45 protein-coding genes, 1 pseudogene and 1 riboswitch (2 of these 47 running past the window's edge) are annotated in these 57,671 nt (G+C 73.7%); of the genes and pseudogenes, 22 read left to right on the plus strand and 24 right to left on the minus strand.

Annotated elements, in window-relative coordinates; all coding sequences use genetic code 11:
• The 3 genes from ACTEI_RS07925 to ACTEI_RS07935 all read right to left on the minus strand — a co-directional run.
• Positions 1 to 2,836, minus strand: partial view of a ferritin-like domain-containing protein gene (locus ACTEI_RS07925; protein ID WP_122977051.1) — the 5' portion only. The gene continues 434 nt to the left of window position 1, outside the view; 2,836 of the gene's 3,270 nt are visible here — the first part of the coding sequence; it begins with the start codon at positions 2,834 to 2,836; the stop codon falls past the left edge of the window.
• Positions 2,833 to 4,332: a flavin monoamine oxidase family protein gene (locus ACTEI_RS07930; RefSeq protein ID WP_203723572.1), complete on the minus strand. Its 1,500-nt coding sequence runs from the start codon at positions 4,330 to 4,332 to the stop codon at positions 2,833 to 2,835. The genes ACTEI_RS07925 and ACTEI_RS07930 overlap by 4 nt, the downstream gene beginning before the upstream one ends.
• 667 nt (positions 4,333 to 4,999) lie before the next feature.
• Positions 5,000 to 5,482, minus strand: coding sequence for a TetR/AcrR family transcriptional regulator (locus ACTEI_RS07935; RefSeq protein ID WP_244940672.1), 483 nt, complete (start codon positions 5,480 to 5,482; stop codon positions 5,000 to 5,002).
• 553 nt (positions 5,483 to 6,035) lie between these two features.
• Here ACTEI_RS07935 and ACTEI_RS07940 point away from each other — a divergent pair.
• Positions 6,036 to 6,413 (plus strand): nuclear transport factor 2 family protein, encoded by a 378-nt coding sequence (locus tag ACTEI_RS07940; protein ID WP_239082236.1) that lies wholly within the window; start codon positions 6,036 to 6,038, stop codon positions 6,411 to 6,413.
• Positions 6,414 to 6,691: 278 nt separating this feature from the next.
• Here ACTEI_RS07940 and ACTEI_RS07950 read toward each other — a convergent pair whose 3' ends face one another.
• From ACTEI_RS07950 to ACTEI_RS07960, 3 genes are read right to left on the minus strand one after another with little or no spacing between them, the layout of a single operon-like run.
• Entirely contained in the window at positions 6,692 to 7,435 is a 744-nt protein-coding gene (locus tag ACTEI_RS07950; protein WP_122977054.1) for a succinate dehydrogenase/fumarate reductase iron-sulfur subunit, read from the minus strand.
• Complete coding sequence (locus ACTEI_RS07955; protein ID WP_122977055.1) at positions 7,435 to 9,384, minus strand: fumarate reductase/succinate dehydrogenase flavoprotein subunit; 1,950 nt, start codon at positions 9,382 to 9,384, stop codon at positions 7,435 to 7,437. Before ACTEI_RS07955 ends, ACTEI_RS07950 begins: the two co-directional genes overlap by 1 nt.
• Before the next feature lies 1 nt (position 9,385).
• Positions 9,386 to 10,018, minus strand: coding sequence for a succinate dehydrogenase cytochrome b subunit (locus tag ACTEI_RS07960; RefSeq protein WP_239082241.1), 633 nt, complete (start codon positions 10,016 to 10,018; stop codon positions 9,386 to 9,388).
• 179 nt (positions 10,019 to 10,197) lie between these two features.
• Between ACTEI_RS07960 and ACTEI_RS07965 the strand changes: the two genes are divergently transcribed.
• The 3 genes from ACTEI_RS07965 (at position 10,198) to ACTEI_RS07975 (ending at position 13,791) form a co-directional block, all read left to right on the plus strand.
• Positions 10,198 to 11,121: a LysR family transcriptional regulator gene (locus tag ACTEI_RS07965; protein ID WP_122977057.1), complete on the plus strand. Its 924-nt coding sequence runs from the start codon at positions 10,198 to 10,200 to the stop codon at positions 11,119 to 11,121.
• A 54-nt stretch (positions 11,122 to 11,175) separates the two neighbouring features.
• Positions 11,176 to 11,931 (plus strand): class I SAM-dependent methyltransferase, encoded by a 756-nt coding sequence (locus ACTEI_RS07970; RefSeq protein ID WP_122977058.1) that lies wholly within the window; start codon positions 11,176 to 11,178, stop codon positions 11,929 to 11,931.
• Between the two features lie 132 nt (positions 11,932 to 12,063).
• A complete protein-coding gene (locus ACTEI_RS07975) occupies positions 12,064 to 13,791 on the plus strand; it encodes a substrate-binding domain-containing protein (RefSeq protein WP_122977059.1) in 1,728 nt (575 codons plus the stop codon).
• 37 nt (positions 13,792 to 13,828) lie between these two features.
• Here the strand turns inward: ACTEI_RS07975 and ACTEI_RS07980 are convergent, their stop codons facing one another.
• Genes ACTEI_RS07980 through ACTEI_RS07990 form a run of 3 tightly spaced genes read right to left on the minus strand, consistent with a single transcriptional unit; the run spans position 13,829 to position 15,776 of the window.
• On the minus strand, positions 13,829 to 14,488 hold the full coding sequence (locus ACTEI_RS07980) for a dihydrofolate reductase family protein (RefSeq protein WP_122977060.1): 660 nt from the start codon (positions 14,486 to 14,488) through the stop codon (positions 13,829 to 13,831).
• A 57-nt stretch (positions 14,489 to 14,545) separates the two neighbouring features.
• Entirely contained in the window at positions 14,546 to 15,256 is a 711-nt protein-coding gene (locus tag ACTEI_RS07985; protein ID WP_239082237.1) for a helix-turn-helix domain-containing protein, read from the minus strand.
• Complete coding sequence (locus ACTEI_RS07990; protein WP_122977061.1) at positions 15,246 to 15,776, minus strand: MarR family winged helix-turn-helix transcriptional regulator; 531 nt, start codon at positions 15,774 to 15,776, stop codon at positions 15,246 to 15,248. Before ACTEI_RS07990 ends, ACTEI_RS07985 begins: the two co-directional genes overlap by 11 nt.
• A 76-nt stretch (positions 15,777 to 15,852) precedes the next feature.
• Between ACTEI_RS07990 and ACTEI_RS07995 the strand changes: the two genes are divergently transcribed.
• On the plus strand, positions 15,853 to 16,344 hold the full coding sequence (locus ACTEI_RS07995) for an SgcJ/EcaC family oxidoreductase (protein WP_122977062.1): 492 nt from the start codon (positions 15,853 to 15,855) through the stop codon (positions 16,342 to 16,344).
• Positions 16,345 to 16,538: 194 nt separating this feature from the next.
• Here the strand turns inward: ACTEI_RS07995 and ACTEI_RS08000 are convergent, their stop codons facing one another.
• The 6 genes from ACTEI_RS08000 to ACTEI_RS08025 form a co-directional block, all read right to left on the minus strand.
• Complete coding sequence (locus ACTEI_RS08000; protein ID WP_122977063.1) at positions 16,539 to 17,972, minus strand: phytoene desaturase family protein; 1,434 nt, start codon at positions 17,970 to 17,972, stop codon at positions 16,539 to 16,541.
• 124 nt (positions 17,973 to 18,096) lie between these two features.
• Positions 18,097 to 19,200: a glycosyltransferase family 2 protein gene (locus ACTEI_RS08005; protein WP_122977064.1), complete on the minus strand. Its 1,104-nt coding sequence runs from the start codon at positions 19,198 to 19,200 to the stop codon at positions 18,097 to 18,099.
• Complete coding sequence (locus ACTEI_RS08010) at positions 19,197 to 19,937, minus strand: carotenoid biosynthesis protein (protein ID WP_122981984.1); 741 nt, start codon at positions 19,935 to 19,937, stop codon at positions 19,197 to 19,199. The genes ACTEI_RS08005 and ACTEI_RS08010 overlap by 4 nt, the downstream gene beginning before the upstream one ends.
• A 101-nt stretch (positions 19,938 to 20,038) precedes the next feature.
• Positions 20,039 to 20,617: a GNAT family N-acetyltransferase gene (locus ACTEI_RS08015; protein ID WP_122977065.1), complete on the minus strand. Its 579-nt coding sequence runs from the start codon at positions 20,615 to 20,617 to the stop codon at positions 20,039 to 20,041.
• A 3-nt stretch (positions 20,618 to 20,620) separates the two neighbouring features.
• Positions 20,621 to 21,304, minus strand: a complete 684-nt coding sequence (locus ACTEI_RS08020; protein WP_122977066.1) for a monooxygenase — start codon at positions 21,302 to 21,304, stop codon at positions 20,621 to 20,623.
• Positions 21,305 to 21,422: 118 nt separating this feature from the next.
• On the minus strand, positions 21,423 to 22,247 hold the full coding sequence (locus ACTEI_RS08025) for an SDR family NAD(P)-dependent oxidoreductase (RefSeq protein WP_122981985.1): 825 nt from the start codon (positions 22,245 to 22,247) through the stop codon (positions 21,423 to 21,425).
• Positions 22,248 to 22,414: 167 nt separating this feature from the next.
• Here ACTEI_RS08025 and ACTEI_RS08030 point away from each other — a divergent pair, with 167 nt between their 5' ends.
• From ACTEI_RS08030 to ACTEI_RS08070, 9 genes and pseudogenes are all read left to right on the plus strand, one after another.
• Positions 22,415 to 23,203, plus strand: a complete 789-nt coding sequence (locus ACTEI_RS08030) for a GNAT family N-acetyltransferase (RefSeq protein ID WP_122981986.1) — start codon at positions 22,415 to 22,417, stop codon at positions 23,201 to 23,203.
• 889 nt (positions 23,204 to 24,092) lie between these two features.
• The gene (locus ACTEI_RS08035) at positions 24,093 to 24,494 is read left to right on the plus strand and encodes an SAV_6107 family HEPN domain-containing protein (RefSeq protein WP_187645905.1); all 402 of its coding nucleotides are present in this window, start codon (positions 24,093 to 24,095) and stop codon (positions 24,492 to 24,494) included.
• 349 nt (positions 24,495 to 24,843) lie between these two features.
• Positions 24,844 to 25,485: pseudogene (locus ACTEI_RS08040) on the plus strand (hypothetical protein); the annotation flags it as partial.
• A gap of 355 nt (positions 25,486 to 25,840) precedes the next feature.
• Positions 25,841 to 27,880: a Y-family DNA polymerase gene (locus ACTEI_RS08045; protein WP_239082238.1), complete on the plus strand. Its 2,040-nt coding sequence runs from the start codon at positions 25,841 to 25,843 to the stop codon at positions 27,878 to 27,880.
• A gap of 12 nt (positions 27,881 to 27,892) precedes the next feature.
• Positions 27,893 to 31,297 (plus strand): error-prone DNA polymerase, encoded by a 3,405-nt coding sequence (locus tag ACTEI_RS08050; RefSeq protein WP_122977068.1) that lies wholly within the window; start codon positions 27,893 to 27,895, stop codon positions 31,295 to 31,297.
• A gap of 303 nt (positions 31,298 to 31,600) precedes the next feature.
• Positions 31,601 to 31,996 carry an SSI family serine proteinase inhibitor gene (locus tag ACTEI_RS08055; RefSeq protein WP_122977069.1) on the plus strand — a complete coding sequence of 132 codons (396 nt, stop codon included), beginning with the start codon at positions 31,601 to 31,603 and terminating at the stop codon, positions 31,994 to 31,996.
• A 99-nt stretch (positions 31,997 to 32,095) separates the two neighbouring features.
• On the plus strand, positions 32,096 to 32,842 hold the full coding sequence (locus ACTEI_RS08060) for a class I SAM-dependent methyltransferase (RefSeq protein WP_122977070.1): 747 nt from the start codon (positions 32,096 to 32,098) through the stop codon (positions 32,840 to 32,842).
• On the plus strand, positions 32,839 to 34,083 hold the full coding sequence (locus ACTEI_RS08065; RefSeq protein WP_372443225.1) for an alkaline phosphatase family protein: 1,245 nt from the start codon (positions 32,839 to 32,841) through the stop codon (positions 34,081 to 34,083). Before ACTEI_RS08060 ends, ACTEI_RS08065 begins: the two co-directional genes overlap by 4 nt.
• Before the next feature lie 251 nt (positions 34,084 to 34,334).
• Complete coding sequence (locus tag ACTEI_RS08070) at positions 34,335 to 34,727, plus strand: DUF3040 domain-containing protein (RefSeq protein ID WP_122977071.1); 393 nt, start codon at positions 34,335 to 34,337, stop codon at positions 34,725 to 34,727.
• 575 nt (positions 34,728 to 35,302) lie between these two features.
• Here ACTEI_RS08070 and ACTEI_RS08075 read toward each other — a convergent pair.
• The 5 genes from ACTEI_RS08075 to ACTEI_RS08095 form a co-directional block, all read right to left on the minus strand.
• Positions 35,303 to 35,863, minus strand: a complete 561-nt coding sequence (locus ACTEI_RS08075; protein ID WP_122977072.1) for a VanZ family protein — start codon at positions 35,861 to 35,863, stop codon at positions 35,303 to 35,305.
• A 298-nt stretch (positions 35,864 to 36,161) separates the two neighbouring features.
• The gene (locus ACTEI_RS08080) at positions 36,162 to 36,497 is read right to left on the minus strand and encodes a hypothetical protein (protein WP_122977073.1); all 336 of its coding nucleotides are present in this window, start codon (positions 36,495 to 36,497) and stop codon (positions 36,162 to 36,164) included.
• A 201-nt stretch (positions 36,498 to 36,698) separates the two neighbouring features.
• Positions 36,699 to 39,167, minus strand: coding sequence for a transglutaminase TgpA family protein (locus ACTEI_RS08085; protein ID WP_122977074.1), 2,469 nt, complete (start codon positions 39,165 to 39,167; stop codon positions 36,699 to 36,701).
• Positions 39,164 to 40,462, minus strand: coding sequence for a DUF58 domain-containing protein (locus ACTEI_RS08090; RefSeq protein ID WP_122977075.1), 1,299 nt, complete (start codon positions 40,460 to 40,462; stop codon positions 39,164 to 39,166). Before ACTEI_RS08090 ends, ACTEI_RS08085 begins: the two co-directional genes overlap by 4 nt.
• A gap of 2 nt (positions 40,463 to 40,464) precedes the next feature.
• Positions 40,465 to 41,502: an AAA family ATPase gene (locus ACTEI_RS08095; RefSeq protein ID WP_122977076.1), complete on the minus strand. Its 1,038-nt coding sequence runs from the start codon at positions 41,500 to 41,502 to the stop codon at positions 40,465 to 40,467.
• Between the two features lie 412 nt (positions 41,503 to 41,914).
• On the opposite strand from ACTEI_RS08095, the gene leuS reads away from it, so the two are divergent.
• Positions 41,915 to 44,722 carry a leucine--tRNA ligase gene (gene leuS, locus ACTEI_RS08100; protein ID WP_122977077.1) on the plus strand — a complete coding sequence of 936 codons (2,808 nt, stop codon included), beginning with the start codon at positions 41,915 to 41,917 and terminating at the stop codon, positions 44,720 to 44,722.
• A 341-nt stretch (positions 44,723 to 45,063) separates the two neighbouring features.
• Here leuS and ACTEI_RS08105 read toward each other — a convergent pair whose 3' ends face one another.
• The 4 genes from ACTEI_RS08105 to ACTEI_RS38905 form a co-directional block, all read right to left on the minus strand.
• A complete protein-coding gene (locus tag ACTEI_RS08105) occupies positions 45,064 to 45,792 on the minus strand; it encodes a TVP38/TMEM64 family protein (RefSeq protein ID WP_239082239.1) in 729 nt (242 codons plus the stop codon).
• Positions 45,793 to 45,895: 103 nt separating this feature from the next.
• Positions 45,896 to 46,609 (minus strand): type 1 glutamine amidotransferase, encoded by a 714-nt coding sequence (locus tag ACTEI_RS08110; RefSeq protein WP_122977079.1) that lies wholly within the window; start codon positions 46,607 to 46,609, stop codon positions 45,896 to 45,898.
• A gap of 33 nt (positions 46,610 to 46,642) precedes the next feature.
• Positions 46,643 to 47,863, minus strand: a complete 1,221-nt coding sequence (locus ACTEI_RS08115; RefSeq protein ID WP_122981989.1) for a Mur ligase family protein — start codon at positions 47,861 to 47,863, stop codon at positions 46,643 to 46,645.
• 465 nt (positions 47,864 to 48,328) lie between these two features.
• Positions 48,329 to 48,456, plus strand: a riboswitch (cyclic di-AMP (ydaO/yuaA leader).
• 92 nt (positions 48,457 to 48,548) lie between these two features.
• Positions 48,549 to 48,674, minus strand: a complete 126-nt coding sequence (locus ACTEI_RS38905; RefSeq protein ID WP_262384585.1) for a hypothetical protein — start codon at positions 48,672 to 48,674, stop codon at positions 48,549 to 48,551.
• A 31-nt stretch (positions 48,675 to 48,705) separates the two neighbouring features.
• On the opposite strand from ACTEI_RS38905, the gene ACTEI_RS08120 reads away from it, so the two are divergent.
• From ACTEI_RS08120 to ACTEI_RS08150, 7 genes are all read left to right on the plus strand, one after another.
• Positions 48,706 to 49,293 (plus strand): C40 family peptidase, encoded by a 588-nt coding sequence (locus ACTEI_RS08120; protein ID WP_239082240.1) that lies wholly within the window; start codon positions 48,706 to 48,708, stop codon positions 49,291 to 49,293.
• Between the two features lie 758 nt (positions 49,294 to 50,051).
• Positions 50,052 to 50,483, plus strand: a complete 432-nt coding sequence (gene mraZ / locus ACTEI_RS08125; protein WP_122977081.1) for a division/cell wall cluster transcriptional repressor MraZ — start codon at positions 50,052 to 50,054, stop codon at positions 50,481 to 50,483.
• 235 nt (positions 50,484 to 50,718) lie between these two features.
• The gene (gene rsmH / locus ACTEI_RS08130; RefSeq protein WP_122977082.1) at positions 50,719 to 51,840 is read left to right on the plus strand and encodes a 16S rRNA (cytosine(1402)-N(4))-methyltransferase RsmH; all 1,122 of its coding nucleotides are present in this window, start codon (positions 50,719 to 50,721) and stop codon (positions 51,838 to 51,840) included.
• A gap of 161 nt (positions 51,841 to 52,001) precedes the next feature.
• Positions 52,002 to 52,724, plus strand: a complete 723-nt coding sequence (gene ftsL, locus ACTEI_RS38140) for a cell division protein FtsL (RefSeq protein WP_239082244.1) — start codon at positions 52,002 to 52,004, stop codon at positions 52,722 to 52,724.
• Between the two features lie 3 nt (positions 52,725 to 52,727).
• Positions 52,728 to 55,442 carry a penicillin-binding transpeptidase domain-containing protein gene (locus ACTEI_RS08140; RefSeq protein ID WP_122977083.1) on the plus strand — a complete coding sequence of 905 codons (2,715 nt, stop codon included), beginning with the start codon at positions 52,728 to 52,730 and terminating at the stop codon, positions 55,440 to 55,442.
• A 57-nt stretch (positions 55,443 to 55,499) separates the two neighbouring features.
• Positions 55,500 to 57,005 carry a UDP-N-acetylmuramoyl-L-alanyl-D-glutamate--2,6-diaminopimelate ligase gene (locus tag ACTEI_RS08145; protein ID WP_122977084.1) on the plus strand — a complete coding sequence of 502 codons (1,506 nt, stop codon included), beginning with the start codon at positions 55,500 to 55,502 and terminating at the stop codon, positions 57,003 to 57,005.
• Positions 57,002 to 57,671: the 5' end (the start) of a UDP-N-acetylmuramoyl-tripeptide--D-alanyl-D-alanine ligase gene (locus tag ACTEI_RS08150; RefSeq protein ID WP_122977085.1), read on the plus strand. It continues 722 nt past the right edge of the window; only the first 670 of its 1,392 coding nucleotides appear in the window; its start codon is at positions 57,002 to 57,004; the stop codon falls past the right edge of the window. The genes ACTEI_RS08145 and ACTEI_RS08150 overlap by 4 nt, the downstream gene beginning before the upstream one ends.

Below are 57,671 nucleotides of genomic sequence, written 5' to 3' on the forward strand. Positions count from 1 at the left end.
ACGGGTTGCGGGCCAGCGGGTACGCCGGGGCCCACAGCTCGCGCCGCGCGCCGCCGCTCGCGGCGCGCTCGCCGAGCAGCCGGTCGGACAGCTCCAGGAAGATCTCGTAGTGCGACGGGCCGGCCTCGACCGGCGAGTCGATCCGCCCGCCCTCGCCCTGCTCGGTCACCACGTCGATGGCGAACAGCGCGCTGGCCAGGTCGTCGACGTACAGCTGGTAGTCCGGGTGCACCGCGTTGATCGACTCGCGCAGGAACAGGTGGTGCTCCCCGCCGCCCCGGCCGCGGCGGATCATGAACAGGTCGGGGACGTGTTCCAGGCCGGCGCGGATGTCGTCGTACAGCTCCGGGATCGAGTGGTAGCGGTGCTCGCCGCGGCCGGGCGGCACATCCGCCCCCGGCACGCCCAGGGCGGCCGGCACCGCGCCCGCCGGGCGTTCGATCGCGACGAACCGCTGCAGGGCACCCACGCTGAGCGGCTCCAGGGCGAAGTCCAGGGCCACCGGCAGGGTCCGGTTCAGCGTGCCGAAGGAGAAGACCGGTACGTGGAAGCCCTCACCCATCGCCATGACGATGTTGTTGATGGCCAGGAAGTGGATCATCTCTTCCCGGGCCACCTCGAGCAGCCGGCCACGCACGCCACCGTCGCGGCTGCGGCCCCCGTCCCCGCACGCCAGCCGGGCCTGCTCCGGAGTCCACCGGCCGCGGCGCACGAACTCGCGGGCCGCGCCGTAGGTCGGCACCGAGTACGCCGCGTACAGGTACTGCAGCATCACGGCCAGCTCCAGGGTGACCGCGTGCCGCAGCGCGACCAGCAGCTGCCCGCGGGTGGTGATCGCCAACCCGGTCCGGGCGCGCCCGGCGGACGCGACCGGCACCCGCGCCGTGGCCTGCTCGCGCCGCAGGAACTTGAGGAACAGGCCGGCCTTCGCCACCGACAGGTCCCGGGTCGGTGGCATGAACCAGGTGCGGGACCGGTTGGCCGGATCGGACATCTGCCAGAGCAGCCGGGCGTACGTGGCGACCTTGCACCGGTCGGCGAGGCTGAACACCTCCAGGCCCATGAACGAGTAGAGGAACTCGTAGTCGGCGAGCACCTCGCGGTACAACAGGTCGAACGTGACGTCCTCGGCCGGCACCCCGGCCAGGCGCCAGTCGTCGGGCAGCACCCGTACCGCCAGGTGGCCCGCGCCGGACCAGTAGCCCAGCGCGTCCGCCTCGTCGTAGGCCAGCGCGCACGAGCCGGGCTGCTCCGCACGACAGGGGCCGGTGTCGGGTTCCGGGGCGAGCAGGATCCGGGCCGCGCCGGCGCAGGCCCCGCGGACGGTGAACCGGCCCTCGCCCCGGGCGTCGGTGTCGACGGCACAGGTGTCGGCGAAGTCGCCGCCGGCCGCGACCGGTCCCGGCCGCACCTGCACCAGGCTCACGTCACCGCAGCGGGCCGACGCGGCGGCCGCGGCCGGGTCCAGCGGGCGGGACCGGGGGTTCAGGAACTGCCGTACCCGGATGCCGCCGACCGGCGCCGGGCGGCCGCGGACGTACGACCGGACGGTCACCGTCACCGCGTGGTCGTGGCCGCCGGAGGGTTCGGGGTGCTCCAGGAACAGGCAGGCGTCGTCGGTCTGTACCGTGACCTCCTCCTCGGCCACCAGCGCGCGCCGCTGCCCGGCCACCTCGCCGATCAGGCAGACGGTCTCGTCGAGGGGGCCGGGATGCAGGTTCGGCACGCTGACGATCCCGCTCGTCAGGTCGCACCCCGGGCCCGCGTACGCGGCATGGGGAATCCGGGCGAGCAGCCGGCCGGTGCGCATGGTCCGCAGTTCCAGGTCGCCGAGCCGGAGCCGGTCGGGACGGCGCCCGGGCGGGTCCGCCGGACCGGCGAGCGGCACCGCCGTGACCATGTTCAGGGTGACCCGGTCCGGCTCGATGGCGACCGTCACGTTGTGCATCGGGACCGGCCGTCCGGTCCACCCGGCGGCCCGCGGGGTCAGCAGCCGACCGGCGGGCCAGGTGCGCAGTTCGGTACGGCGCCACGGGGCCACCGTGCCCCAGACCGTCCAGTGGTTCGGCGCGTCCGGGGCGGCCGGCATCGCCATCGTGGCCAGGGCGAACTGGACGACGAGCCCGTCCACGCCGGGCTGCTCGACGGCGGCACGCAACCGGGCGACCGCGGGCGACGCCGCCGCCTCCGCGAGCCAGTGCAGGCCCTCGCCGGCCGGCAGGGCGAACTGGTGGACGGTGGAGCGGGCCAGCTCCGCGGCCAGCGGGTGCGCCGCGAGACCGCGGCAGTAGTCGAAGTGGTGCCATCGGGGCGGCTGGTAGCCGGACACGTCGCCGGTCAGCAGGTAGCCGTCCTCGTACGACCGGTCGCCGCGCCCCAGGCCGAACTGTCCGACCATCACCGTCGTCGTCCAGCGCGAGGACGGATCCAGGTCGAACACCCGGGCCCGGTTCGCGGTGGTGGCCAGGTACTCGTTGTAGTGGCCCCACATGTCCACCTGCCGGCCCACCACCGGATCGGCGGGATCCGGGCCGCCCGACGACTCCGCCGCGACCACCTCGGCGTCGATCCAGAAGTGGCTGTTACCGGCGAAGTTGTAGCCGGTCGAGGCGTTGAACGGCCCGTCCGGCGTTGCCCGGCCGGCGGCGTCGAAGCGCGGTCCCCGGCGCTCCAGCCAGGCGCGGTACTGCGCCGGCGGGGTGTCCACCGGCACCGGCCCGTCGTCGGTCAGCGCCCGGTTGGTCGCCAGGTCGAGCAGGCCACCACGCGGCCCGGTGGGCAGCTTGGTGGTGGCCGTCCCGCGGAAATGCAGGCGCGGGAGTTCGAGCACGCTCATCCGACGATCTCCGTGCAGATCGGCGCCGCGTCCGGCTCGACCGGGCTGACCGGCTCCGCCAGCAGCGACGGCTCCCGCATCAGCGCGGGGTCCGGCAGCGCGGCCGGCATCTGCATGACGATCCGGCTGACCGCGTCCAGCGCCGATTCCAGCGCGCCGTCGATCCACGCCGGCCGCGACGAACAGTGCTCCCCGGCGAAGTACAGCCGGCCCTGCGGCTGCTGCGCCAGCATGCGCTGCTCCTCGGCCGCCGCCGGGTCCATGCCCCAGTGGACCGAGCACCCGCCGTGGCTCCACGGGTACTGGCCCCAGGCCAGGCTCTTGGCGTTGAGCACCATGCCGGGCCGCAGCAGCTGCGGGTGCATCGGGGCGAGGTCGGCCAGCACGGCCGCGTACCGGGCCGCCGCGGACATCCGGCCGAGCAGCTCGGCGTCCTCGCCGACGCTGTAACTGGCGAGCAGGACCGCACCGAACGCCGGGTCGCCGTCGATCGGGGGATAGTACGTCTGACGTACCCGCCCGCCGCTCGACGAGGCGCCGCCGTTGATGCCCTCCCGCTGCCAGAACGCCTCCCGGCAGTGCAGCGCCACCTTGGTCGCGGGCACGTAGCGCACATCGTGGATGATCTGCAGCTTGTCGTCGCTGAAACCGGTGAGCCGCAGGCCGCGCAGCACCGAGAACGGCAGCGTGCACAGCACCTGGCCGCAGCGGCGCACCACGTGCCGGCCCTCGGCGCGCAGGTGGACCACCACCTCGTCGGGGCGTGACTCGATGCCGACGACCTCGTGCTGGCGGCGGATCGGCCCGTGGATGCGCCGGGCCAGCCGCCGGACCAGCTGGTCCATGCCGCCGCGCAGGCGGAACAGCTCGGTGCTGGTCTCCATCAGGATGTCGTCGAGGAAGCCCCGCAGCGGGTCCCGGCACGCCTCCCGCAGGGACGGGTGGGCGGCGAACAGCCCGTGCAGGTCGAAGGCGTTGCCGTCGTCGCGGACGAACGGCGCCAGGTTCAGCCGCTCCACATAGTCCAGCAGCCGGGTCCGCAGGTCCTGCCGCAGGTCCTGCCGTTGATCGGGCGGCGCGATGGCATCCACGACGAGGGTCAGCCAGGCGCCGAACATCAGCGACTCCGGCCGGTAGGTGTCCTGGGACAGGCCCTCGGCGATCTCGGCGGTCAGCTGCCGGGCGGCGTCCCGGAGCCGGACGTAGCTCTCCGCGGTACGCAGGAAGGCGTTCTTGTCGGCCAGCAGGCTGTGGAAGGAGCGCAACTCGTCGGTGAGACCGAGCTGGGCGACGTATCGCAGGGTGTTGCTGTGCCCCGCCGGAATACGCATGGCGCCCAGCTCGGCGAAGGGAGCGTCGGCCGAGTCGCCGAACCGGAAGGTGGAGATCCGGCCGCCGATCCGCCGGCTGCCCTCCAGCACTTCGACCGGGACGCCCAGCCGCTCCAGCTCGTATGCGGCGGCCAGCCCGGCGATGCCGGCGCCCAGGATGACCACGGTCCGGTCCGGGCGCTCGCCGCTTGTCCTGGGGCCGACCGTGTGGGTATGGGGGGTTCTCGGCGGTACCGGCATGGCTGTCGGTGATCGTCTGTACTTCATGGACTTTGCCTCCCGCGCGCTGTCGTCGAGTCCGTGGACCGACCGAAGTCGCATGGCAAAACTCCGGACATGACAGCGCTTGACGAATCAGCGAAGCGGACGTCGCCGCGCCGTATCGATTTGGTGGGTTTCTATTGACCAGGTCCTACCGAATGAATGCGTATTGCCAGACAATTTCGCTGAGTGATTCCCGGAACCGGCCGACGTATCGTTGCGGCACGCTTCCCGGTCCGCGCCGAGCGTCGGCCAGCAGCCGGGTTACTTCGCCGAGCATATGCGGTGCGTTCGGAACGTGCAGGTCAACCGCGCGGGTATCGACCGTTGGGACGACCCGGTCCGACGGGATGGACCAGGTGTTCCACCTATCGCCGCAGAAATCGTGGAATGGGGATCACGGCCGCGCCGCCGAGGGACGTCCGGTGTCGATAGGATGCCGCGGTTCGCGCGCCGGAAGCCGGTGCAAGGCCGTGAGAATTGCGGTTTCGGCCACCGTTAACAGCAGACAAATGGTCACGTGCCGGTGCGGGCGTCCAGGCCGGACAGCCGGGTGGCGCGGGTCCTCGGGTCAGGCCCGGTGCGGGCGCAACCCGGTGAAGATCACGGCCAGGGCGCGGTCCTGCAGGGTCTCGTCCCAGCCGCCGTGCAGCGCCCCCTGGCACATGCTGACCAGCAACGCCATCACCTCGGCGAGCCGTACCTCGGTCGTCACCGTCCCGGCCGCCTGCGCCTGGGCGAGCAGCCCGCCCACCGCCTGTTCCAGATGGCCGACCGCGTCCGGGAGCCGGACGTCCACCCCGGCCCGGGCCAGCAGGTCGACCACGGAACGCTTGCCGGCCGCCTGCGCCACCAGGCGCCGGAAGAAGTCGAACAGGCCGTCGCCGCCGCCCAGCTGCCCGGCCTCGGCGACCAGCCGGGCCAGCAGCCGCTTCATGATCGCCGCGAGCAGGTCGTTCTTGGTGGGGAAATGGCGGAACACGGTCCCGATCGCGACCCCGGCCCGCCGTGCCACCTCCTGGGTCGACGCGCCCGCGCCGGACTCGGCGAACACCGCCTCGGCCGCGTCGAGGATGCGGGCCCGGTTGCGCTGCGCGTCCGCCCGCAGCGGCGGCCCGTCCGCCCACGGCGCGCCGCCCGGCGCGGGCGCCTCGGGTCGCTCGGGCCGCGAGGCGGGGTCGGGGGTGTCGGTGGGGGTGGTCAGGGGCGTTGCGGGTTGTTCCGGCCGCGAGGCGGGGTCGGGGGTGTCGGCGGGGGTGGCGAGGGGCGTTGCGGGTTGTTCCGGCCGCGAGGCGGGGTCGGGGGTGTCGGCGGGGGTGGCGAGGGGCGTTGCGGGTTGTTCCGGCCGCGAGGCGGGGTTGGGGTGGCGAGGGGCGTCGCGGGTTGTTCCGGCCGCGAGGCGGAGTCGGGGGTGTCGGCGGGGGCGGCCAGGGGCGTCGCGGGCCCTTCGGGTCGCGGGCTCGGGGCGGAAGCGGAGGCGGCGCCGCCCGGCGGCAGGTCTGGCAAGGTGAGCATCCACTCATTATTCTCGGCGAAGCGAGACGAAGTCGAGTTCCCGCTCACCTTAGTCGGAGGTACCCGTGACACCACAGCAAATCTTCGCTCGGATGCGTCTCCGGTGGCTGGCCGGTGAGCCCACCTACGACGACGACATGCTCGCCGACGACGTGCTGGTCGAGACGCCGTTCGCGCCGCCCGGCCGGCCCACCCGCATCCAGGGCCGGCAGCGGGTGCTGGAGCACACCCGGGCCGGGCGGGCGAGCTTCCCGGTGCGTTTCGACGACTGCCGGAACATCGTGGTCCACGAGACCGCCGATCCGGAGGTGATCATCGTGGAGTACGAGCTGGTCGGCACCCACGAGGTGACCGGCGTGCAGGCGTCGGCGCCGTTCATCGCCGTCCTGCGCACCCGGGACGGCCTGCTCGCCGGCTGGCGCGAGTACCAGCACACGGTGGCCATCGCCGCCGCCCTGACCGGGTCATGACCGACCCGCCGGCGTCCGGACCGGCGAATACGCAACGCCCGTGGCCACGGCCACGGCCACGGCCACGGGCGGGGAACGCGGAACGCCCGTGGCCACGGCCACGGGCGGGAAATGCGGAACGCCCGTGGCCACGGGCACGGGCGGGAGATGCGGAACGCCCGTGGCCGTGGCCACGGGCGGGGAACCGGGCGCCCGGCACGCCGTTGTGCCGGACGCCTGGAGTGGGTGACCCACCGGAACACCGTGCGGCGTCCCGGTCACCGGCTCCGCCGAGCACCTCAGTGCTTGGCGATCGCCTTGCGGTAGTCGCTGTTCAGGCGGCCGATCAGGCTCAGCGGGATGCCCTTCGGGCAGACCTCGGCGCATTCGCCCATGTTGGTGCAGCCGCCGAAGCCGGCGTCGTCCTGCGCCTGCAGCATGTCGATCACCCGGCTGTCGCGCTCCGGCTGGCCCTGCGGCATCAGGCCGAGGTGGGTGATCTTCGCGGCGGTGAACAGCATCGACGAGCCGTTCGGGCAGGCCGCCACGCAGGCGCCGCAGGCGATGCAGGTGGCCGCCTCGAACGCGGCGTCCGCGTCCTTCTTCGGCACCGGCGTGGCATGGGCGTCCGGCGCGGTGCCGGTCGGGACGCTGATGTAGCCGCCCGCCTGAATGATCTTGTCGAACGCGGACCGGTCGACGACCAAGTCCTTGATCACCGGGAAGGCCCTGGCCCGCCACGGCTCGACGTCGATCACGTCGCCGTCGGAGAAGTGCCGCATGTGCAGCTGGCAGGTGGTGGTGGCCTTCTCCGGGCCGTGCGCCACGCCGTTGATGACCATGCTGCACATGCCGCAGATGCCCTCACGGCAGTCGTGGTCGAACGCGATCGGGTCGTCGCCGTTGAGGATCAGCGTCTCGTTGAGGACGTCGATCATCTCCAGGAACGACGCGTCGGGGGAGATGCCCTTGACGTCGTAGGTGACCATCCGCCCCTGGTCGGCGGGGCCGGCCTGACGCCACACCCTGACCTTGATGTCCATTACTTGTAGCTCCGCGTGCTCGGGTGGACGTACTCGAATTCGAGCGCTTCCTTGTGCAGGGTCGGCTTGCCGCCCTCGGCGGTGGCGTACTCCCACGCGGCGACGTAGCTGAACTCGTCGTCGTGGCGCAGCGCCTCGCCGTCCGGGGTCTGGCTCTCGCCCCGGAAGTGACCGCCGCACGACTCCCGCCGGTGCAGCGCGTCGATGCACATCAGCTCGGCCAGCTCGAAGAAGTCGGCGACGCGGCCGGCCCGCTCCAGGTTCTGGTTGAGCTCGGCGCCCTTGCCGGGCACCTTGACCCGGGTCCAGAACTCCTCCTTGAGCGCCCGGATCAGGCCGATCGCCTTGGTCAGGCCCTCCTCGGTGCGCTCCATGCCGCAGTACTCCCACATGATGTGGCCGAGCTCGCGGTGGAAGGAGTCCACGGTACGGTCGCCGTTGATCGAGAGGAACCTGGCGAGCCGGTCCTCGACCTGCTTGCGGGCCGCGACGACGGCCTCGTGGGTCTCGTCGAGCTTCGGGAACGGCCCGGCCGCCAGGTAGTTGTTGATCGTGTTCGGCAGCACGAAGTAGCCGTCCGCCAGGCCCTGCATCAGGGCCGAGGCGCCGAGCCGGTTCGCGCCGTGGTCGGAGAAGTTGGCCTCGCCGATCACGAACAGTCCCGGGATGGTGGACTGCAGGTCGTAGTCGACCCAGAGGCCGCCCATCGTGTAGTGCACCGCGGGGTAGATCCGCATCGGGACCTCGTACGGGTCCTCGCCGGTGATCCGCTGGTACATCTCGAACAGGTTGCCGTACTTGGCCTCGACCGCCTTGCGGCCCAGCCGCCTGATCGCGTCCGCGAAGTCCAGGTAGACGCCGAGGCCACCCGGACCGACGCCGCGGCCCTCGTCGCAGACGTTCTTGGCGGCCCGCGACGCGATGTCACGCGGGACCAGGTTGCCGAACGACGGGTAGATGCGCTCCAGGTAGTAGTCGCGCTCGTCCTCGGGGATGTCGCCGGGGGCCCGCTTGTCGTTCTGCGCCTTCGGCACCCACACCCGGCCGTCGTTGCGCAGCGACTCGGACATCAGGGTCAGCTTCGACTGGTGCGAGCCGGACTCCGGGATGCAGGTCGGGTGGATCTGCGTGTAGCAGGGGTTGGCGAACAGCGCGCCCTTGCGGTGCGCCCGCCAGGTCGCCGTGACGTTGCTGCCCTTGGCGTTGGTGGAGAGGAAGAAGACGTTGCCGTAGCCGCCCGAGGCGAGCACCACGGCGTCCGCGAACTCGGTCGTGATCTCGCCGGTGACCAGGTCGCGGACCACGATGCCGCGCGCCTTGCCGTCGGCGACGATCAGCTCGAGCATCTCGTGCCGGGTGTGCATCTCGATGTTGCCGAGGCCGATCTGCCGCTCCATCGCCTGGTAGGCGCCGAGCAGCAGCTGCTGGCCCGTCTGGCCCCGGGCGTAGAAGGTCCGGGACACTTGGGTGCCGCCGAACGACCGGTTGTCCAGCAGGCCGCCGTACTCCCGGGCGAACGGGACACCCTGCGCCACGCACTGGTCGATGATGTTCACCGACACCTGGGCGAGCCGGTACACGTTGGACTCGCGGGCGCGGAAGTCACCGCCCTTGACGGTGTCGTAGAACAGCCGGTAGATCGAGTCGCCGTCGTTGCGGTAGTTCTTGGCGGCGTTGATGCCACCCTGCGCGGCGATCGAGTGCGCCCGGCGCGGGCTGTCCTGGAAGCAGTACGACTTGACGTGGTAGCCCGCCTCGGCGAGCGTCGCCGCGGCCGAGCCGCCGGCCAGGCCGGTGCCCACGATGATGACCGTCAGCTTGCGCCGGTTCGCCGGGTTGACCAGCTTGGCGCTGAACCGGCGGCGCTCCCAGCGGGTCTCGACCGGCCCGTCCGGGGCGGCCTGGTCGGCGATCGGGTCGCCCTCGGTCCAGAATTCCGTCTCTGCCATTTCAGTCCACCAATCCGGTCAGCACCGCGAACGGCACCGAGAGGTATCCGACGACCAGCACCAGCGACAGCGCGATCGAGATGTACTTGGCGCGCTTCTGGCCCTTCTCGGTCTGCTGGCCGAGGGTGCGGGCGGCGCTGAAGATGCCGTGCGCCAGGTGGAGACCGACGGCCACGACGGCCAGCGTGTAGAAGAGCGTCACGAACCAGCGGTCCGGCGCGAAGTCCGCGACCACGTTGGCGTACGGGTGCTCCCGGTCGCCCTTCGGGTTCAGGTGGCCGGTGGTCAGGTCCAGGATGTGGTAGATGACGAAGAGGAAGACGATCACGCCACCCCAGCGCATGGTCCGGGCGGCGTAGCTGCCCTGGATCTTCGGGCGGTGCGCGTACTTGACCGGGCGGGCCTGCCGGGCCCGGCGGGTCAGCACGGCCGCCGCGTAGATGTGCGCGACCAGGGCCACGGTCAGCAGGGCGCGCTGGATCCAGAGGAACCAGGTGTCCGGCAGCAGGGGCGTGCCGATCGTACGCAGCCAGTGCGCGTAGTGGTCGAAGTCGGTCTCACCCAAGAAGATCTTGAGGTTGCCGGCCATGTGCGCGAACAGGAAGAGCACCAGCAGGATGCCGCTGACCGCCATGATGATCTTCAAGGTGACCGACGAGGGCCGGACCACCCGGCGCGGGGTGGGCGTTGCCGTCGCCCCCGCCGCGTTCTTGGTCTTCGGAATAGGAGTGTCTACCGCCACAACCTGAACGGTAGAAAGTCCCGAACCATTCGTCTAATGCATGATCAGGCGGGTGGCCATAGCGATATGCTATTACGGTGCAGCTACAACAACTAAGGTACTTCCTGGCGGTGGTAGAGACCCGGCATTTCACACAAGCAGCGGACATTCTGGGCGTCTCGCAGCCTACGTTGAGTAAGCAGATTCACACCCTGGAAGCGTCCCTCGGCGCCCCGCTCTTCGAGCGCCGCCGCGGTGCGGTCGCCCTCACCGTGGCCGGCGAGACGCTGCTGCCAATGGCCCAGCGGATCGTCGCCGACGCGGACGCCGCCCGCGACGCCGTACAGGACATCGTCGGCCTGCGCCGGGGCGAGGTCCGGCTGGGCGCCACCCCGAGCCTGTGCTCCTCGCTGGTGCCCGCCGTGCTGCGCAGCTTCCGCGGCGACCACCCCGAGGTCAAGCTGCACGTCAGCGAGGGCAGCTCGCAGGACCTGATCGCCGGGCTGCTGGCGCACACCCTCGACCTGGCCCTGATCGTCCAGCCCGAGCACGGGATCGACCCGGCGCTGGCCACCACCGCGCTGGTCCGGGAGAGCCTGGTGGTGGCCTCGGTCGCGGACGGCCCGCCGCCCACCGTGGGGCGGCAGCTGGAGCTGGCCGAGCTGCGGCACACCCCGATGGTGATGTTCCGGGAGGGCTACGACATCCGCGAGGTCACCCTGCACGCCTGCGAGCGGGCCGGCTTCACCCCCAAGTTCGCGGTCGAGGGCGGCGAGATGGACGCCGTGCTGGCCTTCGTCGAGGCCGGTCTCGGCGTCGCGCTGGTGCCGAGCATGGTGCTGGCCAACCGGCCGCTGCTGCGGGCGACCCCGCTCGCGCCGCCCGGGATGCGCCGCACGATCGCGCTGGCCCAGCGCCGCGCGGCGGTCCTGCCGCACGCCGCCGCCGCGCTGCGCGAGGTGGTGCTGGAGCACATCGCCTCCGGCCGGCTCCCGTTCGGGGTGCGCGCCCTCTGACCGTCCGTCCACATCGGGTGGTCAGGTGCCGACGCTGCGTTTAGAGTCCTGGGTGTGTGGCATGGCGAGCTCCACGACCCCCGGCTGGTCGAAATCCACGACGCCGAGTGTCCGTGGGGCTGGGACGACGACCTGTTCATGGCCGTGCTCGCCGAGCGCTCCGCGCCGCGCGTGGCCGACCTGGGCTGCGGCACCGGCCGGCTGGCCATCGCCATGGCCCGGGCCGGGCACCGGGTCACCGCGGTCGACCCGGCGCCGGCCGCGCTGGCGGCGGCCCGGCGCAAACCCGGCGGCGACCGGGTCCAGTGGCTGCGGGGCTCGGCCGGGCAGCTGCCCGCGAGGTCGTACGACGCGGCCATGATGACCGGTCACGTGGCGCAGTCGTTCACCGACGACGACGAGTGGGACGCGGTGCTGCGCGGGCTGCGCCGGGCGCTGATCCCGGAGGGCCGGCTGATCTTCGACAGCCGGGACCCGGCCGGCGAGCCGTGGCGGCGGTGGAACCCGCGGGACTCGTGGCGCACCGTGGTGCTCGGCGACGGCGCCGGCGTGCAGGCGTGGAGCGAGGCCGAGCTGACCGGGCCGAACACCGTGCACGTCACCCGGCGCTACCGGTTCGCCGACGGGCGCGACCTGGCGAACTCGGCGACGCTGCGTCTGCGGACCGAGGCGCAGCTGCGTGACTCGCTGCGCGAGGCGGGCTTCCGGGTGGACCGGATCTACGGCGGCTGGGGGCGCGAGCCGGTCGGGCTCAGCGGGGACGGCGAGCTCATCGTGATCGCCGTCGCGGCGCCCCGATTGATGTCCTGACGGTCACGGATGTGCCGAGATGGTGGCCGGAACCGCGCAAGCCATTGCCAGACATGGATCCGCGACTACTATCCGCTCCCATCGGCATTGGTCTTCACCCCGGGTGCTGGCCATTACGCGAGGTAGGGTGGCATGTCCGACAACGAGTGGCCCGACCCACGTCTGCCCGACCGGACGCAGTGGAGCCGGCCGCCCCACGAGCCACCCCTGAGCCGGGGCCGCACGTTGCTGGCCGCGGCGGTGGTCGTGCTGGTCCTGCTGGCCGCCGGCGGGATCGCCTGGCGGCTGATGAGCAACCGCGACGGGACCCCGGTCGCCGAGCCCAGCGCCGCCCCGCCCACGTCGCCGCGGCCGACCGCGCCGCCCTGCCCCGAGGAGAAACTTCGGGTGGCCGCCGCGCCGGAGATCGCCCCGGTGATCGAGAACGCGGCCGGCGCCCTGCGCCGGCCCGGCCAGCGCTGCTCCGAGATCGCGGTGCGGGCGGTGGAACCCGGCGCCGTCCTCACCACCACGCCGCGGCCGGACGTGTGGGTGCCCTCCAGCAGCGCCTGGCTGGCGATCGCCGGCGCCCGGGGCGAGCAGTGGACCACCAGCGGCGCGCCGCTCGGCTGGTCGCCCCTGGTGATCGCCGGACCGGAAGCGATCAGCACGGTGTTCGCCCCGCAGGGCCGGACGTCCTGGACCGGCCTGGTGCAGGGGGCGGCCCAGGCGCGGCTGCCGGCCGTCCGGATGTCCGACCCGCTGATCACCACGACCGGTCTGCTCGGCGTCTTCGCCCTGCACCGGGCCACCGCCGCCGCCAGCACCGACGCCGGGATCGCCAAGCTGCAGGCGCTCACCCTGCGCAGCCGGCTGGAGAACGCCGCGGTGGAGCCGGCTGAGATCTTCCGGCAGCTGGCCGCCGAGTCCGACTCGACCACCGCCAGCTACGAGGTCGGCGTCTTCCCGACCACCGAGCAGCAGCTCACCGCCTATCAGCAGGCCGGGCACAGGGTCCGGCTGGCCGGCTCGGCGCCGGCGGACGGCCAGGTCGACGCCGACTATCCGTACGCCGTGCGCGGGGGCGCCCCGGCCGAGCTCGCCGAGCGGCTGCGCGCGGCGATCACCGCGGAGGCGGTCACCGGCGCCGGATTCCGCGCCACGGCCACCAAGGGGGCGCTGCGCCCGCCGGCCGCGCCCGAGCGGCTGCTCGGTCCGGCCCGGCAGTGGTCCGGCTACAAGTCGGTGGCCTTCCAGGTGCTGCTGCTGATCGACGCGTCCGGCTCGATGAACGAGCGGATCACCGACCGGGCCGGGCGCGTCGTCACCAAGGCCTCGCTGCTGCGCGAGTCCGGCGCCACCGCGGCGCAGCTGTTCGGCGAGGAGACCAGCCTCGGTATGTGGTATTTCGGCACCTCCCGCCCGGGCGGCCCGGCGCACACCGAGGAGGTGTCGTTCGGACCGATCACGGCGTCCGACGCCGGCCGGCCCCGGCGCGACCGGCTGGCTGCCAAGATCGGGTCGTACCGGCCGGTGGCGAACGCGGGGACGCCGCTGTACCAGACCGTGCTGGACGGCGTCGCGGAGATGCGCGGGCGGGCCAGGCCGGACGCCGCCACGGTGGTGGTGGTCCTCACCGACGGCTCGGACGGCGGGACGGACGTCAAGATGTCCCAGGCCGACTTCCTGGCCAGGCTGTCGGCGAGCGCGGACCCGGCCCGGCCGGTCCCGGTGATCGCCGTCGGCTACGGCCCGGACGCGAACATGTCCGCGTTGCAGGGCATGGCCAAGGCGACCGGCGGGCGCGCGATCGCCGCCCGCAACCCGGCCGACCTGGCCTCCGGCATCGCGCAGGCGTTCCTCGCCGCTCACGGTGGTTGAGCCGCCGCCGAGGGATGCGAGCCGCGCGAATCCCTGGTCAGTGGGAGATCGCTGTCGAGCGTCCCCCTTCCACGGCGTAGGAGCCGGCGGAGAGCTCGCCGAAGCCGGCGGGGGTCAGGGTCAGCGAGACGACGCCGTTGGGCAGCACGCGCGCGTCTCCTTCCGCGACCTGCAGTGTGACGGGCGTCGACCCGCAGGAGAACAGGCGCTTGCCGGTTCCGACGACGACCGGGTACTGCAACAGCCGGTAGCGGTCGACGAGTTCGGCCCGGTGCAGCGCCTGGACGAGCTGCCAGCTGCCGTGCACCTGGAGTTCTTCGCCAGGCAGCTGCTTGAGCCGGCGTACGTCATCGACGAGGTCACCGCGCAGAACAGTCGTCGGGCTCCAGTCGGCCTCGTCGTCTGTCAGGGTTCTGCTGACCACGTACTTCGGCAGGGTGTTCAGCTTGGTGGCGATCAGATCGTTCGGTGCGGTGACCTTCGGCCAGTACCCGCCGAGCAGGCCGTAGCTCGTGCGGCCGAAGAGGAACGCGTCCGCCTTGCCGAACCAGCCCTCGACAACCTCGTTGGTGTGCTCGGATGCGTGCGGCACGAGCCAGCCACCGCGGTCGAAGCCGTTCGAGGGGTCCTCGCCGGGTGCTCCCGGGGCTTGCATGACGCCGTCGAGGCTGACGAAGACATTGACGCTGAGCAGCACGGTTCTCCTCCGAACTAGGATCGGTGGCAGCCGCTCGGGCGGCCGGCCAACGGGAGGCTAGCTGCCGGGCTCCGGGCCGGTCTTGTACAGGAACGACATCGCGGCATCGCCCGCTGCCCCCAGCCCGCGGGCGGTGTGCCCGACGTAGCGCCGCAGCGCATGTGCCAGATGCGCCTGGTCGAAGTAGCCCAGCGTCGCGACGGCCGCACGCCAGTCGAGGCCGTCGCGCAGCATGGTGGCGGCGGCGTTCGCGCGATCGATCTGCGTCACAGCAACCTGGGAGAGGCCGGTGGTCGCGCGATATCGGCGTTGCAGGGTTCGTCGGGACCGGTGAGTCTCGGGATGCCCCGATCCCGGCAGCTGCGAGCGCGCCAGCAGACCCGCGCCCTGCAGGCGTCGGACGAAATGCTCGGCATTCTCGTACGTCGGCGCCTCCCAGTCCTCGCCACCGATGACGATCCGGTTCGAGCCGGTCACGGGCAGCGTCGCGTGGCCATCGACGATGGAGGCAGCGGGATGGGGCCGGAGAACGGCACCGAGCGCGAACCGGATCCCCAGGAACTCGGCGTCCGGGGGGACCGGTGCCGTGGTCGCCGCGGTCTCCGGTCCACGCACGATGGCGCGAAGGTGTCCCCGCGTTCGCGTGAGAATCAACTGGCACGATGTGCGTGCCGCGGATGTCATGGTGTCCGAGGTGTCGCTAACGGTACGCCACACACGGTCGACGATGCTCGCGTCGGCCTCGGTGTCACGATGCTCAAACCGCAAGCCCCGGCCCCCCGTCGGAGCCGGCCCGGCGGAGCCGGCTCCCCGGCGCAGGCTGCCGGGCTTCGGTGCCCGCGAGCCGGCTTGCCTGCTCTTCCTGGACTCGGCGGGCCACGCGGAGGAAGTCGACGATGGTGGCGAGTTGCTCGTGCGTGTATCGGCCCAGGGCCTCGGAACCCGCGACGCCGACCGGCGCGTAGATCCGGTTTTCGGCGTCACGGGCGGTGTTGGTGGCCGCAACGAGGACCCGCCGCCTGTTGTGCGGGTCCGGAATCCGGTCGGCGAGTCCGGCGCGTTGCAGGCGGTCGATGACCGTGGTCGTGGCGGCCGGACTCAGCCTCAGCGCGTCGCTCAACTCTCCGGCCGAGACCGGCGTGTCGTTTCCCAGCAGCAGGTCCAACGCCCGCAGATCCGTGCGGTTGATCCCCAGCGCAGCCGCTACGGCCTCGTCGAACGCGTCAGCGGCGCGCTGCAGCAGCCGCAGGTGCGTGGCTACGAGGCCGATCATCTGATCCTTCGACATTCGAACCTTTCTGCCATCGTAAGTTCCTGTTATCGTAAGTTTCGAACGCCTAATCGTAGTCGATGGGGGAGCGCACATGCATGCCGACGACCACGCCGTCAGAACCCTGTTCGAGCGCCTCATGCAGGCATGGACCGACAACGACGCAGTCGCCTACGCGGACTGCTTCACCGAAGACTCCGACTACGTCTCCTATGACGGCACCCGTGCGGTCGGTCGCGGACCGATGCAGGAGGCCCACGACCGGCTCTTCCGTGGCGTGCTCGCCGGATCCGCTCTCGTCGGCGGAATCGAATCGATCCGCCACGTCAGCCCGGACGTCGCCATAATCCACGGCACTGCATCGGTTCTGATGCCCTGGCGATCGACGCTGCCCAGGCGACGGCTGTCCCGGCAGACCTTGGTCGCCGTCCGCACTCCGAACGGCTGGCGGTTCACCGCCCTGCACAACGGCCGAGTCAGGCCGGTCGCCATCCCCGCCGTCGACTCCGCGCCCGCCCGCCTGGCCCGGGCTCTCGGCAAGCTGGCGCGCAGCCTCGGCGCCGGCCGTAGCGCTACGACGACGTGAACGCGGCACAGCCGGTATCCGCTCCTCGGCTCCTCCTCTACGCTCGGTGGGACCAGACCACAGCCACGCGACGCCCGGCCCACCACTCCCCACCACGACGTGGGAGTCGTGCTGATCACCGCCCAGGCCCACCAACGGCCTGCCCGTCGCAGGAAGCGCACCAAGCCCCGCCGAACGGGTGGAACGACAAAAGCTCAGGCCGGGCCGATCTGGTCGGCGGCGATCCGGGCCGAGAGGGTGACCATCGGGAGCCCGCCGCCCGGGTGCACCGAGCCGCCGACCAGGAACAACCCGTCGACCGCCGCGCGGTTGCCGGGGCGCAGCAGGCCGCCCGCGGTGCCGTAGATCGCCCCGCCCGGCGCCCCGGTCGCGTCGGCCAGATCGGCCGGCGTCCGTACCTCGGCGAAGACCAGCCGGTCCCGGACGTCCAGTCCGCGCGCGGCCAGCACGTCCAGGACCCGGTCCCGGTACGCCTGCGCCAGCCCCGGCCGCCGCCAGTCCACCGCCGACCATCCGGTGCCCTGCGGCGCCGCGTTCACCAGCACGAACCATGCCTCGTGCCGGTCCGGCGCGACCGCCGGGTCCAGCGCCCGGGTGACGAAGACGGTGGGGTCGCCGGCCGGTCGCGCCCGCCGTCCCGGGCCGCCGAAGACCGCGTCGAACTCGGCGTCGTAGTCCGGTGGAAAGAACACGTTGTGGTGGGCCAGTTCCGGGCTCGGCCCGCGCACCCCGAGCAGCAGCACGAACCCGGCCACGCTGCGATCGGCCAGCGCGGCCAGCGGCCCCGGCGCGGGCAGCAGATCCCGGTAGAGGGTGAGCGCGTCCACGTTGGACACCACGACGTCGGCCGGCACGAACGCCCCGCCGGCCAGGCGCACGCCGCGCACCCTGCGGTCGGCGTCGATCGCGGCGACGGGCGTGCCCAGGTGGATCCGTACGCCGGCGGCGGCACACCGCCCGCGCAGCGCCTCGGCCAGCGTGACCAGGCCACCCGGCAGGTACCAGCCACCGAACGCGAGCTCGGCGTACGGGATCGCGGCGAGCGCCGCCGGCGCGCGGCGCGGGTCCGCGCCGGCGTACGTGGCGTAGCGGTCCAGCAGCATCCGCAACCGCGGATCGCGCAGGTAGTGGCGGCCCAGCGAGCGCAGCGAGCGGCCCGGCGCGATGGCGGCCAGGTCGCCGAGCCGCCAGGAGAGCCGGGCCAGCGACGCCGCGGTGACCGGGCGTTGCAGCACGGACTCCCACGACGCGTGCCAGATCCGCTCGGCGCGACGCCAGAAGCGGGCCCAGTCACGTGCCGCGTCCGGACCCAGAGTGGTGGCGATCCGGTCCAGGAAGACCTCGTGCTCGGACGAGGAGTCCAGGACCGTGCCGTCCGGGAAGAAGTGCCGGACCACCGGGTCCAGCGGTTGCGGGCGCAGGCCCAGGTCCAGCTCGGCGAAGACCTCCGGCAGGGTGAGCAGGCTGGGGCCGGTGTCGAACCGGAAACCGTCGCGTTCGTAGCCGGCCAGTTTGCCGCCGACCTCGCCGGACCGCTCGTAGACGGTGACCCGGTGCCCGGCCTCGGCCAGCCGGATCGCCGCGGCCAGGCCGCCGACGCCGGCGCCGATCACCACGATGTCGCTCATCCTCAGATGATCGACGATGCCCGCCTCCGGCGCCCGGCCGGGCCCGCGCGTCCGGCTCACCCCGCCGCTCGCCGGTCCCGGTGGGCGAGGTCGCCGCCCGCAGGTGGGCCGGGTGCCCGGCCGGTCAGGGCAGGGCGCGGCCGCGCCAGGCGAGGCGGCGGCGCCGGCGCAGGTGGAACGAGCGGGCGACCAGCCAGGCGAACAGCGCGATCGAGAGCGGGTGGGCCAGGGCGTCCGGGAGGACCCGGCCGCCGGTGGCCCGGGCGCTGATCACCCGGCCGGTCACGCCCAGCAGGTAGGCGAGCAGCGCCACGAGGGCGTACCCGGGGACGAGCGCGGCCAGCGGGGGGAGGGCGTACAGCAGGAGGAGAAGGACCACGACGGCGGCCGCGCCGGCCGCGGACCCGAACGACGCCCACAGCGACTTGGCGTAGCCGTCGGCCAGCTCGCGCCAGGAGTCGTACATCCGGCAGGTGGCCAGGCGCGAGCCGTCGGCCAGCGCGATCCGGCCGCCGGCCCGTTTCACCGCGCGCGCCAGCGCGATGTCCTCCAGGATCTCGGCGCGGACCGCGGCGTGCCCGCCGGCCGCCCGGTAGCCGGCCCGGTCCAGGACCAGCCACTGGCCGCCGGCGGCGGCCAGCGACGCCCGCGCCGAACGCTCCATGCCGCGCAACGGCAGGAAGGTCAGCCAGGACCACTGCAGCAGCGGTTGGACCAGGCGCCCGGCGCCGACGATCTTCGGGTACGGGCTGAGCAGCGCCACCCCGGCCCGCCGGAGCAGGTCGACGGCCCCGGCGACGGCATCCGGGCGCAGCACCACGTCCGCGTCCACGAACACCAGCACGTCCGCGTCGCCGGCCAGCCGCGCGAGCTGGTGGCAGGCGTGCGGCTTGCCGAGCCAGCCGGCCGGTGGCGGGGCGCCGGTGTGCAGGCGCAGCCGGGTCCCGGGCGCCTCGCCGGCGACCGCGCGCACCACCTCGGCGGTGCCGTCGGTGGAGCCGTCGTCGAGCACGTGCACGGTCAGGTCGGCCACCCCCCGCTGGGCGAGCAGCGACCGCAGGCACGGGGCGACCCGGGCGGCCTCGTCGCGCAGCGGCAGCAGCACGGCCACGCGTTCCGCGGTGGTCGCGTCCCGGCGGGGGCGGCGCAGCAGCCGCGCGTTGACCGCGGTGTGCCCGGTGAGCAGCAGCGCCGGCAGCAGCGCGAGCCAGGCGGCGGATCCGGTCATCCGGGGGTTCGCAGGCGCGGCAGCAGCGGCAGGACGGCGGCCCCCATCAGCCCGGCGCCCCACGCCGCGGACGCCGGGAGGTCGAGGAAGGCGGCGTGGGCGAGCACCGAGGAGGCGTACGTCCACAGCCACAGGGCGAGGGCCGGCGCGTCCGAGGGACGCGGGTGGAGCGCCGAGCGGCCCGCGACGGCCGCGAGCGCGGCCATCAGGACCACGGCGAACCCCACCCAGCCCAGGTAGTTGCCGATCGGGATGCCGGGCACACCGGGCAGCGCGGGCACCGGATCGAGCCAGCGCCAGTAGTCCTCGGCGACCATCTGCGGGTCCAGGAAGAGGTCCCACGCGGCCAGGCCGGCCGCCGCGACCGCGACGCGCGCCACCGGCCGCCGCGCGACGCGCAGCGCCGCCAGCCACGCCGGCCACGCCATCCAGGTCCAGGCCAGCGGGATGATCAACGGTACGTCGAGGACGCGTGGCCCGAGCCGGCCGGAGTACTCGTAGGCGCCGAACGGGAAACCGGTCGCCACACCGACCGCCTCGACCGCGAAACCGCCCAGCGTCGCGGTCAGCAGCAGCGCGCCGACCGCCCGCGGGCCCCGGGTCAGCAGCGCGTGCGACACCGAGAACGCGACGCCGAGCAGCACGGTCAGCACGGTCAGCCGGGCCCGGTCGTCCCCGGCGGTCAGCGGATAGCAGATCTGCACCAGCACCAGGGCGGCGAGCAGCCCCCACGGCAGCCACCGCGCGCGGCCGGCCGCCGGGCCGGGATCGGCGGCACGCGGCGGTGCGGCCCCGGGACCGGGCGCCGGGGGCGAGGCGGGGGTACGGGCCGGCACGGTCAGGCGCCGGCCAGGCCGGAGGCGTCCTCCACCGGACGCTCGGCCAGCGGCAGCTCCCGGCCCAGCACGGCGAACGCCCGCTCGTCACCCGGGAAGTAGAAGTGCCGCAGGACGTCGGTGAAACCGAAACGGCGGTACAGCCGCCAGGCGCGGGACGCCTGCTCGTCGGCCTCCGGGGTGGACAGCAGCACGGTCCGCCCCGTCGCCATGGCCAGCAGCGCGCGCAGCTGCCGGGCGCCCACCCCGTGCCCCTGGGCGGCCGGGCGCACGTGCAGCTCGACCACCTCGAAACAGTCGGTCAGCCACTGCCGCCGGGACTGTTCACCGAGGGCGTAGCGCACCTGGTCGTGCCACCACTGGCCGGGGGCGGACGTGTAGCCGTAGCCGAAGCCCATCACCCGGCCCTCGGCGGTCAGCGTGGCCACCGCGCGGAACCCCGGCCGGCGCACGTGCGAGCCGATGTAGCCCCGGCGGGTCTGCAGCAGCTCCTGGCGGTAACCCATCGCCTCGCCGTACACCGCGACCACGTCGTCGAGCCGCCGCAGGAGGTCGTCCGGCTGCCACGCTACGAGCCTCATCGCTTACGTCCGCTCCCCTCCGTCAGCGGCCCAGCCCAGCACGGACCGGTCACCACTGATGTCGTGCACCGCGAACCGGGCGAACAGCTCCTCGGCGTACCAGCGATCGGCCGGGGTGCGGGCGATCGCCGCGCGGTGTCCCGGCTGACGGTACGCGAACGCGGTGAGATCCGCCGCGCCGCGCCACACGCTGACGGTGCCCTGCCAGCCGATCGGCGCCTCACCGACCCCGAACCGGGCCAGCAGCCCGGGCGCCGCGGCCACCTCCCGGGCCACCGCCGGGACGGCCCGCCAGAAGCGCAGCGCCCGCGTCGGCCGCAGCCGGGCCCGGGTCAGCGCCAGCACCATGCCGTCGTGGCGGCGGCCGGTCGGCCGGAACGGGGCGCGCCCGGCCCAGGTGCCCCGGCTGATCAGCGGCTCCAGCTCCAGCCGGGCCTGGCCGGTGGCGATCCGGTCCCAGGCCGGGAACCGTACCGGCGCGTCGCTCACCGTGATCGCGGCCCACCGGGTGGGGTCCGCGTCGCCGGGCCCGAAGGTGTCGCCGGTGCCGGTGCCCAGGAACTTGCCGAACCGCAGCCCGGCCAGATGGCGGCGGGCGAAGGCCATGCGCAGCATGGCCGAGCCGGCGGCACGCCGCGGCACCCGCCATACGTGCAGGGTGACCAGCGGTTCCCGATCGGCGGTCATCGAGCCACCGTACCCGGCTCGCGGACCGGTGCGGCGCGGGCCACGCAAGGTCAGGCCGGCTCCGGGTTCAGGCCGGCGTACCCGGCTCGCGGACCGGTGCGGCGCGGGCCACGCAGGGTCAGGCCGGCTCCGGGTCCAGGCCGGTCGCCGCCCGGCTGGCCGCCCAGAGATCGGCGGCCAGCCGCGGGTCGCGGGCGTGCGCGGCCGGGCGGGTGACGGTGTGCCCGACGTAGTACGCGCCGTTCCGCAGTTCGCCGGCCGGGGCGGTGCACAGCCAGGCCAGCAGCTCACCGGCGGCCTCCGGGGTGGTCAGGCCGGGCGCGTACCGGTAGAAGAGCCGGGTGAGCCGGCCGGCGCCGAAGTTGGTGCGGACCACGCCCGGGTGGAACGCGACGCTCAGCACGTCCGGCCAGCGGCGCGCGGCCTCCGCGGCGAACAGGATGTTGGCCGCCTTGCTGGCGCCGTACGACCGCCAGGAGCTGTACGACTTCGGGTCGTCGGTGAAGTTCGTGCCCGGCCGGCCCTGGATGTGCGCGCGGGAGGCGGTGTTCACCACCCGCCCGCCGGTCAGCCGGTCCCGCAGCAGGTGGGTGAGCAGGAACGGGGCCAGGTGGTTGCCCTGGATGGTGGCCTCGTAGCCGTCCACGGTCTCCCGCGGGCGACCGATGATCCCACCGGCGTTGTTGGCCAGCACGTCGATCCGTGGATAGGCGGCCAACAGCTGGTCGGCGAGGTGGCGTACGTCGTCGAGCCGCTCGAAATCGGCCCGGAAGTGCTGCGGCTCGCGGCCCCCGCCGGCCGTGCGGACCTGCTCCACCGCCGCGGCCAGCCGGCCCGGGTCCCGCCCGATGAGCACCACCTCGTCGCCGCGCGCCGCCAGCTGCTTCGCGGCGGCCAGCCCGACGCCCGAGCTGCCCCCGGTGATCACGATGGTCGGTGTCATGGCGCCTCCCGGGCCGCGGCTGTCGTCTTCGGCGATCATCCTGCCATCCCTGCCGGGTCCGCCGGGGCTCCGCGGACGCGGGTGTCGGCGCCGGGCCGGTGAACGGCACGAGCGACGCCGCGCGGCCGGGGGTCGCCCCGCCGGCCGGCTCCCGGCACCATGTGACCATGGTCGATACCGCTGCCCTCCGGGCCGCCTACGACGCGCAGATGCGCATGCCACCCGGCGCCGTCCCGTCCGGTGTGACCCACGAGCACGACGGTCCGATCCTGCGGATCGTCGGCGGGCACGAGGGACGGATCCGGGCGCCGCGCGACGTCGGCGTGACCGGCGCCGAGCTCGACCGCCTGATCGCCCGCCAGCGCGACTACTTCCAGGCCCGTGGCCAAAGCGTGGAGTGGAAGGTCCGGGCCCACGACCGGCCGGCGGATCTTCCCGAGCGCCTGGTCGCGGCGGGTTTCGTACCGTCGGAGCCGACGGCGGTGCTGATCGGCTCCGCCGCGGAGGTGGCCGCCGGACCGGTCCTGCCCGACGGCGTCGTGCTGCGGCGGGTCAGCGAGGTCGAGGACCTGCGCCGGATCGGCGACCAGCAGACCGAGGTCTGGGGGTTCGACTGCTCCTGGGTCGCGGACGACCTCATCGCCCGGATGTCGGCCGACCCCGGCCAGATCACCGTCCTGGTCGCCGAGGCCGGTACCCGGCTCGTCTGCACCGCGTGGGCGGTGTACCACCCGGGCACCGATTTCGTCGCGCTGCTCGGCGGCACGACGACGCCGGACTGGCGGGGACGCGGCCTCTACCACGCCATGATCGCGGCCCGGGCGCGGGAGGCCGTCGCCCGCGGCTTCCGGCTGCTGCACGTCGACGCGGGCCCGGCCAGCGCGCCCATCCTGCGCCGGTGCGGCTTCCAGGAGATCACCACGTCGACGCACTACCGGTGGACGCCGCCGGGATAGCCGGAGCCGGACCGCCGGTCCGGGCGGGTCTGCCCCGCGGCGGCCGGCCGTCGGCGGCGGTTGCGGGCTGATCACGAGGTACCCGCGGCGGCCGGCCGTCGGCGGCGGTTGCGGGCTGATCACGAGGTACCCGCGGCGGCTACGTGGCGGATCGGCGGCGCCGCGCGGCCGCGGCCGCGCGCTCGTACGGCTGCCGTCCGGGCCGGTGGCGTGGATGCGGCCCGGGGGACGTGGCGCCGGTGCATTTCCCGGCATACCGCCCGGACCGGCCCCTTCCGCGGGCGGGGTGGGCGGGTGTCGATCATCTGTTCGAAAAAGTGGGCGGCGTGCCGCCGCGAAGGTTGTCTTTTTGTCGTAGGCGGGTGTTAGTCTCTGCTGTAGTTAGAACGGATGTTCGAAAGGTGTTCGATCCTCGACGGCATCCGCTCTTCATCCGGGAGCGTGTTTCGCGGCGCGTCTCCCGGCTGCGGCACCCGCGAAGTGCCGCATTACGTGGTCCGGGCATTCGCGGGTTCGGGCCTCGTGACAAGGCAGGCCGCCGCTCGCCGCCTCCGACCCCCGGTGGCGGGCGGCGGACCCGCCGGCAGGTGGCCGGCCGGGTGTGGTGTGGGGAAGCTTCACATCCGGCCGGTCTGCAGCCGGGGCTCCTACTGCCCGTGGAGCCCCGGCACCCGGCCTGCCTTTACGGCCGCCCCGCGGGAGCGGCTTCGGTGTGGCCCGTTGCGCCTTCCTCCGCAGCGGTCCGGTTCGACCAGCACGTCGGATGCGGAACAGGCGAGGAGAAACGACCATGGCGAGCACCACGGCCCACGGCCTGATGCCGGCTCCCGGTCAGGCGCACACGCCCGGCGCGACCGCCCGGGCCGAGGCGCCCACGGTCCCGGCCCACATGCTGCCCCACCGCACTCCCACCCAGCTGTTGGCGATCGCCCGGCAGGGGTTGGCCGAGGCGGCGCACACGACACCCGACGGCCTGCGATATGCGGCGGCCCACCTGGCCGCCCTGCGCGCGGCCGCCGCCCTGCTCGCCGCCCGGGCCCGCCCGGGCGCCCCCGGGCGACGCACCAGAGCGACCAGCGTCTGGTCGCTGCTGGTGATGGTCGCGCCGGAGTTCAGTGACTGGGCCGGCTATTTCGCTCTCGGCGCCGGTAAACGGGCGGCAGCCGAGGCCGGCATCCCCCATGTGGTGAGCGCCCGCGAGGCCGACGACCTGTTGCGCGCGGCCGAGCAGTTCGTCACGGTCGCGGAGTCCTCGCTCGGCCTCTCCTATCAGCCGCCACTGGCAGCCTGACCCCCTCGGCTCGGCCGGCTCCGCGGGGCGGGGGAGGTCCACCGGAAGACCGCGGCGCGGATTCCACCGCGTCCGGTCCCGCCCGGGCCGGAACCCCGGCCCGTGCCGACCGGCCGGAAGTGCGGGCTCGGCGGGGCCCGGAAGTGCGGGCTCGGCGGGGCCCGGAAGTGCGGGCTCGGCGGGGCCCGGAAGCGGCGAGGGGCGGGCGCGGGCCGGGACCGGCGGCACGCGGACTCGGGCCTGGAGCGGGCTGGGGCGCGGCAGGACTTCGGCCGGGGCGCGCTGGCGCGCGGCTCGGGCGCGGGGTGTCACCGCGGTCGGAAGAACACGGGGAACAGAGCGGGGCACGATGGCAGGGCGCATGATCAGCGGGACGGCCGCCCTCGCGCAACTGGTGCGGCCGGCGAGCGAGGCCGACGAGCCGGGCGCGCACCGGATGCTGCCGGTGGCGGCCGAACTGGGCAAGCTGCTGCCCGGTGGTGGCCTGCGCCGGGGCAGCACGGTGGCGGTCGCCGGGGGCCGGGCCGCGCGGGCCGGTGGCGGGACCTCACTGATGCTGGCGCTGCTCGCGGCCGCCTCCCGGGCCGGCTCCTGGTGCGCGGTCGTCGGGCTGCCGGCCCTGGGCGCGCTCGCCGCCGCGGAGACCGGCATCGCATTGGAACGGCTCGCGCTGGTGCCCGACCCGGGACCGGACTGGCCGACCGTGGTGGCCGCGCTGATCGACGGCGTGGACGTGGTGGTCACCGCGGTGCCCGGGCCGGTGTCCGCGCCGATCGCGAGCCGTCTGGCCGCGCGCGCCCGGCAGCGGGGAAGCGTGCTGATGCCGTTCGGCGCCTGGTCCGGCGCGGACGTGACGTTGCAGGTCAGCCGGGGCTGCTGGGAGGGGCTCGGGAACGGCCGCGGCCGCCTGCGCCGCCGGGAGGTCACCGTGGTGGCCAACGGCCGGGGCGCCGCCGCCCGCCCCAAGGAGCTCACCGTCTGGATGCCCGGCCTGATGGCCCGTCCGGGCGTGGCCCCGGCGGCGCGCCCGGCCACCCCCCGAACCCGCCCGGACGTCCTCGCGCCCGGTCCCGCCCACCGGGATCCGGCGGCCGATGCCGTCATGCCCGGCGCTCGTGTGGAGTGTTCCGCCGGGGGTCGGGTGGATGACGGCGTGCGTGCCGGTGGTGTGGAGTGTTCCGCCGGGGGGCCGGTGGATGCCGGCGTGCGTGCCGCTCGTGTGGGGTGGCCCGCCGGGCAGCCGGTGGCCCGGTCCTCCGCGGCCGGGCGGGGCGCGGCCACGCCGGGGGCGGCGGGCCGGCGGGCGCGGCGCGAGGCGCCGCCGATCTCCCCGGCGGAGGTCTGACGTGGAAGCCGCGCTGCGTACGCTGCTGCTCTGGTGCCCGGACTGGCCGGTCGTCGCCGCCGAGATCGTGCTCGGCGTGCCCGCGGCCGAGCCGGTCGCGGTGTTCGCGAACAACCGGGTGCTGGCCTGCTCAGAGGCGGCCCGGCGGGAGACCGTGCGGCGGGGGCTGCGGCGGCGCGAGGCACAGGGACGCTGCCCGCAGCTGATCGTGGTCGAGCACGACCCGGGGCGGGACGCGCGGGCGTTCGAGCCGGTGGTGGCCGCGGTCGAGGAGGTCGCGGCCGGGGTCGAGGTGATCCGGCCGGGGGCGTGCGCGCTCGCCGCGCGCGGGCCGTCCCGGTACTACGGGGGCGAGGAGGCCGCCGCCGAGCGGATCGTCGAGCACGTCGCGCAGGCCTGCGCGGTGGAGAGCCAGGCCGGGGTCGCGGACGGGGTGTTCGCAGCCGGGATCGCGGCCCGTGACGGGCGGATCGTCGAGCCGGGGCGGACCCCGGCATTCCTGGCCGGGGTGCCGGTCGAGGCGCTGGACCGGCCCGGACTCACCGATCTCCTGCGCCGGCTCGGGGTGAAGACGCTGGGGGAGTTCGCCGCGCTGCCGGCCGGCGACGTGCTGACCAGGTTCGGCTTCGACGGCGCGCTGGCGCACCGGCTGGCCCGCGGCGCCGACCACCGGCCGCTCGCGGTCCGGCAGCCGCCGCCCGACCTGGCCGTCACGGAAACCTACGACGAGCCGCTGGACCGGGTGGACACCGCCGCCTTCGCCGGCCGGGTGCTGGCCGAGCGTCTGCACGAGCGGCTGGCCGGGCACGGCCTGGCCTGCACCCGTCTCGGCGTCGAGGCGGTCACCGCGGACGGCCAGGAACTGCACCGGGTGTGGCGGCACGACGGCCTGCTCACCGCGGCCGCGATCGCCGAACGGGTGCGCTGGCAGCTGGACGGCTGGCTGACCGGCGCCCGCCGGTCCGGCCCGGCCCGGCCGACCGCGGGCCTGGTCCGGTTGAGCCTGATCCCGGACGGCCTGCTCGCGCACGCCGGGTTGCAGCCCGGTCTCTGGGGGGACGCCGGCGCCGAACGCGACCGCGCGCACCGGGCGCTGAGCCGGGTGCAGGGCCTGCTCGGCCCGGAGGCGGTGGTGACGCCGGTGCTCGGCGGCGGGCGTTCCGGGGACGACCAGGTACGGCTGGTGCCGTGGGGCGACGAGCGCACCCCGAGCCGTCCGGCCGCGCCGCACCCCGATCCGATCCCCGGCCTGGTCACCGTCCCGGTGCTGGACCACGCCGTCGCCCCCGACCTGCCCCCGACGCCCGCGCCGCGGCGGTTTCCGGTCCCGGCCCCGACCGGCCTGACCTCGACGGGTCCGGCCCTGGAGAGAGCGCGGCCCGGCGGGAGAGCCGAAAGGACCGAGGCGGGCCGGCTCGCCTCGGTCTCCCACCTGCGCCCGGTCCTCGCATCGGAGCCTGCTCCGGCGCGGGAGCCCGGCAGCGAGCCGAGGCCGGCCGCCGTGCGTCCGGGGCCGGCCGCCGTGCGTCCGGGGCCGGCCGCCGTGCGTCCGGAGACGGCCGCCGCGTTTCCTGGACCGGCCGCTGCGCGTCCGGATCTGATCACTGACGGCGATCCGGGGGCCGGTTCCGGCGTACCTCCGGGTCACCCGGACCCGGCCCACCCGCCCGGCACCGCCGTCCGGGGCCGCAAGGCCCGCCGCCCCCCGCTGCTCCCGCCCTGGCCGGGCCGCCTGCCCCGGCCGTCTCCCGCACTGGTGCTGCCCGAGCCGATCCCGGCCGTCGTGCACGACGAGACCGGCCTGCCGGTCGGCGTCTCCGCCCGGCTGGAGCTGACCGGCACCCCCACCACGCTGACCGTCGACCGGTCGGCCCCGCTGCCGATCGCCGGCTGGGCCGGTCCGTGGCCGATCGACGAGCGCTGGTGGGCGCCCGGGGAGGCGCGTCGCCGGGCCCGGTTCCAGATGTCCCTGGCCGACGGCCGGGCGTTGCTGCTCTCGCTGGCCGCCGGCCGGTGGACGGTGGAGGCGATCTATGACTGACCGGGCGGCCCGATGAGTTTCCACAACCCCGACGTGTCCTGGACCGATCTGGAGCGCACCCTGTCCGGGCGGCGGAAACCGGACCGCGCGCCGGACCGTGCCGGGGCGCCGGACACGGCCGGCGACCTCTGGTCCGCGCCCGGCCCGGCCTCGGTCGTCGACCCGGTCGCGGTGGCGGGCGACGGCGGCGACTCGCCGGCCTGGACGCGCAAGCGGGAGCCGTACCGCCGGGCTCCCGGGCTGCTCCGGGCCGAGGCCACCGTCGACTACGCCGAGCTGCACTGCCACACCAACTTCAGCTTCCTGGACGGCGCCAGTCACCCCGAGGAGCTGGCCGAGGAGGCGGCCCGGCTCGGTCTCACCGGTCTGGCGGTCACCGACCACGACGGCTTCTACGGGGTGGTCCGCTTCTCCCAGGCGGCCCGTGAGCTGGACCTGCCCACCGTCTTCGGGGCCGAGCTGTCGGTCGGGCTGACCCGCCCGCGCAGCGGCGAGCCCGACCCGGAGGGCAGCCACCTGCTCGCCCTGGCGCACGGCCACGAGGGGTACGCCCGGCTGGCCCGGGTGATCTCCGAGGCCCAGCTCGCCGGTGGGGAGAAGGGCCGGCCGGAGTACGGCGGCCTGGAGCGGGTCGCGGAGACGCTGCGGGACCACGTGCTGGTGCTGACCGGTTGCCGTAAGGGTCCGGTCCCGCTGGCTCTGGCCACCGGGGGGACGGACGCGGCGGGCCGGGAGCTGGATCGCCTGGTCGACCTGTTCGGCGCCCCGAACGTGGCGGTCGAGCTGACCGATCACGGCGACCCGTACGACTCCGACCGCAACGACGCCCTCTTCGAGCTGGCCCGTGCCCGCGGGCTGGAGGTGGTGGCGACCGGCAACGTGCACTACGCCACCCCGTCGCGCCGCCGGCTGGCCACCGCGCTGGCCGCCGTCCGGGCCCGCCGCAGCCTGGACGAGATGGACGGCTGGCTACCCGCGGCCGGCGCCGCCCACCTGCGCAGCGGCGCCGAGATGGCCCGCCGGTTCGCCGACTACCCGGGCGCGGTGGAGAACGCCGCGATGTACGGCCACGACCTCGCCTTCGACCTGGACCTGGTCGCCCCGCGGCTGCCGGACTACCCGGTGCCCGAGGGGCACACCGAGATGAGCTGGCTGCGGGAGCTGACCATGCGCGGGGCCCGGCAGCGGTACGGCGACGACGACCCGAAGGCCTACCGTCAGCTGGAGCACGAGCTGCGGATGATCGAGGAGCTCGGCTTCCCCGGGTACTTCCTGGTCGTCTACGACATCGTCCAGTTCTGCCGGCGCGAGAAGATCTACTGCCAGGGGCGCGGCTCGGCGGCCAACTCGGCGGTCTGCTACGCGCTGTGGATCACGAACGTCGACGCGGTCCGCTACAACCTGCTCTTCGAGCGGTTCCTCGCCCCGGAGCGGGACGGCCCGCCGGACATCGACGTGGACATCGAGTCGGACCGGCGCGAGGAGGTGATCCAGCACGTCTACGCCAAGTACGGCCGGGAGCACACCGCCCAGGTCGCCAACGTGATCTCCTACCGGCCCCGGTCGGCGGTGCGGGACATGGCCCGGGCGTTCGGCTTCTCGGCCGGTCAGCAGGATGCCTGGAGCAAGCAGATCGACCGCTGGGGGGACATCGCCACCACCGACGCCGAGGACATCCCGGAGCAGGTGGTCGAGTTCGCCAACGCGGTCCAGGACTTCCCCCGCCACCTGGGCATCCACTCCGGCGGCATGGTGATCTGCGACCGGCCGATCATCGAGGTGTGCCCGGTGGAGTGGGGCCGGATGCCGGGTCGCAGCGTGCTGCAGTGGGACAAGGACGACTGCGCCGCCGTCGACCTGGTCAAGTTCGACCTGCTCGGGCTGGGCATGCTGTCCGCGCTGCACTACGCGTACGACATGATCTCCGATGAGCTGGACATCGGCACGATGCCGCTCGACGACCCCGAGGTCTACGAGATGCTCTGCCGGGCCGACTCGGTGGGGGTGTTCCAGGTGGAGAGTCGCGCCCAGATGGCGACGCTGCCCCGGCTCAAACCCCGGGAGTTCTACGACCTGGTGATCGAGGTGGCGCTGATCCGGCCGGGGCCGATCCAGGGCGGGTCGGTTCATCCGTACATCAGGCGGAAGAACGGCCTGGAGCCGCCGAGCGTGCCGCACCCGCGGATGCGCAACGCGCTGGCCAAGACGCTCGGGGTGCCGCTCTTCCAGGAACAGCTGATGCAGCTGGCGATCGACGTGGCCGGTTTCGATCCGTCCGAGGCCGACCAGTTGCGGCGCGCGATGGGCGCGAAGCGGTCGGTGGAGAAGATGACGCGGATCCGCGAGCGGCTCTACGCCGGGATGGCCGCCAACGGGATCACCGGCGAGCTGGCCGACGACCTGTTCCACAAGCTCTCCGCGTTCGCCAGCTACGGCTTCCCGGAGAGCCACGCGATGAGCTTCGCCTACCTGGTCTACGCGAGCGCCTGGCTCAAGCGGTACCACCCGGCGGCGTTCTGCGCGGCGTTGCTCAACGCGCAGCCGATGGGTTTCTACGCGCCGCAGACCCTGGTCGACGACGCCCGCCGGCACGGGGTCGAGGTGCGCCGTCCGGACATCAACCGCAGCGACGCCACGGCGACCCTGGAGACCACGCCGGCGAGCCGGCACCGGGCGGAGCCCGGCGAGCCGCCGCACGCGTGGGGGCTGGGCGGTCCGGCGGTCCGGCAGGGGCTGGCCGCCGTCCGGACGATCGGGGCCGAGCTCGCCGAGCGCATCGCGGCCGAACGCCGGGCGCACGGGCCGTACCGGTCGATGACCGATCTCGCCCGGCGTACCGGATGTTCGACCGCCCACCTGGAGGCCCTCGCCACCGCCGACGCCTTCGCGGGGTTCGGTCTCTCGCGCCGTGAGGCGCTCTGGGCCGCGGGAGCGGCCGCGCAGGACAAACCGGACCGGCTGGCCGGGACGGCGACCGGCACCGAGGCGCCGATGCTGCCCGGCATGAGCGAGGTGGACCAGCTCGTCGCGGACGTCTGGGCGACCGGGCTGTCGCCGGAGACGCACCCGGCGAGGTTCATCCGGCCGCAGCTGGCGGCGGCCGGGGCGCTGCCGATCTCCGGCTTGGGCGAGGTGGCGGCGGGCACCCGGGTCCGGGTCGGCGGGATCGTGACGCACCGGCAGCGGCCGGCCACCGCGGGCGGGGTGACGTTCGTGAACCTGGAGGACGAGACCGGGATGCTGAACGTGACCTGCTCGCCGGGGCTGTGGCTGCGGTACCGGCGGGTGGCGCGCAGCAGTGCGGCGCTGCTGGTGCGGGGGCGCCTGGAGAAGGTCGAGGGGGTGCTGAACCTGGTCGCCGACCGGCTCGACGCGATGACGCCGCCGGTGACGCCGGCGTCGCGTGATTTCCGGTGACGCCGGCGTGGTGACTTCCGGTGACCGGGACCCATGATGTCCGGCGACACCGGCGTCGCGTGCCTTCGGTGACGTCGTCGCCGTCGTCGTCGTCGTCGTCGTCGTCGCCGCCGTCGTCGCCGTCGTCGTCGTCGTCGTCGTCGTCGTCGCCGTCGTCGTCGTCGTCGTCGTCGCCGTCGTCGTCGTCGTCGTCGTCGTCGTCGCCGCATGGTCACGCCACGAATCCGGCTTTCCGGCTGTTTACCGGAAATCCTGCCTTCGCTGGCATAGGGTGCGCACCGAAGGCCCATCAGGGAGCGCATCATGGTCCGCATCTGCCCCGGTCTCGCCGCCGTGGCGGTCCTGGCCGCCGGGTCGCCCGCGGTGGCCGCCGGCGGCGGCCCCGCGTCCCGCCCGGCTCCCCGCTCGGAGCTGGTCCTCACCTACATGGCCGAGGCCGGATATGCGGCGGCCGTCAAGCTCACCTGTGACCCGGACGGCGGCGGCCACCCCAGGCCCGCCGAGGCCTGCGCGACGCTGAGCCGGGTCGACGCCGACCCGGCGCGGCTGCAACCGGCCGACCGGTACTGCATCCTGCTCTACCAGCCGGTCACCGCGCGGCTCGACGGCACGTGGCGGGGGCGTCCGGTGGCATGGACGCACACCTACGGCAACGGTTGCGAGATGAGCCGCGCCACCGGCGTCCTGTTCGCCTTCTGACCCCGCGGCCGGCGCGGACGACGGTGTCGCCGCGAGTGCCGGCCGGCCCGATGACGGCCGTTGCGGCGCTCCGGTGGCCGGGACCGATACTCTGCCGGGGTGGACACCGCAACCGCACGAACCGGCCGGCCCCTCGTCACCGCCCGCACCGCGGCGGTCTGGACCGTCCTGCGCCGGGAACTGGACCGGCACGCCGGCCGCGAGCTGACCGTCCTGGACGTCGGCGGCGGCACCGGCGGGTTCGCCGTGCCGCTGGCCGAGGCCGGGCACACCGTCACCGTGATCGACGCCAGCCCGGACGCGCTCGCCGCGCTCACCCGCCGCGCCGCCGACGCGGGCGTCGCCGACCGGGTGCGCGCCGTGCAGGGCGACGGCGACGCGCTCGCCGGGCTGGTCGAGCCGGCCAGCGCCGACCTCATCCTGTGCCACGCCGTGCTCGAAGTGGTGGACGACCCGTCCCGGGTGATCGCCGCGATCGCCGCCGCGCTGCGTCCCGGCGGCGCGCTGAGCCTGCTGGTCGCCGGCCGCGCGGCCGCGATTCTCGCCCGGGCCGTCAACGGCCACCTGCGGGCGGCGTCTGCCCTGGTCACCGACGCCGATGGCCGGTCCGGGCCGCGCGACACGCTGCGCCGGCGCTACGACGCGGAGAGCGCCGCGGCGCTGCTGGGCGCCGCCGGGCTGGTGGTCGAGGAGACCCATGGCGTACGGGTGGTCGCCGACCTGCTGCCGGCCACCGTCCTCGAGGAGGACCCGCAGGCGGTGCTGGACCTAGAGCTGGCCCTGAGCGCCCAGCCGCCGTTCCGCGACATCGCCTCCCAGCTGCACCTGTTCGCCCGCCGGCCGTGACCGCGTCGGCCGCGCCCGAGCCCGCGCGCGCGGCGGGGGTGGGCGGCCCGGCGCCCGGCCCGCGCGACGTCCCGGACGACGGCCTGCACCCGGACGCGCTGCGGCCGGTGCCCCCGGCGTACGGCTCGGCCAGCCTGGCCGACCTGCTGCCCAGCGTGAACGCCGTGCTCGGGGTGCCCGGCGCGACCGACGTGCTCGGCCTCGGCGCCCGCCTGGACGGGGTGGACCGGATCGCCGTGCTGCTGGTGGACGGGCTGGGGGCGTACCAGTTGCCGCTGGCCGCGCCGCACGCACCGGTCCTGGCCGACCTGGCCGCCGGTGGGCGCGGGCACGCCGGCACGCTGACCGCCGCGTTCCCGTCGACGACTCCGGTCAGCCTGGTCACGCTGGGCGCCGGGGTGGCCCCGGGCGCGCACGGGGTGCTGGGTTTCACCGTGCGCCGCCCGGACGGCCGTCCGCTCACCCACATCGCCTGGGACGACGACCCGGACCCGCGGACCTGGCAGCCGGTGCCGACCCGGATGGAGGTCGCGGCCGCGGCCGGGGTGCGGGTCACCGTGGTCAGCCGGCCGCAGTTCGAGGGGACCGGGCTGAGCCTGGCGGCGAACCGGGGCGGCGTGTACCGCGGCGCCGCGGACGGCATGGCGGTCGTCGGCCGGATGCTGGCCGCGCTGCGGGAGGCGGACGGCCCGGCGCTGGTCTACGGCTACCACCCGGACCTGGACCATTTCGGCCACGAGGACGGCGTCGGCTCGCCGACCTGGCGGGACGCCGCGCGCGGGGTGGACCGGATGCTCGACCGGCTGGTGCACGGGTTGCCGCCGCGGTCCGCGCTGCTGGTGGTCGCCGACCACGGGCAGCTCAACGTGCCCTGGGACGGGCGGCGGGACATGGCCGAGATCCCGGAGCTGCGCGAGGGCGTGGTCGGGGTGACCGGGGAGCCCCGGGTGCGGTATCTGTACGCCGCCCACGGCGCGCTGGGCGACGTGCTGGCCAACTGGCGCGGCGTGTTCGGGGCCGAGGCGTCGGTGGTGACCCGGGAGGAGGCGACCGAGACCGGCTGGTTCGGCCCGGTGCCGGCCGGGCACGCCGGGCGGATCGGTGACGTGGTGGTCATCTGCTGGGGCCGCGCGGTGTCGGTGGCGTCCGGGTGGGAGCCGCCCAACGTGGGGCGGCTGGTGGCGTACCACGGGTCGGCGACGGCGGCCGAGATGACCGTGCCGCTGCTGATCGCCCGGTGATCGCGGCTATCCGTATACCTCGATGTGTCAGGGGTTGTGCGCGGACCGTGGTCGAGACCTCTACCAGGGGTAACTACCCTGGTGAGCCGGGCTTTTCGGACGAAACGATCTTCCCGGCCAGGAAAATCACCCGCACTCGGCGGTCGTCCGGCTTTCCGACCCGCCAACCCCCTCGTAGACTTGCGTGGTAAAGGCAGCCGACGGCTGCCCCGGCCCCACTTGGGCCGGACTTGCGCCCGGGGAGGAAAGCCGTGCCGCTCTCGGAGCACGAGCAGCGGCTGTTCGATCAGATCGAGCGGTCGCTTGCCGAGGACCCCAAATTCGCCTCGGCTGTGCGGGCCAGCGACCCGCGTTTCCATGCACGGCGCCGGCTGATCATCGCCGCGTTCGTGATCGTGCTTGGTCTGGCCCTCGTTGTGTATGGGACGGTCGCCAGCAACACACTGCTCGGCGTCGCCGGCTTCGTCGTGATGCTGGGTTCGGCCGCCTTCGCGATGCAGTCACGAAAGCGTGGTCAGGCTCCCGACCTCAGGTCCGTCGGCGGGACCGCTTCCCGGCGCACCCGGCAGGGCCGCCGGGGTAACGGCGGCCTGCTGGACCGCCTGGAGGACCGCTGGAGGCAGCGGCCGGAGGGGCATCGCTGACGGCCCCGGCCGGCTTCGACGAACGGCGGCCTTTCGGCCGCCGTCGTCATTTCTCCTGGTGCACGGTCTTCCCGGTACGCCCCGCACGTCCACCCGTCCCGCGGCCCGGGTCTGCGCATCCCGCGCGTACATCCGCGCCGCCGGGAGCGACCCGTGACGGGGCCGCGGTGCCCGCCGATCTCCTCGCGTGCGTCCGCCGGGAGCGACCCGTGGCGGGGTTGCGGCGCCCGCCGATCTCCTCGCGCGTGTCCGTGTCCGTCGGAGCGACCTTCGCCGGCGGCCCGGGACCATCCCGCCCGGCCGCTCTCTCGTGCGGATCCTCCGGGTGACCGCCCGGCACGGTGGGCGCGGCGCACCGGCACGCGACCGATCCGCGTCACGCCGGCGGCGCTCCGGCCGTGCGGCGCCACCAGCGGCGCGACGCCAGCGCGACCGATCCGCGTCACGCCGGCGGCGCTCCGGCCGTGCGGCGCCACCAGCGGCGCGACGCCAGCGCGACCGATCCGCGTCACGCCGGCGGCGCTCCGGCCGTGCCGTGCCACCAGCGGCGCGACGCCCAGTGCGACCGATCCGCGTCACGCCGGCGGCGCTCCGGCCGTGCGGCGCCACCAGCGGCGCGACGCCAGCGCGGCCAGCCCGGCCCCGGCGGCATTGAGCAGCACGTCGTCCACCGAGGACACGCGGTCCAGGCGCAGGACGTACTGCAGGATCTCGACCAGCGTCGAGCAGCTCGCCGCGAGCGCCAGGATCCGAGGCACGGATGCCAGGGTGGCGAACCGTATCGGAGCGAAGAACCCGAGTGACGCGAACACCAGAAGGTTGCCGACGATCTGGACGGTTGCCGTCTGCGGGCCGTCGGCAATGATCACGACCAGATCCCGCAGCGGGGTCAGGACCACCCGGGCTCGGGCGTCGTCGGCCCCCCGGTTCGACGTCATGATCATCCGGAGCCACGGCGCCGTCCCGTAGACCATGCCGACCTCGGCCAGCGACTGACGCCACGCCGGCGCGCGGCCGGCGGCGCTCCGGTGGCGCGCCAGGGCCCATACCGTCAGCGCGGCCAGCGGCAGGACGGCCACCGTGATGACGACCGTGCCGGTGAACGTGCCGAACCAGCCGTGCCAACCCTCGAGCATGTGCCCCCGCTTCCGTCCGGTCCGGAATGCTATCCGCGCCGGGGAAGCCGCCAGGGCGGTGGCTCGACTGCGCGAGGAAACCGCGCTGCACGGCAACAGCGGGGCGTATCGTCTCCGGCGCCGCGCGGCCGGCCGTGCGCAGCGCCCGTTGCGCGCGGGGGGCCTGCCTCCTACCCGGCGTCGATCAGCGCTACCAGGCGTTGATCAGCGCGATCTCCACCGGACCGGGCGGCCTCGCCGACTCGGCTGGGCCGCCGCCCGGGAACGCGCCGGCGCACGGCGATCCGCCGCATCGGGTTCATCGACCTCGACGGGCCCGCAACGGCCGGGGGTCGTGGTCGTGGGCGTAGCTGATCTCGATGTCCGGCACCTCGTTCTGCAGCTCGTAGGCCAGCCGCAGGCCGTCCCGCCGCCAGCGCTCCTCCTCGGCCTGGCTGCGGAACTCGAAGCCGGTCAGGGCGATGCCGTTGAAGTGGGTGTTCCACGCTCGCAGCCGCTCGATCAGACCCGCGGTGACTCCGAGCTCGCCGAGCACGACCGGGCCCATGTGGTCCGGGTCGCTGTCCCACACCGGATCGTCGTCCATGTACTCGGCCATGACGCGCAGCGCCACCGGGCGATACGGTTCCTCCACATGTCGATCATGGCATGAGTGGCGGCCCGACCCCCGCTCTCACCGCCCGGCCCGGATCGGCGCGGACATCCGGTCCCCGGCGCCAGGCGCCGATCACCGTCGCTGCCCGGTCTGTCGTCTCCGCACGGGTGACGCCCGCGGACCCGGCACAGCGGCGCCGGTGCGAAGGGCTGCCCCGCCGGGAGCAGCCCCTCGCATCGGTCAGCGGGCCCGGCTCAGGAGCCGCCGCGGGTTGAAGCGGGACAACGTCTCCCGCCCGCGGCTGGCCGCCTCCATCGTCCGGGTGGACGCCTCGGAGATCGCCCGCCGCCAGCCGAGCAGGATCGACGGGGGCAGCAGCACCGCGCGTACCCGGATGGGCAGCGTGGCCGAGTGGGACAGTCCGTCCCGGACCCGCCGCAGCGCCGAGGTGAGCTCGGCGCCGTGCAGGGGCTGCCGGGCGTACCGCGCCCGCTCCTCGGCCGTGCCCAGCAGCTCCGCCGCCGTGGCCGCCTCCGGAGCCAGGACGGCCTCCGTGGCCAGGCGCCGTGCCGTCACCCGCGGGGTCTCGGTCGGGTCCACCGTGATCCGGTAGTCGACCATCGTGTCGATCAGCTCGTCCCACGCCGCGTGCGCGTCCACGCGCGCCTGTGCGGTGTCGCTGGTGACGACGATGCCGGTGACCGCGCCCGCCGGGCCCGGCCCGGCCGGATCGGTCACCACCGGCGGCGGGCCGCCGGCCGTCGCCGCGTTGCGCTGGCGGCGCAGCAGCACCCGGCGCAGCGCCGGAACCAGCAGCAGCGCGAGCAGCGTGACGATCGCGGCGCCGACCAGCAGGCCGGTCCAGTCGTCCTCGTCGGCCGGGACGGCGCCGGGCAGCGCCCCGGTGCTGCCGGCGTCGGCCTTGTCCGGCCGGCGGTTCTGGCCGGGAGCGGCCGACGAGCCGGCGCCGGGCACGCCGGCCGCGGACGACGAGGCGGTCGGCGCGGCGGTCCGGTCGGTGTCCGGCGCCCAGTCCGCATTGCCGCGTGCCGACCCGGCCACCCCGGCGGCCGGTGTGGCGTCGAACGGCACCCATCCGAAGCCCTGCAGGTAGACCTCGGTCCAGGCGTGCGCGTTGCGGTTGGTGATCACGTACGCGTCGCCGTTAGCGGTGCCCCGGGTGAAGCCGAACGCCACCCGCGCCGGGATCCCGGCCGCCCGCACCATCCACGCCATCGCGGCCGCGTACTGCTGGCAGTACCCGATCTTGTTCTTCAGGAACGCCTCGATGGCGGAGAGGTCGCCGGTCGACTGGGTCTGCAGGCTGTACGCGAAGTCGTTCTTGACGGAGAAGTAGTCGTAGATCGCGCGCACCCGGTCGTAATCGGTGCGCCTGCCCCGGGTCAGCTGCTGGACCTGCTGGGCGACGAACGCGTTCTCGGGCACCGTGGTGTACGCCTGCCGGATCGGGTCGTCCTTCGGCAGCGACTCGGCGGTCCGCAGCTGGCCCGGCGTGTACCGCGGACGCAGGTAGTCGATCTCGTACTTCTGCTTCCGCGTGGTGCTCCGGTTGGAGTACAGCACCTGCTGGTTCGGGTCGTACGCCCAGCTGCCGGAGATGTTGCCGATCCCGACCAGGTAGGAGTACAGCGGCGCCATGTTCTGCCGCAGCGCGTCCGAGATCTCGATCTCGGCGTGGTAGCGCTGGAACTCGGCCCGGTTGGTCGCGCCGTCCCGCTGCGGGTCCGGCAGGCTGCCCCGGTTGAGCGTGTTCCCGCCGGGCGGCTGGTTCGAGAAGCCCTCCGCGGTGAGCGCGTCGGCGACGCCGAACCGCAGATAGAACGGGTCCTTCTCGGTCGTGCGCACGGTGAGCAGGTTGACCGTGGTGGTCTGGCTGAGCTGGCCGCTGAGCGAGGCGAACAGGTTGATCCGCCCTCCGCCGCCCTGGCCGAGCCCGCCGCCGACCCCGCTGCCGTTCTGGGTGAGCTGCGACAGCAGGCCGCCGGTGACGGTCGGTACGGCCAGCGGCAGCAGCACCGCCACCACCACGCCGGCCACGCCGAGCCGCCGGCCGGCCGCGGCCAGCGGGGACGGCTCCCACACGTCGACGTCCCGGCCGTCGCCGGTGAACCGGCGCCCGAACCGGCGCACCCGGTCGACGTTGTCGGCCACCAGCAGCCACAGGTAGCCGCAGGCGCCCACGACGAACGGGGTGACCGGGACGCTGTCCAGGTAGACCGCGACCGGGATGGAGTAGATCGCCAGCATCGGCAGGCCGGCCAGCGCCGGGCGGCGGAACACCGCGGTGAGCAGGTCGACCACGATGGCGACCGCGCCGAGGCCGAACGTCGCGACGAACAGCAGGCCGTCGCGGTCCGGCACCGGCACCGCGTACGACCGGGTGTCCTCCCCGGCCTGCCGCATCAGCTCGGCGAAGTGGGCGAACGTCGCCGGCGTCGGCACCAGCATCGCGTGACCGCTGGGGAAGACCCAGGTCAGCGTGAGCAGCAGGGCGACCACCATGCCCAGCGTCTGCGCCCAGACGGGCAGGCGCAGGGTCCGGGTGAGCAGCGCCGCCCCGGCGATCATGAGGACCACGAACAGCACCCGCAGCAGCCAGGTCCAGGAGTCGAAGATCGCCGACAGCGGCGCCGAGGCGAGCAGGGTCGCGCCGGCGGCGACGAGCCCGAGCCGGCGGGGGCCGGTCACCGGGTCACCCCGCTGACCGTCTCGGCCATCGCCGCGCGGTAGGCGAAGCCCTGCGACCCGCGGCCCACCGTGGGCCACAGCGCCGGCAGCGCCTCGCCGTGCGACACCCGCACCGACCGCCAGCCGCTGCGGATCAGGGCCAGCGACGCGGCCGCGTGCTCGCGGTCGGACTCCTGCCGGTCACCGGCGGTCATCGGGATCCAGGTGGGGCTGTCGATGGCGAACCCGACGCAGGTCGCGCCGTTGCCGCGCAGCCCGCTGAGCAGTTGCGCCTCGGCCGTGGTGAGGGTGCCGAACAGGCCGATCACCAGGCCCCCGTCGGAACGCCGGCGGACCTGCTCGACCAGCACCGAGACGTCCCCGGCGGCGGACAGCTTCACGTCGGCCAGGGCGTCCAGGATCAGCCCCTCGCCGCCGCTCTCGGCGGCGTCGATGTCCACGCCGCCACCGGTCACCAGGCGCAGCTTGTAGCCGGCCTCGCGCAGGTGCGCCGCGATGCTGGCGGCCGCCGCGACCGCCCACTCGAAGCTGGCCGTGGGGCCCTCGCCGCGGTGCGCGTTCAGCCGGGTGTCCAGCACCACCGTGGCCCGGCTCTCCCAGGGCTGCTCCTCGCGGCGGACCATCAGCTCACCGGTACGGGCGGTGGACCGCCAGTGCACCCGGCGCAGGTCGTCGCCGCGCCGGTACTCCCGGGTGGCCGCGTCGTCCTCGCCGTGCACCGCCACCGAGCGGGCCCGGCTGTCCCCGGCGCCCGCGTACTCCCCGGCGAGGCGCACCCGGGGGAGCGGGGTGACCTGCGGGATCACGGTGAGCTGGTCGACGCTGGGGAAGGAGCGGGTCAGCTCGCACAGCCCGAACGGGTCGGTCAGCCGGATCACCAGCGGGCCGATCGGGTACCGGCCGCGCACGTCGGCGCGCACCGTGTACGCCACCGAGCTGGCCTGGTGCGCGCCGAGCCGCTCCAGCACCACCCGGGGCCGGCTGCCCAGCGCGTACGGCAGGCGGTCCTCCAGCAGCATGGTGCCGGTGGGCAGCCGGGACAGGTTCTGCAGGCGCAGGATGACCCGCGCGCTGGAGCCGACCGGCGCGCGTGCCGGCTCCAGTGAGCGGGTGCAGGCCAGCTTGTACCGGCTGCGCCCGACGTATGCGGCGGCCAGCAGCGGCAGCGCGGCCAGCAGCACCGCGACCCGCAGCAGGTCCCGCTCGCCCAGGATGAGCGCGGAGATCCCGGCGGCGACCGCGGCGGCCAGGAAGGAACGGCCGCGCGTGGTCAGCCCCCGCAGCGCCTCCCGCATGGTCACCGCCCCCGGGACTCGTACGGCGCGCGGCCGTCCCGGGTGTCGTACGGGTTCCGGCTCGCGTGCGGCAGCGGCAGCCGGTGCACGATCTCCGACACGATGGTGTCCGTGGTACGCCGGTTCAGCTGCGCGTCCGGGGTCGGGATGAGCCGGTGCGCGAGCACCGGCACGGCCAGCGCCTGCAGGTCGTCCGGCAGCACGTAGTCGCGGCCCTCCAGCGCGGCCACCGCCTTCGCCGTGCGCAGCAGCTGCAGGGTGGAGCGCGGGGACGCGCCGAGGCGGATCTCCGGGGCCTCCCGGGTCGCGGTGACCAGGGCGATCGCGTACTGCTGGACGGCGTCGGCGGCGTGCACGGCGCGGGCCGTCTCGATCAGCCGGCGGACCATCGCCGCGTCGGCCACCGCGCGCAGGTCGTTGAGCGGGTCGTGGTCGCCGTGCCCGCCCAGCATGGCCAGCTCGGCGCGCGGGTCCGGGTAGCCCATCGCGATCCGGGCGGTGAACCGGTCCCGCTGCGCCTCCGGCAGCGGGTAGGTGCCCTCCATCTCGATCGGGTTCTGGGTGGCCACCACCATGAACGGGGCCTGCAGCTCGTACGTCGTCCCGTCGACGGTGACCTGCCGCTCCTCCATGCACTCCAGCAGCGCCGACTGGGTCTTCGGCGAGGCCCGGTTGATCTCGTCGCCGACCACCAGGTTGGCGAAGACGGCGCCCGGCTTGAACTCGAAGTCCCGGGTCTCCTGGTTGTAGACGCTCACCCCGGTCACGTCGCTGGGCAGCAGGTCGGGGGTGAACTGGATGCGGCGCACCGAGCAGTCGATCGAGCGGGCCAGCGCCTTGGCCAGCTTCGTCTTGCCGACACCCGGCACGTCCTCGATCAGCAGGTGGCCCTCGGCCAGCAGGACCGCCAGGGCGAGCCGCACCGTCGCGCTCTTGCCCTCGATGACCTGCTCGATGTTGGCCATGATGGCCTGCGTCGCGGCGTGGAACTCGGCGCCGGTCAGCGGTCCTGTCGGTTCGCCCCAGGTCGGCGTTGTCACGGGCTTCCTCCAAGTGATACGTACCCCGGTGACGGATCACCCACCGTCAGGGCACCCCAAGGTTGCGGGCGCCCAGCGGTCCGTGGGCCTCCGGCGCTCGCCGCCCGTCCTGACAGGTTATCCCCGTCCGCACACCGCTCCGAAAGACCGGATCGAGAGGGGTTGCTGGAAAAACGGGACGAACATGGTCCATCTACCGACGGTGATCGGGCTCCGGAGCCGATCGCCGCCGCGGGGCATCCCGGTCGCGGTGCGTGACGGCCGGCGGGTATCATGGCGCGCATGGCTCGGTCTGTTCTGCTCCTTAGCCGGCCGTGCTGATCCCGCATCGGTGACAGCACGGCGCCCCCTCCTGCGTGAGGGGCTTTTTTGTGCCCGGAGCGCGTGAACCCAGCCCACTGACGTAGACGAGATGGTGAAGATGAGCGAGACCGAGAACCCGTTCCGCTACACCGCCGCGCTGGCCGGCGAGATCGAGCTGCGCTGGCAGCGGTACTGGGCGGAGAACGGGACGTTCCACGCGCCCAACCCGGTCGGCGAGCTGGCCGACCCGGACCACCCCCGGGCCGGCGCGCCGAAACTGCACGTGCAGGACATGTTCCCGTACCCGTCGGGCGCCGGTCTGCACGTCGGGCACCCGCTGGGCTACATCGGCACCGACTGCTACACCCGCTACCAGCGGATGGCCGGTTACAACGTGCTGCACCCGATGGGCTTCGACGCGTTCGGCCTGCCGGCCGAGCAGTACGCGGTGCAGACCGGCACCCACCCCGCGGTGACCACCGCGGCGAACGTCGAGCGGTACCGGCAGCAGCTGCGCCGCCTGGGTCTGGCGTACGACGAGCGCCGCTCGTTCGCCACCACCGACCCGGAGTACTACCGCTGGACCCAGTGGATCTTCCTGCAGGTCTTCAACTCGTGGTTCGACCCGGAGCTGAAGAAGGCCCGCCCGATCAGCGAGCTGATCACCGAGTTCGAGACCGGCGTGCGCCCGGCTCCGGGCACGCCGTGGAAGGACCTGTCCCCGCAGGCGCGCCGCCGGCTGATCGACGACCACCGGCTGGCGTACGTCTCGGAGGCCCCGGTGAACTGGTGCCCGGGTCTGGGCACCGTGCTGGCCAACGAGGAGGTCACCCCGGAGGGCCGCAGCGAGCGCGGCAACTTTCCGGTCTTCAAGCGCAGCCTGAAGCAGTGGATGATGCGGATCACCGCGTACGGTGACCGGCTGGTCGAGGATCTGGACACGCTGGACTGGCCGGAGCCGGTCAAGCTGATGCAGCGCAACTGGATCGGCCGCTCGCAGGGCGCGCACGTCGACTTCCCGATCGACGGCAGCCACATCCGGGTCTTCACCACCCGGCCGGACACCCTGTTCGGCGCCACCTACATGGTCCTGGCGCCGGAGCACGAGCTGGTCGAGTCGATCGTGCCGGCCGCGTGGCCGGAGGGCACCAAGGACGTCTGGACCGGTGGCCACGCCACCCCGGCCGAGGCGGTCGCCGCCTACCGCGCCGCCGCCGCGGCCAAGACCGAGGAGGAGCGGACCGCGGACGGCAAGGTGAAGACCGGCGTCTTCACCGGGGCGTACGCGATCAACCCGGTCAACGACGCGCGCGTCCCGGTCTTCATCGCCGACTACGTGCTGGCCGGCTACGGCACCGGCGCGATCATGGCGGTGCCCGCCCACGACGAGCGCGACTTCGACTTCGCCACCGCGTTCGACCTGCCGGTGGTCCGCACCATCGAGGCTCCGGAGGGCGTCGAGGGCGCGTACACCGGCGACGGCGTGGTGATCAACTCCGGGTTCCTGAACGGCCTGGGCAAGGACGAGGCCAAGGCCGCGATCATCGCCTGGCTCCAGGAGCACGACAAGGGCGCCGGCGCCACCACCTACCGGCTGCGGGACTGGCTGTTCAGCCGGCAGCGGTACTGGGGCGAGCCGTTCCCGATCGTCTACGACGAGAGCGGGCTGCCGGTCGCGCTGCCCGAGTCGATGCTGCCGGTCGAGCTGCCCGACGTGGACGACTTCTCGCCGCGCACCTTCGACCCGGACGACGCGGACACCGAGCCGGAGACCCCGCTGTCGCGCAAGAAGGACTGGGTGCAGGTCGAGCTGGACCTGGGTGACGGACCGAAGACGTACACCCGGGAGACCAACACCATGCCGCAGTGGGCCGGCTCCTGCTGGTACGAGCTGCGCTACCTGGACCCGCACAACGAGCAGGCGCTGGTCGACCCGGAGAACGAGCAGTACTGGATGGGCCCGCGCAAGGCCGGCGATTGTGGTGGCGTCGACCTGTACGTCGGCGGCGTCGAGCACGCCGTGCTGCACCTGCTGTACGCCCGCTTCTGGCACAAGGTGCTGTACGACCTGGGGCACGTCTCGTCGTTCGAGCCGTTCCGCAAGCTGTTCAACCAGGGCTACATCCAGGCGTACGCGTTCCGTGACGCCCGTGGCGTGATCGTCCCGGCCGAGGAGGTCGTCGAGCGCGACGGTCGGTGGTACTACGGCGACCAGCAGGTCACCCGCGAGTACGGCAAGATGGGCAAGTCGCTGAAGAACGTGGTCACCCCGGACGAGATGTGCGAGCAGTACGGCGCCGACACGTTCCGGGTCTACGAGATGGCGATGGGCCCGCTGGACGTCTCCCGCCCCTGGGACACCCGCGCGGTGGTCGGCTCGCAGCGCTTCCTGCAGCGCGTCTGGCGGCTGGTGGTCGACGAGGAGACCGGCGCCGACCGGGTCACCGACGAGCCGCTGGACCCGAAGTCCCGCAAGGTGCTGCACCGGGTCATCGCCGGGGTCCGCGAGGACATGGACGAGCTGCGGTTCAACACCGCGATCGCCAAGCTGATCGAGCTGACCAACACGCTGACCCCGCTGCCTGTCGTGTCGCGGGAGGCGGTCGAGCCGCTGGTGCTGATGCTGTCGCCGTTCGCCCCGCACCTGGCCGAGGAGCTGTGGGGCCGGCTGGGCCACGAGGGGACGCTGGCGTACGTCGACTTCCCGCAGGCCGACCCGGCCCAGCTGGTGGCCGACTCGGTCACCTACCCGGTGCAGGTCAACGGCAAGGTCCGCGGCCGGGTCGAGGTCGCCCCGGACACCGCGGAGGCCGACGTGCGCGAGGCCGCGCTGGCCGCCGTCGCCGAGGCGCTGGCCGGTCGCGAGCCCAAGAAGGTGATCGTGGTCAAGGGCCGGCTGGTCAGCGTCGTCGTCTGATGCCGGGCGGCCCCGGCCGGGCCACCCTCGCGCGCCGGATGCTGCTGGCGCGCGAGGCGGTCCCGGCCGGCGACCGCCGGTTGTGCGCGGGCCCGGGGCGCCGGGTCACCCGTTCCGGGCCGTGGCCGGAGCCGGCTCGCTGACATGCGGTCGGTGGAGGAAGCCGCGTGCCCGGGGTGGCCCGTCTGCGGTACATAACGGCGGGCCGTATCTCGAAGGCGGCGGTGCCCGTCTGCGGTACACAACGGCGGGCCGTACCTCGAAGGCGGCGGTGCCCGTCTGCGGTACACAACGGCGGGCCGTACCTCGAAGGCGGCGTGTTCGCCAGGCGCGCCTGCTCGTCAGGCGGGCGCGACGGCGCGGCGGGAGCTGCGGCGCCAGCGCACGATGATCACGGTGGAGAGGATGAAGCTGAAGGCGGCCGGGGCCACGGTGATCGGGCTCATGCTGCCCGGGGCCACCACCGCGGCGCCGATCACGGCGTAGGTGACCGTGGACGGGATCGCGGCGATCGTGGTGCCGAGCAGGTACCGCTTACGGCACACGCTGGTCGTGCCGTAGGCGTAGCCGACCAGGCCGAACGGGGCCAGCGGCAGGAAGCGGACCAGCAGCACGGCGGCCAGGCCGCGGCGGTTGAGCCAGCCGTCCAGGCGGGCCAGGCGGCCCCCGGCCCGGGCCTGCAGGGCGCCCCGGCCCGCCCACCGGCCCGCGTAGTAGGTGGCGATCGCGGCGATCACGGCGGCGGCCAGGGCGGCGATGGCGCCGGTCGCGGCGCCCAGCAGGGCGCCGCAGGCCACGGTCACCGCGGTCCGCGGGACCAGCACGGACAGGAGCAGACCACCCAGTACGGCCACGGCGACGGCCGCCCCGGGGCCGAGCGCGACGACCGCGTCGCCGATCTCGCGAAGCGGAAGCGTGGCGGCGGCCACCGCCAACCCGCCGATCACCACGCTGAGCAGCCCGAACCGGACGAGACGGCGTTTACGGCAGAGCGGAGCGTGCCCGGCGGCGGGCGTCTGCTGGACGGCGGTGGACCGGCTGGTCGGCACAGCGGGGACGTCCCCAGGCACGGTGCCCACGGGACTTGCCGGGTTGTCGGTCATGCAGGCCTACCGCCCCAACTGTCGTCGGTTCAGGACAAGGTCGTGCCGGGTCTTTCCGCGCTCGTCGTCGTCAGGCGGGCGCGACGGCGGCGAGCCGTTCGCCCCGGAGGCGCTCGGCCCAGGTGTCGTCAAGAGGCGCAAGCCTATCCGCGCCGGTCGCCCAACGCAGTAGCAGATCGGCTAGCGCTGGGTTGCGGGAGAGCGCCGGACCGTGCGAATACGTTCCGATGATCTTGCCCGCCCAGGCGCCCTCGGTCTGGCCGTCGTTGCCGATGCCACCGGTCACCCGGGCCAGCGGCGCGGCGTGCGCGCCCAGGTGGGTGCGACCGCCGTGGTTCTCGAAACCGGTCAGCGGGGGCAGCCCGAGCCGCGGGTCGATGTCCCCGCGCAGCTCGCCGACCGCCCGGGTGTCACCCCGGTCCGAGGTGATGTCGAGCAGGCCGAGACCGGCGCACTTGGTCCCCTTGGCGAAGAACGAGTGACCGAAGAGTTGGTAACCCGCGCAGATCGCCAGCACCGAGGCCCCCTGGTTCACCGCCCGGTGCAGGCCGCCGTCGGCGATCAGCCGCTGGGCGGCCAGCGCCTGCGGCCCGTCCTCGCCGCCGCCGATCAGGTAGATGTCGGCGGTGGTCGGCATCTGCATGTCCGAGCGGATCTCGTAGGTCTCCACCGGGATGCCCCGCGCGGCCGCCCGGTGCGCCAGGATCAGCATGTTGCCCCGGTCGCCGTAGGTGGACAGCAGATCGGGGTAGATCCACACGATGCGCAGGGTGCTGTCGTTCATGCCTTCGCCTTCGTCTCGCCGGCGGGGTGGGACTCAGTTGACACGGTCGAGCTCCGCTCGGATGTCCTGGAACGCCGTGTAGTTGGCGATCACCTCGAGGCGGCCGGGCGGCACCGCGCCCAGCGCCTCGCCGAAACTGTGTACGTGCCGGAACGGCACCTGGTTCACCTGGAGCCGGACGGCCAGGTCGTAGGCGCGGTCACCGGTGATCAGCACCGGCCGGTCGCGCAGCGGCGAGAAGTCCACGTCCCACAGCCACGAGGTGTCCAGACCGTCGGGGTCCCGCGCGTTGATGGACAGCAGCGTCGGCGCCTGGTCGGCCATGTCGAACGCCTCCAGCCAGCTGGCCGGGTTCTTGGCCAGCAGCAGCCGGATGTTGCGGCCGTCCCGGTCCACCTGGGCGTAGCGCCCGGCGATCGAGGTCACCCGGGAGAGCCGGGGCAGCGCCTCGATCGGGCGGACGCCGAACTCGCCCGCGACGGCCAGCGCGGTGGCCGCGTTGCCCAGGTTGACCCGGCCGGGCAGCTGCAGCTTGACCAGGTGCCAGTCGCCGCGCGGGTCGATCACGCCGTCCTCCTCGACCACCCACTGCGGGCGGGGCCGGCGCAGCGGGCAGCCGGAGCACCACCAGTCGCCGTGGGCCCGCTCGATCGGGTGGCCGCTCTCCGGGCAGACGAACGAGTCGTCGTGCCAGCGCTGACCCGCGCTGAACCAGGTCACCTGCGGGCTGACGCCGGCCGCCCAGACCACCATCGGGTCGTCGGCGTTGGCGACCACCCGGATCTCGGGGTGGCCGGCGAGCGTGGTCTTCCACAGCTGCGCCATCATCGCCACCTCCTTGGCCCGGTCGAGCTGGTCGCGGGAGAGGTTGAGCAGCGCCACCACCCTGGGGCGGGTGGAGTCGATGACCTGGGGCAGGTAGTGCTCGTCCACCTCCAGCACGGCGAACGGGGTGTGCCCCTCCTTGGCCAGCGCCGAGGTGTGCCCGGTGGGCATGTTGGCGCCGAACGAGTTGGTGGCGACCCGGCCCAGCACGCCGACCGCGGCCGCGGTGAACCGGGTGGTGGTGGTCTTGCCGTTGGTCCCGGAGATCAGCGCGACGGCGCGCCCCGAGGAGAGATGGGACAGCAGATCCGGATCGATCTTGAGGCCGATCCAGCCGCCGATCACCGAACCGTCGCCGCGTCCCGCGGCCCTGGAGAGCGCGGCCGCAGTCTTCGACGCGGTGGTCGCGACTATGGCCCGCAGGGGCATCTTCCCGTCCGTCACGCCAGCGAGGGTACCGGAACCAAGGGTTACGTCGAGTTGCCGGAAGCCTTGGATCACCGGCCCCCGCCCGATGGCCCGAACGGCCGACCACGTTTGTGCCGGTGGCCGACGTTCCGAAGTCTCGAACGGGTTACCACCTGAGTTTTTGTGTGTTCTGGTTCACGCATTAATGTGAACCCAAAGTAATTGCTCGACTTCTTTGAGTAATGGCATTTGTCTTGTCGAGGTAACAAAATGGACATGATCCGATATGCCAGTCACTTAGCGTGACCAAACCGCGCCTGACGATCATGCGGGAAGTCAGGTACCAAGGATTCACCGGCGGCAACCGCTCGCCGGTCGCACCGGACGGCTCACGCCGAGCCCTGCCCCGGGCCCGAGGGTGCGACGACAGCAGCACCGGATCGACTGACAAGGCATTCGGGGGCAGGGACGGGGGAACCAATCCCGGTCCGCACCGCGCCGAGCGAACATCGGCGGCGCACTGGTCGGACCTCGGGGTGAAGCCGCTCCGGCGGCCGGGCAACCTTCCCGCCCGAACCCGACAGCTAACCTCGCAGGCGTGCCGGAGGGATTTCCTTACCGTGCACGAACACAGTTCGAGCCGGGGCCGCCGCATGTCCGGCGCCGGTACCGTCGCACTGTCCCTGGGTCTCTGCCTCTGCGCCGGTCAGCTGGTGGCCGCGTCGCCCGCCACGGCGGCCACCACCACGACGCCGGTCACCACCGCCGTCACCACGGCGACGACCAGCGCCGCCGCGAAGGTGAAGCCCCGGCTGAGCAACAAGTTCAGCACCCGGAAGCTCCCCTGGGGCTCCACTCTCCGGGTGACCGCCAAGGTCATCGACCCGCGAACCGGCAAGATCGCCAAGGGCACCGTACGGCTCCAGGGCCTGCGCAACGGCAAGTGGGTGACCTGGGACACCGAGACCGTCCGCAACGCCAACGGGACGGTGACCCTCAAGGCCGCCCCGAAGACCACCGCGTACGTGCGGACCCTCTTCACCGGCGCCGCCTACACCCAGACCGCCACCAAGGGTCTGAAGGTCACGGTGAAGGCGAGCGGCGCCAAGGTCATCGCCGAGGCCAAGAAGCACAAGGGCGCGCTGTACAAGTTCGCGGCCGCCGGGCCCAAGCGGTTCGACTGCTCCGGCTACACGATGTACGTCTACAAGAAGGCCGCCGGCAAGAAGCTGCCGCACAAGGCCAACTCCCAGCAGAAGTACGGCAAGGCCGTCAGCAAGGGCAACAAGCGGATCGGTGACCTGATCATCTTCCGCTCCGGGTCGTACGGGTACCACGCCGGAATCTACGCCGGCGGCGGCTACATGTACGACTCGCCGCACACCGGCGCCCGGGTCAGCAAGCGCAAGATTCACGGCAGCAACTACGTCGTGCGCCGCCTGGTCGCCTGATGGCGCCAGGTAAGTAAGGAAGCACCCTCAGTGGGGCGCGACTCGGTTCGGGTCGCGCCCCACTGGCGTTCCGGGTGCCGTGACGGGTCGAGGGTCGCTCCACCTGGGTTCCACAGTCTTCCCTCGCCGAGCCGCGGTGCCGCTCCGCGCCTGCCGTACGGGACCCGGCCATGCCGAACCGGCCCGTGCCGTCGCACCCCGCCGCGCCGCCGGATCGCGCCGTGCCGTGCCACGTTGTGTCGTCGCCGCGCCGGATCGCGCCGCCGCGCCGGATCGCGCCGCCGCGCCGGACCGCGCCGCCGGACCGCGCCGCCGGACCGCGCCGCCGGACCGCGCCGCCGGACCGCGCCGCCGGACCGCGCCGCCGGGCCGCGCTGCGGCGCCGGGCCGCGGCGTCCTTCCCGATCGCGCCTCCGCGTCCTCCACTTCCCTCCCCGGCGTCCTCCACCCCGCCTCCCCGAGGGGTTCACCGGGCTCGATTGCCGGGGCTTTTCCGCCCGCCCCTATCCCATGTCGGAAACCGGACCTGGTGGATCATGCGCTGCCCCTCCACTCCGCGCCACCGCCTGTGAACTGGGATTACGTCCGCGAGAACGGCTCGCGAGTGACCGCTTTCGGGTTGCAGGTGGAGGGAAGTGGAGTAGAGTGGGGCCCAGTGGCAGGACCGAGGAACCCAACCGGGACCTGCCGGCCCGAGTTGACAGGCGGTCCACTCCCTCCGCGAAGGAGCGGCCGTCCCGGCAAGGGGGTAGGGGCCGATGTTCCTCGGCACGCACACCCCGCGCCTCGACGAGAAGGGCCGGCTGATCCTCCCGGCGAAGTTCCGCGACGAGCTGGCGGGAGGTGTCGTGATCACGAAGGGACAGGAGCGCTGTCTTTACGTGTTCCCGATGCCGGAGTTCCAGCGCATCGCGGGTCAGCTGCGCGAGGCGCCGGTAACCAACAAGGCCGCCCGGGCTTACAGCCGGGTGTTCTTCGCCAGCGCCCACGACGAGGTTCCCGACAAACAGGGCCGGGTCACGATCCCCGCACATCTGCGGGAGTACGCGAGTCTCGGCCGGGATCTCGTGGTGATCGGGGCCAGCACCCGGGTCGAGATCTGGGACAGACACGCCTGGGACGACTACCTCTCGGCGAGCGAGGAAGAGTTCGCCGACATCGAGGAGGGGGTGCTGCCCGGCGGACTGTAGGGCGTGGCACTCGGTGGGCCGCTGGGTATACCGGCCCGGACGCCACTGCTGCCGTACTGCGAGATCTCCAGCCGCTCCCGCTCCTGGCGCCTCTTCCCCGGCGCCAGGCGCGTGTCCGGGGCCGGGCACACCGGCACGGGACAGAGCGGATGGGGATCTGGCGGTACGGAGGGGCGGCCGGGCCGGAACGGACAGCTTCACGTAACAACCGAGTGAGACGCGAACGGGTGGGTCAATGGGGGTCGACATGGGGGAGCCGCGCGGTGCGCACGTTCCGGTACTTCTGGAGCGCTGCCTCGAGCTGCTCGGTCCGGCTCTCGCCCGGCCCGGAGCGGTGCACGTCGACTTCACGCTGGGCCTGGGCGGCCACGCCGAGGCGGTCCTGGAGCGGTACCCGGACGTCGTCCTGATCGGACTGGACCGGGACACCGAGGCGCTCGCCCACTCGCGGCACCGTCTGGCCCGGTTCGCCGAGCGGATCCACCTGGTGCACGCGGTCTACCACGAGCTGCCCCGGGTGCTGTCCGAGCTGGACATCCCGGCCATCCACAGCGGGCTGTTCGACCTCGGGGTCTCCTCGTTGCAGCTGGACGAGGCGGACCGCGGTTTCGCGTACGCGCAGGACGCCCCGCTGGACATGCGGATGGACCAGTCCCGAGGGATCACCGCGGAAGAGGTCGTCAACTCGTACGAGCCGGGCGAGCTGGTCCGCATCCTCCGGCAGTACGGCGAGGAGAAGTTCGCGCCGCGGATCGTCTCGTCGATCGTGCGGGAGCGGGCGAAGTCCCGGATCGTGTCGACCGCCCGGCTGGCCGAGCTGATCAAGGACGCGATCCCGGCCGCCGCGCGCCGAACGGGTGGAAATCCCGCCAAAAGGTCCTTCCAGGCACTACGCATTGAGGTCAACGGCGAGCTGGATGTGCTCGAGACCGCCATTCCGGCGGCTTTGGACGCGTTGTCGCCCGGCGGGCGACTTGTGGTGATGAGTTATCAATCTCTGGAGGACCGGATCGTCAAACGCGCGCTCGCCGCGAGGGCGCGCAGCACCGGGCCGATCGACCTTCCGGTCGAGCTGCCCGGGACCGGTCCGACGCTGCGGCTGCTGACCCGTGGGTCGGAGCTGCCCAGCGACGCGGAGGTGGCGGAGAACCCGCGGGCGGCTTCGGTGAAGCTGCGCGCGGTGGAACGGATCGACGAGCGGGAGAACACGGGCAACCAGGCACCACGGGCCGGCCGCGAACGGCCCCGGATGGCGGCTTCCACGCGTGGGAGCACCGGGCGACACCGGGATACAACGCACGGGGGACAAGGGCGGATACGCCCGGGGGCGAACCATGAGGGGGAGGGGAAAGCATGAGCGAGCGAACCGACGCGCCGCGGTCGGGGGGCCGAGCGGCGCAACCGCGTTCCACCGCGGGGGAGCGGGGGCGCGGGGCGAGCCGCGATGCCGGGACCGGAGGAACTGGCGCCCGGGGGGCGCGCCAGTTCGCCGCCCGGACCGACACGCGCCGGTCCGGGATGCGGACCGGCGACGGTCGCGGCGACGTACGCGTCGAGGTGGACGGGACCGCGGCGAAGCGGCTGGACGTCGGGGAGGCGTCCACGCCGGCCGGGCCTCGTCTGCGGGTCGCGCCGCTGCCGATCCGCGCGCCACGGCCGACGTTCGCGGCCGGGGTGATCGCGCTGGTGCTGGTCGGTGTGCTCGGCGTCCTGCTGATCAACATCAAGACCATGGAGCAGTCGTTCCGGCTGGACGCGTTGCGCGAGAACCAGGCCAACCTGAACGAACAGCAGCAGGAGTTGAAGCAGCAGCTGATCCAGGTGTCCGGCCCGGGCAACCTGGCGGCCGCCGCACGCCAGCAGGGGCTGGTCCCGGCCGGGAAGCCGGCGCGGATCCGGCTGCCGGACGGCAAGATCATCGGCGTGCCGACGCCGGGCAAGGGGCCGACCGCGCCGACCACGGGGGAGCTGCGGACCGGCGCGGCCGGTGACGGCGGCGCGACCCAGCCCGCCACCGGCGCCGGAGCGGAAACGCAGGCCGGGACCGGGACGCAGACCGCACCGGGGACGCAGGCGGGGACCGGGACGCAGACCGCACCGGGAACGCAGGCCGGAACCGGGGCGGGCACGCAGGCCGGAACCGGGGCGCAGACGGGAACGGGTACCGGCGCACAGACCGGGACCCAGCAGAACGCCGGCCAGCCCGGCACCGATCAGAACGCTGTGGGAACGGGGAAGTAGACCGTGTCGCCGCGAGCCGACGACGAGACACCGCGCCGGGGCAATTCGCCCCGGCGCGGTGCGTCCCGTGCCGTCCCCGCCGAGGGACCCGACGAGCCCGAGCGCGCTGAGCGGCGCGGTTTCTCCAGCATCGGGGAGGCGCGGGCGTACACGCCGCGCGGCCGCACGGTGGCCGAACGCGGTCGCACCCCGCGCACCGGGCGCACCACGGACCCGTTCCGGCCGGCGTTGCAGGTGGTCGAGGGCGGCGACGGCGGGCCGCGGCCACGTCAGCGCGGTACGCGCACCGATGAGCCGCCGGCCGGCGGCCGCGAACCCCGCGAGGCGGGAATCCCGGGCCGGGACCGCCGGGAGACGGGCGCTGCGGGCCGGGACCGCCGGGAGGCGGGGGCCGCGGGGCGGGAGGCGGGCGCTGCGAGCCGGGACCGCCGGGAGGCGGGGACCGCGGGCCGCGAGGCGGGCGCTGCGAGCCGGGAGCGCCGGGAGGCGGGGACCGCGGGCCGCGAGGCGGGCGCTGCGGCCCGGGAGCGCCGCGAGGCGGGCACCGGGGGCCGGGAGCGGCGGGAGGCGGGGACCGCGGCCCGCGAGACGGGCATTGCGGCCCGTGAACGCCGGGAGTCCGGGACCGCGGCCCGTGAACGCCGGGAAGCCCGCGGCACGGGCGCGGCCGGCCGGGAGCGCCGCGAGGCCGGGGGCGCCGGGTGGGAGCGCCGGGAGCCGCGCGAGGCCGCCGGGAAGGACCGGGCGCGGCGGGAGCCGGCCGGTCGCACCCGACAGGCGCGCGAGCGGCGGGCGGACGAGCGTGACCACCCCCGCGTACGCCGTACGGCCGAGCCGGCCCGGTCGGGCGCCGGCCGTACCGGGAAGCAGGAACCCGGACCACGGCGCCGGGTGACCGATCCGCCCGGTCGTGGGCCGGGCCGGGAGCCGGCTCGCCGGCCGCGGCCGGTGCCCGCCGAACCACCCCGGCTGGCCAACAGCACCCGCCGGCTGCGGATCGGCACGGTGCTGGCGCTCTCCTTGTTCGTGATGATCGGGGTACGCCTGGTGGTGTTGCAGGTGGCGACCTCGCCGGCCGAGGTGCAGAGCCTGGTCAAGCTGCGCGAGAAGCGGTTGAGCACGGTCGAGCTGCCGGCGCCGCGGGGCAGCATCATGGACCGCAACGGCGACATCCTGGCCAACAGCGTCGAGGCGCGCTACATCTACGCCGACCCGGAGAACCCGGAGCTGCAGCGGAACCTGGCCGCCACGGCCGCGAAACTGGCCCCGCTGCTCGCCGTCCCGGCCTCCGAGCTGGCCGAGAACATGCAGCGTAAGCAGGTGATGGGCACCTGGCTGCGGTTCCGCTACCTGGCCCGGGGGGTGGACGTCTCGGTCGCCGACAAGATCGAGGACCTGGGTCTGAAGGGCATCTACACGCACATCGACGAGCGGCGGGACGTGCCCGGCAAGGACCTGGCGGCGAACCTGATCGGCTTCACCAGCGGCGACGGCCACGGCCTGGTGGGCCTGGAGGCGCGCTACGACGACCTGCTGCACGGCACCGACGGCAAGCGGGTCTTCGAGACCGGCAAGGGAAGCCTGAACAAGCCCATCCCGGGCGGCTACGAGCAGAACACCCCGGCCAAGCCGGGCAGTTCGCTGAAGCTGACCATCGACCGCTGGGTGCAGTTCAACGCCCAGCGGGTCCTGGACGCCGAGGCGCAGCGCAACCACGCCACGGTGGCCGGCGCGGTGATCCTCGACGTGCGGACCGGTGAGGTGCTGGCCCAGGCCAGCTACCCGTTCTACAACGCGGCCAAGCCGCTGGACGCCGACCCGTCCGACCGGATCGACGTGCCGACCAGCGTGGTCACCGACCCGGGCTCCAGCCACAAGGCGTTCGTGCTGGGCGCGGCTCTGCAGGAGGGCATCGTCACGCCGGAGTCGACGCAGGAGGTCGCGCCGGCGATCGAGCGCGGCGGCACCGTCTTCAAGGACGGCCACCCGCGGAAGAAGGGCACCAAGCTGACGTTGGCCGGGATCATGGCCTACTCGTCGAACGTGGGGACCATCCTGATCGGCGAGAAGCTCGGCAAGGAGAAGCTCTACGAGTACCAGAAGAAGTTCGGGCTGGGCCAGGCGACCGGTGAGGGTATGCCCGGCGAGGCGTCCGGGATGCTGCTGCCGCCGGACAAGTGGAGCGGCTCGGCGTACGGGTCGGTGCCGATCGGGCACAGCGTGTCCGCGACGCTGGTGCAGATGGCGGCCGGCTACGGCGCGATCGCCAACGACGGCGTCTACATCCAGCCGCACCTGATCAAGTCGACCGTCTCCGGGATCGACGGCAAGGAGACCCCGGTCGCCGCGCCGAAGACCCACCGGGTGCTGGACGCCGAGGTGGCGTCGCAGCTGCGCACCATGATGGAGGCGGTGGTCGAGGACAGGGAGGGCACCGGCACCAAGGCGCAGGTCCCGGACTACCGGGTGGCGGGCAAGACCGGCACCGGCAACATGCTCGTCGACGGGCAGTACACCAGCCACAACGCGAGCTCGTTCGTCGGGATGGCGCCGGCCGAGAACCCGCGGTACGTCATCGCGGTGTCGATGGACGTCCCCAAGGGCTCCGGCGGGGAGGTGGCCGGCCCGGCCTTCGCCCAGATGATGTCCTACACCCTGCTTCACTACTTTGTGCCACCGTCCACCACGAAACCGCCAACCTTCAAGATCCATGGATGAGCCCGGGGCGCATGGCGTTGACAGGAACGTGTGGTCCACCAGGTAGGGTCTGACGCCGTGTCCGGCATTCCCCGACCCGAGACCGTCGCGCCGTCGAAGCTGACCCGGCTTGCCGAGCTGCTTCCGGCCGCGCTGCACGGTGGTGACATCGACGTCACCGGGGTCACTCACAGTAGTGGCTCGGTGCGCCCTGGAGATCTTTACGCGGCGCTTCCCGGCGCGAACCGGCACGGCGCCGAGTTCATCGCCGCCGCGGCCCGCTCCGGCGCGGTGGCGGTGCTGACCGACCCGGCCGGGCGGGAGGCCGCGCTCGCCGCCGGGTTGCCGGTGCTGGTCGCCGACGACCCGAGAGCGGTGCTCGGCGCGGCCGCGGCGGCGATCTACGGCGAGCCGTCGCGGCGGATCACCATGATCGGCATCACCGGGACGGCCGGGAAGACCTCGACGTCGTACCTGGTCGAGGCCGGGTTGCGGGCGGCCGGCCGGGTCACCGGGCTGGTCGGCACGGTGGAGACCCGGCTCGGCGACTTCGTGGTCAAGAGCGTCCGGACCACTCCCGAGGCCACCGACCTGCAGGCGATCCTGGCCGCCGGCGTGGAGCGCGGAGTGACCGCGGTGGTCATGGAGGTCTCCAGCCACGCGCTGGTGATGGGCCGCGCCGACGGGATCCGGTTCGCCGCCGGCGGATACACCAACTTCGGCCAGGACCACCTCGACTTCCACCCGACGACCGAGGAGTATTTCGCGGCCAAGGCGCGGCTGTTCGACGGGCGTACCGAGGTCGGCGTGCTCAACCACGACGATCCGGCGGTCATGTCGCTGCTGGCGCCCGGCATGGTGACCTACTCGGCGTCCGGCAACACCGAGGCGACCTGGTGGGCCTCCGACGTGCGGCCCTCGGACTTCGGGCAGCGGTTCGTCGCGCACGGCCCGGGCGGGATCACCGTCGAGACCGGGGTCGCGCTGCCCGGCCTGCACAACGTGGCGAACGCGCTGCTCGCGCTCGCGCTGCTGGTCGCGGTCGGGATCGACCCGCAGGTGGCGGGAACCGGCGTGCGGGAGTGCCGGGGCGTGCCCGGGCGGTTGGAGCAGGTCGCCGCGCCCGGCGAGATCCTCGGCGTGGTGGACTACGCGCACAAGCCGAACGCGATCGTGGCCGCCCTGGCCGCGCTGCGCGAACTGGCCTCGGCCCGCGGGGGCCGGCTGGTCTGCGTGCTCGGCGCCGGCGGGGACCGGGACAGGGGCAAGCGGCCGCTGATGGGCGAGGCCGCGGCGCGGGGCGCCGACTTGGTGATCATCACGGACGACAACCCCAGGACCGAGGACCCGGCCGCGGTACGGGCGGCGGTGCGCCGGGGCGCCGAGGAGGCGCACACGGCCGCCAAGGTGCTCGAGGTGGCCGGCCGCCGAGCGGCGATCGACGAGGCGGTCCGCCTCGCCGCCGCCGGTGACGTGATCGCCGTGCTGGGTAAGGGCAACGAGCAGGGGCAGGAGGTGAACGGCCAGGTGTTGCCGTTCGACGACCGCATCGAGCTGGCCGCCGCGCTGGGGGGTCGCTCATGATCCGCATGACGCTCGGCGAGATCGCCGGGATCACCGGCGGCCGGCTGGTCAACAGCGACGGGTCCGCCGAGGTGACCGCGAGTGTCGAGTACGACTCCCGCAAGGTCGTCCCGGGCGGGCTGTTCGTGGCGTTCCCGGGCGAGCGGGTGGACGGCCACGACTTCGCGTCCGCGGTGGTCGCCGCCGGCGCGGCCGGGGTGCTCGGCACCCGGGACACCGGCGAGCCGGGGGTCGTGGTCGAGGACTCGCTGCGGGCGGTCGCCACGCTGGCGCACGAGGTGGTCGCCCGGCTGCCCGAGCTGACCGTGGTCGGGCTGACCGGGTCGTCGGGCAAGACCACGACCAAGGACTACATCGGCCAGCTGCTGTCGCGGCTGGGCCCGACGGTGGCGCTGCCCGGGTCGCTCAACAACGAGCTCGGCTTTCCGTACACCGTGCTGCAGGCCGGGGCGGACACCCGGTTCCTGGTGCTGGAGATGGGCGCCCGGGGGGTCGGGCACATCCGGCACCTGACCGGGATCGCCCGGCCGTCGATCGGGGTGGTGCTCAACATCGGCGCCGCGCACATCGGCGAGTTCGGGTCGGTGGAGGGCACCGCGCTGGCCAAGGGCGAGCTGGTCGAGGCGTTGCCGCAGACCGGCGTCGCGGTGCTGAACGCGGACGACG

This window comes from Actinoplanes teichomyceticus ATCC 31121, assembly GCF_003711105.1.
Lineage (GTDB): Bacteria > Actinomycetota > Actinomycetes > Mycobacteriales > Micromonosporaceae > Actinoplanes > Actinoplanes teichomyceticus.

Excerpts from the sequence above, each read along its gene's own strand:
- ACTEI_RS08015 (WP_122977065.1), bottom strand. The coding sequence starts at position 20,617 with ATGAGGCTCGTAGCGTGGCAGCCGGACGACCTCCTGCGGCGGCTCGAC.
- ACTEI_RS07995 (WP_122977062.1), top strand. The coding sequence starts at position 15,853 with ATGCATGCCGACGACCACGCCGTCAGAACCCTGTTCGAGCGCCTCATG.
- ACTEI_RS08110 (WP_122977079.1), bottom strand. The coding sequence starts at position 46,609 with ATGAACGACAGCACCCTGCGCATCGTGTGGATCTACCCCGATCTGCTG.
- ACTEI_RS07990 (WP_122977061.1), bottom strand. The coding sequence starts at position 15,776 with ATGTCGAAGGATCAGATGATCGGCCTCGTAGCCACGCACCTGCGGCTG.
- ACTEI_RS08050 (WP_122977068.1), top strand. The coding sequence starts at position 27,893 with ATGAGTTTCCACAACCCCGACGTGTCCTGGACCGATCTGGAGCGCACC.
- ftsL (WP_239082244.1), top strand. The coding sequence starts at position 52,002 with ATGCGGACCGGCGACGGTCGCGGCGACGTACGCGTCGAGGTGGACGGG.
- ACTEI_RS07975 (WP_122977059.1), top strand. The coding sequence starts at position 12,064 with ATGTCCGACAACGAGTGGCCCGACCCACGTCTGCCCGACCGGACGCAG.
- ACTEI_RS08020 (WP_122977066.1), bottom strand. The coding sequence starts at position 21,304 with ATGACCGCCGATCGGGAACCGCTGGTCACCCTGCACGTATGGCGGGTG.
- leuS (WP_122977077.1), top strand. The coding sequence starts at position 41,915 with ATGGTGAAGATGAGCGAGACCGAGAACCCGTTCCGCTACACCGCCGCG.
- ACTEI_RS08025 (WP_122981985.1), bottom strand. The coding sequence starts at position 22,247 with ATGACACCGACCATCGTGATCACCGGGGGCAGCTCGGGCGTCGGGCTG.
- ACTEI_RS08055 (WP_122977069.1), top strand. The coding sequence starts at position 31,601 with ATGGTCCGCATCTGCCCCGGTCTCGCCGCCGTGGCGGTCCTGGCCGCC.
- ACTEI_RS07960 (WP_239082241.1), bottom strand. The coding sequence starts at position 10,018 with ATGGCGGTCAGCGGCATCCTGCTGGTGCTCTTCCTGTTCGCGCACATG.
- ACTEI_RS08090 (WP_122977075.1), bottom strand. The coding sequence starts at position 40,462 with ATGCGGGAGGCGCTGCGGGGGCTGACCACGCGCGGCCGTTCCTTCCTG.
- ACTEI_RS07955 (WP_122977055.1), bottom strand. The coding sequence starts at position 9,384 with ATGGCAGAGACGGAATTCTGGACCGAGGGCGACCCGATCGCCGACCAG.
- ACTEI_RS08035 (WP_187645905.1), top strand. The coding sequence starts at position 24,093 with ATGCTGCCCCACCGCACTCCCACCCAGCTGTTGGCGATCGCCCGGCAG.
- mraZ (WP_122977081.1), top strand. The coding sequence starts at position 50,052 with ATGTTCCTCGGCACGCACACCCCGCGCCTCGACGAGAAGGGCCGGCTG.
- ACTEI_RS08075 (WP_122977072.1), bottom strand. The coding sequence starts at position 35,863 with ATGCTCGAGGGTTGGCACGGCTGGTTCGGCACGTTCACCGGCACGGTC.
- ACTEI_RS08115 (WP_122981989.1), bottom strand. The coding sequence starts at position 47,863 with ATGCCCCTGCGGGCCATAGTCGCGACCACCGCGTCGAAGACTGCGGCC.
- ACTEI_RS08005 (WP_122977064.1), bottom strand. The coding sequence starts at position 19,200 with ATGACCGGATCCGCCGCCTGGCTCGCGCTGCTGCCGGCGCTGCTGCTC.
- rsmH (WP_122977082.1), top strand. The coding sequence starts at position 50,719 with ATGGGGGTCGACATGGGGGAGCCGCGCGGTGCGCACGTTCCGGTACTT.
- ACTEI_RS07940 (WP_239082236.1), top strand. The coding sequence starts at position 6,036 with ATGCGTCTCCGGTGGCTGGCCGGTGAGCCCACCTACGACGACGACATG.
- ACTEI_RS07950 (WP_122977054.1), bottom strand. The coding sequence starts at position 7,435 with ATGGACATCAAGGTCAGGGTGTGGCGTCAGGCCGGCCCCGCCGACCAG.
- ACTEI_RS08000 (WP_122977063.1), bottom strand. The coding sequence starts at position 17,972 with ATGAGCGACATCGTGGTGATCGGCGCCGGCGTCGGCGGCCTGGCCGCG.
- ACTEI_RS08030 (WP_122981986.1), top strand. The coding sequence starts at position 22,415 with ATGGTCGATACCGCTGCCCTCCGGGCCGCCTACGACGCGCAGATGCGC.